The sequence below is a fragment of the Nonomuraea sp. NPDC005650 genome, from assembly GCF_040605375.1.
In the GTDB taxonomy this organism is placed as follows: domain Bacteria; phylum Actinomycetota; class Actinomycetes; order Streptosporangiales; family Streptosporangiaceae; genus Nonomuraea.
In genome coordinates, this window is the sequence record NZ_JBEXCR010000030.1 from 1 (window position 1) to 55,433 (window position 55,433).

Below are 55,433 nucleotides of genomic sequence, written 5' to 3' on the forward strand. Positions count from 1 at the left end.
CTCGGCCAGCCGCCGCACCAGCGTGGACCAGGGGGCGCGGATCAGCAGCCCGGCCAGCGGCAGCACCAGGAACGCCAGCCCGACCAGCGCCGGCAGCACCAGCATCCACGGCAGCCGTCCGGAAGCCCGGCGACCCGGAAACGCCCGACCGGCGGACCCGCCCATCGGTGGCTCCTCAGAGGCTGCTGGTCACGCGCTCGTGACCGGGGATCTCGACGACGACGTTGGTGGACTTGATCACGGCGACCGCCACCACCCCCGCCTCCAGGCCGAGCTCGTCGGCGGCCTGTCGGCTCATCAGCGACACCACCCGGAACGGCCCGGCGGCTATCTCCACCTGGGCCATCACCGCGTCCTTGAGCACCTCGGTCACGATCCCGCGAAAGCGGTTACGCGCCGAGGAACGGCTGCCGCTCTCGCTCTCCTCGACCTGGGCACGGGCGAAGGCGGCCAGATCGGCGCCGTTCACCTGCCGATGGCCGTGCTCGTCCCGCTCGGCCGACAGCCGTCCAGCGTCCACCCAGCGGCGGACGGTGTCGGCGCTGACCCCGAGCAGCGCCGCGGCCTCGCTGATCCGAAACGTCGTCACAAGCCCTCACCATACCGTTCGCACTTTCCAGCCCGGATACCGATCTTTCCCGGAAACAGCGACAGCAGCTGCCGTTCCGCCATGGCATCGGGCAAACGCCGCCGCCGTCACCGCGCCCAATCAGGTCCGCGTCCAGCGCCGGGTCGAGCGGCACAGGTGATCGGTCGAGGTTCATGGAGATCATTCCGATTCGATGGAGGTCAGGGCCAGGCCGTGAAGCCCTCGTGCCGTACGGTCCAGCTCCCGTCGCGGGGGAAGCCCGGGCAGTCGGCGTCCGCGCCCTCCCAGCCCGCGACCATGAGCGAGACGGCGGCGAGGAGGGCGCCGTTGGCGGGCAGGTAGACGGGCAGGATGCCGCCGATCTGCGGGCTGTGGCCGGTGGGCAGGCAGGCGTTCTTGGGGGTGTCCATGAGGAGGGCGTCCACGGCCAGGTCGGGGCGGCCGAGGCGGGTGGCGGTCATGGCCATGACGGGGAAGTCCCAGCCCCAGGCGGAGTTCCAGTCCCAGTGGTCGCGGACGTCGAGGAGGGTGGCCTCCATGGTGGCGGGGTCGATGAGCGGAGTCCGCGGGACGACGCCGAGGGCGCACAGCATCGAGGGGTGGTCGTCGCGGCGCAGATAGGGCTCGGTGGCGATGGCGGAGTAGGTGCCCCGGCGCTGGTGGGGCCGGGCCAGGTTGTCCTGGATGTGCTGCCAGTGCTCCTGCCGCTTGAGGCCGAGGCGTTCGCGCCAGCGCTGGGCGATCTCCAGGCCCCACCACCAGTAGGCGAGCTCGAAGGTGGGGTCCTCGGTGGTTCTGGCGTCGTAGAACTCCTGGGCGGGCACGAGCGGGGCGGGCAGGTGGTGGACGCCGTCGCGTTCCTCGACGAAGGAGGCCATGAACGCCGCCGTCTCCTCGACCAGGCCGGCGAAGCGGCGTACCAGGTCCTCCGGCTCTTCGCGGGTGCGGTGGAGCAGTTCGAGGAGGTAGAGGAGGTGGGGCTGCTGCCAGATGAGCAGGGAGCCGATGTCGGACGGGCTCTCGCGGCCGTCCGGCCCGACCTGCTTGGGCCAGCGGGCCCCCTCGTAGCGCTGGCGGCGCGCGGTCCCGCGGGCGGCGCCGAGGATCGACAGGTACCAGCCGAGACTGCGTTCCAGCAGCTCGGGGCGGCCCCAGGCGGCGAAGTGGGCGGCGTGCCAGAAGTGCATCTCCAGGTGGAACTTGCCGTGCCAGGAGTTGGTGATCAGGCCGGTCTCCTGGGGCGGCATGGTGCCGGAGCAGTTGACGGCGGTCAGGTATTGGGACAGGACGATGCGGCGTTCCAGCTCGGGCGCGCGCGGGTCGGTGCTGCCGGAGAGGTCGACGGCGGCGCCGGAGGTCCAGAAGTGACGCCACCAGGCGGTGGCGGCGCCTTCGATCGTCAGGAACTCTCCGCGCCCGAGCACGCCGGCCTCGCCCGGGACGAAGGTGGCCACGACCTCCAGCGTGGTGGCCGAGGTGGTCAGCTCGAAGGTGTGCGGCTCCGCGGTGGCGGCGAGGTCGCCCTCCGACCAGTCCAGGCGCGTCACGTAGGCGGTGTCGTCCAGCACGCGATCGAGGCGGCAGGCCTGCTCGCCGAGGGACTGCGACGTCGTGGTGTGCCTGTCCGGGGCGGTCCAGTCGGAGGTCTGGAAGAAGCCGTCACTGGCGTAGGGGAAACGGACGGCGACGGCGGCCCGGCCGGTCGCCAGCAGGTCCGACTCGACGCGGAAGGCGACGCGGGCGTGGTGCGGGTCGGCCACGGTGGTGACGCGGACCTCGTGCCCGGCATACGTGAAGACGCTGGTGAGCGTCCCCGTCCACAGGTCGAGGCGCTGGTGCGGGCCAGCGAGCACGGCGGGGTCGGTCTCTCCCGGCGCGCCTGCCTCAGGCCGGAGGACGAGCCCGATGCGGCCGAGGTCCAGCCGGTGTGGATTCACGTGAAGCCAGGCCCCGGCACGATACTCCGCCGCGGCCTCCCCGCCCATCATCGCGGCCAGGTCGAACTTGTCGGGATATTCGACAGGGCCGCGCGAGCTCTCGTACGTGGACATCGCGTCGGCCAGTGCGTGGCCGTCCGGGTTGGGCATCGAGTGCCAGCCCCAGGTGGACATGGTCGCGGTGTTCACGGCGAGCCGTCCCTCGGCGCGGGCGGCGGCCTGGTCGTGGAAGGCGGTGAAGGTCTGCATGCCGGTGAGGTCGGCGGTGTAGGCGAAGTCGCCGTTCCCCACGGTGAGCACCGTCGCCGGGTCGGCCCGGGTGATCTCGACGGTGTGGCGGCGGACCACGGACCTGCGGTCGATCATGCGTTCCGCTCCTGGACCTCGATGATGATCTCGACCCCGGTGGGCCCCGACGCGAGCAGCCGGATCTTGCCGGGGCCGGTGGGGCGGACGACGGCCAGGGCCCGTCCCTCGTAGGTGTGGCGCTCGGTCGCGTCGAAGCGTTCCCCGGTGGACGGGTCGGCGCTGCCGAGGCCGATCAGCACGCCCGCGCCGGAGACCTCGACCCGTACCGGCTGGTCGGCCGAGGTGTGGAGGGTCCCGTCCGCGTCGGTCAGGGTGAGGGTGACGTACGCGAGGTCGCCGCCGGTCGCGGTGACGACGGGCCGGTCGGCCTGAGCGCGCAGCAGCACCGGGCCGGACGCCGACCGCAGCGTGGCGCGGCCGGTTTCGATGCTGTCGCGGTAGGCGACGGCGAGCAGTTCGCCCGGCTCGTACGCCGTCTCGAACGAGGTCCTGAAGCGGTCCACCGGGCGGCGTCCGAGGGAACGGCCGTTGAGGAGGAGCTCGATCTCGTCGGCGTCGCCGTAGACCTCGACGATGATCGGCGCGCCTTCGTGTCCGGGCCAGGTCCAGCTCGACAGGGTGTCGCTCCACGCCCACGGGCCGCCGACGGAGGGCTTGCCATGATGCTGTGGCCGCTGTACGGCCAGGTAGGGCTGGGTGCGCAGGCCGAAGACGATCTCCCGGTAGTAGGAGGCGGGGCGGCGGTGGCCGGTGATGTCGATGTCCCCGCAGCCCGCCAGCAGGTACGGGTACGGCGCGGTGAACACGGGCCGCTCGCCGTACTGGGGGCGGCCGATGCCGGCCTCGCCCAGGTAGTCCCAGCCGGTCCAGGTGAAGTCGCCGATCACCGTGCTGTACTGCTCGACCAGGGCCCAGTTGCGGTCGATGCGGGTGGGGAAGGTCTCGGTGCCCAGGATGATCCGATCCGGGAACTTCTCGTGGTCCAGGGCATAGCGGCTGTCGGAGTAGTTCATCCCGGCGACGTCGAGCACGCCGTAGGACTCGGCGGTGCGCTCGGTCACCAGGTCGGAGGCGGCGATCGCGTTCATCGCGTCCCCGGCGTCGGCCATGAGGGTGTTGATGCCCGCGCCTTCGGCCTGCTCCCTGAAGCGGGCCAGGTCGGACATGACGGCCAGCATGTTGTTGATCGCGTTGGTGACGTAACGGGTGCCGTCCAGGGCGCGTACCTTCTCGGCCAGCCTGCGTCCCCAGGCGGCACCGGAAGGCGTGCCGGTCTCGGGGATCTCGTTGCCGATCGAGTACATGACGACGCTGGGGTGGTTGTAGTCCTTGGCGACCATGGCCTCGACGTCGCGCTCCCACCACTCGGGAAAGCTCAGGCTGTAGTCGAACGGGCTCTTGGCGGAGGTCCACATGTCGAACGTCTCGTCCACCACGAGCATGCCGAGCCGGTCGCAGGCGTCCAGCATGGCCTTGCTCATCGGGTGGTGGGACATGCGGATCGCGTTGAAGCCCCCCTCCTTGAGGATCTGCACGCGGCGTTCCTCGGCGCGGGCGAAGGTGGCCGCGCCGAGCACGCCGTTGTCGTGGTGGACGCAGGCACCGCGCAGCTTGACGCTCTCGCCGTTGATCCTCAGCCCGTGCTCGGGGTCGAGCCGCAGCGAGCGGATGCCGAACGTGACCCGCTCGGCGTCTTCGAAGTCGACGTCGGTCAGCGTCACGCCGCAGCCGTACAGGGCGGGTGTGCCGGGACTCCACAGGGCGGGGTCGCGCACGTAGAGCCGCTGACGGGCAATCGCGGGCTCGCCGGGCAGCACGGTGACCCGCGACGTGCCGCCCGCCACGACGGCACCGGCCGGGTCGCGGAGCTCGGTGACGAGTTCGACCGTGCGGATCGCGAGCGAGTCGTTGACGACCGTCGTGGCCACCTCGACCACCGCGCGTTCGGCGTCGATGTCCGGGGTGGTGACGCGGACGCCGTCGGGCGCGATCCGGACCGGGTCGCCGACCAGCAGCCAGGTGTCGCGGTAGATGCCGGCGCCGCTGTACCAGCGGGAGTCCTGGTGGGCGCGGGCCTCGACGCGGATCTCGTTGTCCTGCCCGAACCGCAGGAACCGGTCGGCGTCGACGCGGAAGAGCGAGTAACCGTAAGGTCGCCGGCCTGCGTAGTCGCCGTTGACGAACACGCTCGCGTCGCGGTACACGCCCTCGAACTCGACGACGATCCGCCTGCCCCGGTGCTCCTCGGGGACGAAGAACGTCTTGCGGTACTCGTACACCCCGCCGGGGAAGTACGCGCCCGCCCCCTCGCCTGCCGCGGTCCGCTCCTGCCCGATCATCGCGTCGTGCGGCAGCGTCACCTCCTCGTACGGCACCGTCTGACCGGCCAGCTCGGCGAAGGGGTTCACCTTCGGCCGTACCTGCCAGTTGTCGTTGAAGGACGTGCGGATCACGCGTGCTCCTCGCATGGTGAGTGGGCCGATCAGCGGACGGTCTTGATGCGCAGCAGCACGACCAGGCCGCCGGCCACGGTGAGCGCGGCCGCGATGGCGTACAGCAACGTGTAGTTCTTCTGCCCGCCGCTCGCGCCGATCGCCAGGAAGAGCGGGGCGAGGAGGGGCGCGATGCCCTGGGCGAGGGTGGTGGAGAAGTTGTAGATGCCGGTGTAGCGGCCGGCTTCGGTCTCGCGCTCGGGCAGTACGTCCAGGGCCAGCGCCTGGTCGACGGCGCTGAACACGCCGATGCCCAGGTTGCCGAGGATCGCGCCCGCCATGATCACCGGCACGCTGGGCGACAACGCCATGACGACGGCTCCTGTCGCGAAGATGCCGCTGCCGACCAGCACGAACACCCGCCGGCGGCGAAGCCTGTCGGACAGGAATCCGCCGCCGATCGCGCCGAGCATCGCGGCGACGATGCCGCCGCCGCCCAGCACGGCGACCGTCCCCGCGACCTCCTCCACGCTCACCCCGAGCCGGGAGGCCAGGAAGAACGCGGTGAAGGTGGAGCTGAAGGTGAGCCCGGACATGAACAGGAACTTGCCGAGCCAGTTCCAGGCGAAGTCGGGGTTCCTGCGCGGGTCGAAGACGTACGTACGGGCCAGCGCCGAAGCGGTCACCGGCGGGACGGCGGCCTGCTGCCGGCTGTCCGGCTCGCGGACGAAGCAGACGAACAGCGCCATGGCCACCACGCCGGCCGCGCCCGGCACCATGAACAGCAGGAGGGTGTTCCCCGCGAGCCCGCCCGCCAGCAGGGTGCCGGCGACGGGCGCGAGCTGCGAGACCATCCCGCCCAGCCCGGAGACCTTGCCGCGCTGGGACTCCGGCAACCGGTCGGCCTGCGAGGCGATGAGCAGCGCCAGGATCGTGTTCCAGCTCATCTGCGCCAGGATCCAGCCGAGACCGAGCACGAGCACGCTCGACGCCTGAGCCATGATCAGCAGCGCGACGACGCCGACCGCCGTCAGGCCGACGAAGAACGGGCGGCGGCGGCCGAACCGGCTGCGGGTGCGGTCGCTCAACATCCCGACCAGCGGCGCGGTCAGCACGGAGGCGATGCTGCCCGCGCCGGTGACGTACCCGAGGTATTCCTCGTTGCCCGGGGCCAGCTGCGAGATCCTGATCGCCAGCGAGATGGCGATCGGGGTGACGAAGGCCATGTACACGCCGAAGACGGCGAAGACCAGCAGCCCGATGTAGGAGGCGCCCACCTCGGGTTTCTCAGGGGCTGGTGCGGTGGACTGCCGATCGGCGGGAGTGAATGCCATGGGGCCTCGCAAACGTCGCTTACGCGCGTTACCAACGCGCGTAACCACGTTAACAGCAAGCATCGCCGAGACGGCAAGACGTGCACCTGTAACGAGTCCGCAACAAGCGACCCGACGAGTCGCCCGCTCGGCTTGCCCGGGGGCGAAGGCGGGCGGGATGATCAGCTATGAAACTGGGTGTCCTTGCAGGCTTCCTTGAGAATGGAACAGCGGTGCCCTGGACGATCAGCCTGATCCTGGCATGCGCGCTCGGCGTCTTCGGCCTGGTCGCGTTGAGCACGAGCCTGATGCACCGACGGTGGGCGCGCCATAGGGGCGGCATTCAGCGAGGACGGCAACTCGCCCTCGCGGCTGTCCTGATGTCGGGCTTTCTGATCGTCTTGTCCGGGACGAACCTGGTACCTCTTCCACCCCTGCTCAGCCTGGCGCTGTTCGTACCTGCTCTGGCTTGCCTCGCGGGTTACGGCTGGCTCATGGTGCGAACCGTTCGCGGCCAGTGGAAATAGCCGGCGGGCGAAGAGGGGAAGGGGAAAGCTTCCTTTCCCTTCTTAACGTATAGCGCACCGGGGGGCTTGCGGCAAGACCCGGGTGATGCCGCAGAATCGTCGGCCGAGGCCGGAACCTGCGGAAATGGGGGGCGCTGAATGCGCGTGTTGTTGTCGACGTACGGGTCGCGCGGGGACGTCGAGCCGATGGTAGCGCTCGCGGTGCGGTTGCGGGAGCTCGGCGCGGAGGTGCGGATGTGCGCGCCGCCGGACGAGGAGTTCGCCGAGCTGCTGGCCGGTGTCGGCGTGCCTCTGATGCCGGTCGGCTCGCGTAACGGTCGCAGAGCGACCCCAGATCGGAGCTGACGACGTGAACCCGCTGACCACCAGCGCGTTTGACCTTCCCGACCACCTGTCCCCCAAGGCCGACCCGGCGCTGGTCGCCGGCGACGAGCAGCACTTCGCGGCCATCGCGGAGAGCCTCGACCGGTCGATCGCCGAGCTGTCCGAGCGGCTCGACGCCGAGCGCAAGGCGCCCGGCGGCAAAGGCCGGCAGGCGCTGGACCGGGACCTGGAGATCCACCGGCTGACCGCTCGCCTGCGCGCGCTGCGCCGCTTCGGGCTGGACCTGTGCCTCGGACGCATGGTCGGCGCGGACGACCCCGAGCCCGTGTACGTCGGACGACTCGGCCTCACGGACAGCGCGGGCCGCCGGTTGCTGATCGACTGGCGTTCCCCCGCGGCCGAGCCGTTCTTCGGCGCGACCCACGCCAATCCGATGGGGCTGGCCAGCCGCCGCAGGTATCGCTGGACCCGCGCCCGGGTCAGCGACTACTGGGATGAGGTGTTCACGCCGGACGGGTTCGAAGGGCACGCCGCGCTCGACGACCAGTCCGCCTTCATCGCCAGCCTGGGCGGCAACCGGTCGGGGCGGATGCGGGACGTGCTCGGCACCATCCAGGCCGACCAGGACGCCATCATCCGGGCGGGGTCCGGCGGCGCTCTGGTCGTCGACGGCGGTCCGGGCACGGGCAAGACCGTCGTCGCCCTGCACCGCTCCGCGTACCTCCTCTATTCCGACCCTCGCCTGGGTCACAACCGGGGCGGCGTGCTGTTCGTCGGCCCGCACCAGCCGTACCTGGCCTACGTCGCCGACGTCCTGCCCAGCCTCGGCGAGGAGGGCGTGCAGACCTGCACCCTGCGGGACCTCGTCACCGAGGGAGCCGCGGCGGCGATCGAGCCCGACCCGGACGTGGCCCGCCTGAAGTCGTCCGCGAACCTCGTGAAGGCGATCGAGCCGGCCGTCAGGTTCTACGAGAACCCGCCTGCCAAGGGGATGACGGTCACGACCCCCTGGTCCGACATCTGGCTGGGCCTCGAGGACTGGGCCGAGGCGTTCGAGGCGCCGGAGCCCGGCACCCCGCACAACGAGGCACGCGACCGGATCTGGGAGGAACTGCTCACGATCCTGGCGGACAAGCATGACAACGAGGACATCTCGCCTGACCTGCTGCGCAGGTCACTGCTGCGGAACAGGGAGCTGCTCACCGCCTTCAACCGCGCGTGGCCGCTGATCGAGGCGGCCGACCTCGTCGGCGACCTGTGGTCCGTACCCGCCTACCTGCGGATGTGCGCCCCCTGGCTCAGCCCCGACGAGGTCAAGCGGTTGCAGCGGGCGGACGCCCAGGCCTGGACGGTGTCCGACCTGCCGCTCCTGGACGCGGCACGGCAGCGGCTCGGCGACCCGGAGGAGGCGCGGCGCAAGCGGCGGCATGCCGCCTCCGTCGCCGCCGAACGCGAGCGCATGTCCAGGGTCGTCGACGACCTGCTCGAGGCCGACGACGACGGTGAAGGCGCCATCACGATGCTGCGCGGGCAGGACCTGCGGGACGCCCTGGTCGACGAGACCGCGCTGGACGGCGCCCCCGACCTGCTCGCCGGGCCGTTCGCGCACATCGTCGTGGACGAGGCGCAGGAGCTGACCGACGCGGAGTGGCAGATGTTGCTGCTGCGCTGCCCGTCCAGGAGCTTCACCGTCGTCGGGGACCGCGCCCAGGCCAGGCACGGGTTCACGGAGTCGTGGCAGGAACGGCTCGAACGGATCGGGCTCGACCGGATCAACCTGGCCTCCCTGAGCATCAACTACCGGACGCCGGAGGAGGTCATGGCGGAAGCCGAGCCGGTCATCCGGGCCGCCCTCCCGGACGCCAACGTGCCGACCTCCATCCGCGGCAGCGGCATCCCCGTCGTGCACGGATCCGTTTCGGAGCTGGGCCCGATCCTCGACGCCTGGCTCGCCGAGCACACCGAGGGGATCGCCTGCGTCATCGGCGACCCCGCGTTCCGGTCGACGTCCCGCGTCCGGTCGCTGACCCCGGAGCTGTCGAAGGGGCTCGAGTTCGACCTGGTGGTCCTCATCGATCCGGAGGCGTTCGGCGAGGGCATCGAGGGAGCGGTCGACCGGTATGTCGCGATGACCCGGGCGACGCAGCGACTCGTCGTCCTCACAAGCTCCTGACGTCGGTCGCGGCGGGCCGCAGCAGCTCGCGAAGCCGGGTGGTGTCGATGAGGTGGGCCCGGGACGGGAACACCTTGTCGACCAGCACCCGGTGCGTCTCCGGGTCGGGGTCGGCGACGCCGTCGGTCAGCACGAAGACGCGGTAGTCGCGGTCGGCGACGTCGACGAGCGTGGACAGCACGACGCCGCTGGTGCTGATCCCGGCGAGCACCAGGGTGTCGATGCCGCGCTCGCTCAGCTGCCGGTGGAGATCGGTGGTGGAGACCCCGCCGAACCGGATCTTGCGTACGACGATGTCGCCGTCCTCCGGCGTGATCCGCTCGTCGATCCGGGTGGCGGGGTCCTCGTGGTGCAGCATCTTCGCCGCGGCGACGGCGCTGAAGACCTTGTTGGTGTCAGGGACCGCGGTCCAGTCGTCCTCGGTGAAGGCGACGCGTACGTATCCGACGGTGCCGCCGGCGGCGCGGACGTATCCGACGGTGCCGTCGGCGATGGCGCCCTTGACCCGCTCGACGAGCGCGTCGGCGTCGGGGGCCCGAGAGACGATCCCGTTCTGGAAGTCCATCGCCAGCAGGGCGGTTCGCTCGGGGGTGATCGCGGGGAGGGCGATGGTGGTTCTCAGCTGCCGCTGTCGCTCAGGTCCGACGCCGCGAGACGTTCCAGCAGCTCGATGGCCTTCTCCATGTCCTCGCGCTCCTCGGGGGCGACGACCCGGTCGATGGCCCGGGACAGGAAGGCGGCGCGGCCCGCGAGCAGTCTGTCGATCAGCTCGGTCGCGGCGGGATCGGCGCTCATCAGCTTCCTGCGGCCGTCCTGCGGGTCGGGCTCGCCGTGGACCAGCCCGGCAGCCTTGAGCACCGCCAGGCTCTGCGCGATGGACTGCGGGCTGACGTGCTCCAGCGAGGCGAGCCGGGCCGCGGTGACCGGGCCCTCGCGCACCACGCTCGCCAGCACGGCGATCTGCGTGACGGTCAGGCCGGTCGAATGCTGCCCCGATTCGACGCGCAGGCGGGCGCGAAGCCGCTTGATCGCATCGTTGAGGCGCTGCGCGGTCGCGTCTGCGTTCATGGCTCCAGCCTAGATTTCAACAAGCAACTTTGCCAAGTTACTTGTTGAGTTGCGTACGCTGTGCGCGTCAGCGTACAGTGTTCCTCGAAGCGCGATCGTTGCGGCGAAGGAAGTAGGAGCCATGTCGAAGTTCACCAGCTGGGATATGCCGGGCACCTGGAGCCGGTGGGAAGAGCGCGAGCGGCCCGGCCTGTCGCGGGCGGGGCTGGACCGGATGCGGCGGGTGCTGGCCGCGCACGTCGAGTCGGGCGCCGTACCCGGCCTGGTCGCGCTGGTCGGCCGGGGCGACGAGACGCACGTCGAGACCATGGGGACGCTGCACGCGGGCGGCGCCGAGCCGATGCGGCGCGACACCCTCTTCCGCATGGCGTCGCTGACCAAGCCGATCATCGCCGCCGGGGTGATGGTCCTGGTCGAGGAGTGCCGGCTGCGACTGGACGACCCGGTCGACGAATGGCTGCCCGAGCTGGCCGACCGGCAGGTCCTCAGGAGCATCGACGCCCCGGTGGACGACACCGTCCCCGCCGACCGGCCGATCACCGTACGCGACCTGCTGACCTTCACCTTCGGCTTCGGCGTCATCCTGGCGGCGCCGGACACCTACCCCATCCAGACCGCCATCCGCGAGCTCGGCCTGGACACCACCGCACCCGACTTCGGACCGGACGAGTGGATCCGCCGGCTCGGCACGCTGCCGCTCATGCACCAGCCTGGCGAGCTGTGGCAGTACCACGTCGGCTCCGACGTGCTCGGCGTCCTCATCGCCCGGGTCAGCGGGCAGCCGCTGGAGGAGTTCCTGCGCGAGCGGCTGTTCGCCCCGCTCGGCATGAAGGACACCGGCTTCCACGTGGCCGCCGACCGGATCCACCGCCTGCCCACCAGCTACGCCCACGACCCCGGCGACGGGCGGCTCGTCGTCTGGGACGAGGCCGCCGGCGGCAAGTACAGCAGGCCGCCGATCTTCCCGGCCGGCGGCGACGGACTGGTCTCGACCGTCGACGACTATCACGCCTTCTACCGCATGCTCCTGAACAGGGGCACCCACGGCGGCACGCGCCTCCTGTCACGGGCCTCGGTCGAGCTGATGACGACGGACCACCTGACGCCGGGGCAGAAGGCCGAGAAGGACGCCTTCGGCGACCACTTCGGCCGGCACGGCGGGTACGGCTTCGGCATGGCGGTCCGCACCCGCCGCCGCGACCTGGCCTCCCCGGGCCAGTTCGGCTGGGACGGCGGCCTGGGCACCACCGGGTACGCCGACCCGGCCGAGGACCTGGTCGGCATCCTGCTGACGCAGAGCGCGATGGACTCCGTCCACACGCCCCGCCTGCACAAGGACTTCTGGACCACCGCCTACCAGGCGATCGCCTGATCCCCCGGGACGACCACCGGGCCCACCGATGTGCCATGATAACGAAAATGGTTTTCGTTTTGGCAATGAGAGGCCCCGTGTCCAACCAGCCCCTGCCGCGCAGGTTCATTTCCGATCGGGGCGAGATCCGCGATCGTCAGAGGAGTCCTGCCCCGGCAACGGACACCTGGACACGAGCCTTCGGATCGGAGATGGGGATGCGGAAACGAGCCGCGATCATGCTGGCGACGCTCTTGGGAATGCTCCTCGCGGGGTGCGGCGGCCAGGAACCGCCGGGCAGGAACGACCGTCAGCTGACCCTGGCCGCCCCGCGCGACCTCGTCGCCGGTCCCGCGGATCCGTACTACACGCACCAGACGTTACGGGTGTGGGAGCCGCTGGTGACCGTGGACGACCAGCTGCGGCCCGTTCCCGCGCTGGCCACCGGCTGGGACAGCGCGGACCGGGGGCGGCGCTGGACGTTCACGCTGCGCGCCGGCGTACGGTTCAGCGACGGGACGCCGCTGACCGCCGAGTCGGTGGTCGCCAACATCAGGCGGTTCCTGCGGATCGCGCCCCGCCAGTCGGCGTTCTTCAGCCTGGACGCCGGCATGGAGGCCGCCTACGGCAGGCTCGGCGAGGTCCGGGCCGAGGGCGGCAAGGTGACGTTCGTCCTGGAGCGGCCGGTGGCCGATCTGCCGAGCAGGCTGGCGGGCTTCTACAGCATGATCCAGTCGCCCAAGGCGTTCACGCCCTCGGGCGACTTCGCCGGCAAGCCGGTGGGGACGGGGCCGTACACGCTGGTGAACTGGGTCAAGGGACAGCGGGCCGAGCTCGCCGCCAACCCGCACTACTACGGCGCCGCCCCCGCCTACCAGAAGATCGTGGTCAGGGTGATCCCGGACGCCAACGCGCGGGTCGCGGCGTTGCGCGCCGGCGAGGTGGACGGGCTGATCGACAAGGGCGCGCTGCTGCCGGGGCAGGTCGCGGCGGTCGCCGACGGTTTCCGGGTCGTCCGCGGCCCCTCCGTGCTGACGCACTATCTGACCTTCAACGCCTCGCGGAAGCCGTTCTCCGATCCCCGCCTGCGCGAAGCGGCCGACCTGGCGATCGATCGGCAGGCCATCGCCGGCAAACTCCTCGCCGGCACGGCCACGGCGGGCGCCGGGTTCCTGTCACCGGTCTTCGGCGACCTCGCCGAACCGGGATCAACCGTGCGATACGACCCGGGCAAGGCTCGTGAGCTGGTCACCGCCGCAGGAGCGCCTGCCGAGCCGGTGAACATCCTGATCTCCTCGGCCGAGACCGGACAGTTCCCCTACACCGATATCGCCGAGGTGCTGCGCGCGGCATTGGAGCAGGCGGGCCTGCCCGCGAAGGTGACCGTGGCCGAGGCCACCAAGTCCGTGATGGAGGCCGGGGACTACGACCTCTTCCTCAGCGCCTACAGCGTGCCCAACGGCGACGCCGACTACCTGTTCCGCCGGTTCCTGCGCTCCGACGCCTCCTGGAACGTCGAGCGCCGGCTCGGCTACCGCAACCCCGAGTTCGACGACCTGATCGACCAGGCCGCCGCGCAGACCGACCCGGCCCGGCGGCGTGACCTCTACCACCGGGTCCAGCGGCTGCTCGCCGCCGACCGCCCGATGATCCCGCTCGCGTACCAGGACAATCCCATCGTGACGACGAGTAAGGTCGGCGGGGTGGCGCAGAGCGTGGCGTACGTGGTCGACCTCGGCAAGCTGGCCCCCCTGAGGTGACGGCCACGGTCCTGCGGCGCGCCGCCGAGCTCCTGCTCGTGCTGCTGGGCCTGTCGGTGCTGGTCTTCCTGCTCACCTCGCTGGCGCCGGGCGATCCGGCCGAGGAGATCCTGCGGCGCGGCGGCATCCAGCCGACCGCGCACAGTGTGGCGGTGCTCCGCGCCGAACTCGGTCTCGACCAGCCGCTGTTCACCCGGTATCTGCGGTGGCTGCTCGCCGTGCTGTGTGGCGACTTCGGACATTCCTACAGCGACCGCTCCCCCGTCGCCGCCGAGATCTTCTCGCGGGTTCCGGCGACACTGCGGCTGGCGGGAGCGGCGGCGGTGGTCGCGGTCGTACTCGCCGTGCTCGCCTCTGTCAGGGCCGCCTTCAGGCCGGGGGCGCTCGACAGCCGCGCCGTCGCGCTCGTGACGGTGGCGGTCGCCGGCGTCCCGCCCTACATCGTGGGGATCCTGCTGATCAGCGTCGTCGCGGTCGGCCTGCGCGCGCTGCCGACGGGCGGCGCGGACAGCCCCGGCTCCGTGGTGCTCCCCGCCCTCGCCCTCGGCCTGGCGGGCGCCGCGACGCTGCTGCGGCTGCTCCGGGCCGACCTGGCCCAGGCCTTACGGCTGCCGTTCGTCAAGCTCGCCGCCGCCAAGGGGCTGCGCCCCCGGCGCGCGATCATGGTGCACGCGCTTCGGGTGGCCGCGCCGAACGCCGTCACGGCAGCCGGCACGGTGCTCGCGGAGCTGCTGGCCGGGGCGGTGGTGGTGGAGACCCTGTTCTCCTGGCCGGGTGTGGGGCAGCTCGCGGTGACGGCGATCAGGCAGCGGGACCTGCCCGTCGTGCAGGCGTACGTGCTGGTCACCGCGGTCACGACCGTGCTGGTCCTGGCCCTGGTCGAGCTCTGCCTGGCGGCCGCCGACCCGCGGGTGCGCCGCCGATGACCGGCCGCGCCGGCACCGCGCTCCTCGCCCTGGTCGTACTGTTCTGCCTGCTCGCTCCAATGTTGTCCGGGTACGACCCGTACCGGCCTGACCTGGAGCGCGCTCTCCTGCCGGCGAGCACGGAGCACTGGCTCGGCACCGACCAGCTCGGCCGCGACCTCCTGACCAGGACCGCCGCGGCCGGGCGCATCTCCCTGCTGTTCGCGCTGGCCATCACGACGATCACCACGATCCTCGGCACGCTGTTCGGGACTGCGGCGGGGCTCGCCGGCGGCCTGCCTGACCGGCTGCTGCGGCCGGCCGCCACCACGGCGCTCGCCCTGCCCGGTCTCACGCTGGCGCTCGCGCTGGCCGGCGTGCTGCCGCCCGGGTACGTCACCGTCCTGGCCGCCCTCGTACCGCTCGGCTGGGTCAACTGCGGTCTGGTCGCGCACACGGCGACCCGGCGGGTGGCCTCCTCCGACTACGTCCTGGCCGCGCGGGCCATCGGCGCCACCCCGTTCTACCTGCTCCGGCGTACCGTCGGGCCGCACATCGCCGGGCCCGTCCTGACCGTCGCCACCGCGGACTTCGCCAGGACGCTGATCGCCGTCACCTCGCTGAGCTTCCTCGGCATCGGGCTGCCGCCGCCGGAGACCGACTGGGGCGGCATGGTGAGCGAGGCCACGCCGCTGCTGGTCGCCGCGCCACGCCTGGCGATCGTGCCCGCCCTCGCCCTCGCCGTCACCGGGCTGGCCGTCGCGCTCGTGGCGGACGCCCGCCGTTGAGGAGCCTTCCCCGGAGAACGCTCCTCGGGCGCGAGCCGCGTACTCACCGTGCGGCGATCGCCTCGATCTCCAAGGGTGAGCAGGTCGGTGATGGTCACGCCCGGTGCCGGCGCGCCGTCGTCCGCGGCGCGCCGTTGCGGCGAGGACCGCGTTCTCACGCGCGGAACGTCCGGCGGTAGGCGTCCGGTGGGACGCCGATCGTGCGGTGGAAGTGGCGGCGCAGGGTCGTCGCCGTGCCCATGCCCGCGGCCGACGCGATCGTGTCGACGCTGTCGTCCGTGGTCTCCAGCAGCTCCTGCGCGCGGCGGATCCGCTGCGTCAGCAGCCACTGCAGCGGGGTGGTGCCGGTGACCGAGCGGAAGTGGCGGGCCAGGTGGCGCGAGCTCATGTTCGCCTGGCGAGCCAGGTCCTCCACGGTGAGCGGCTGGTCCAGCCGCCGCATCACCCAGGCGAGCAGCTCGGCCAGCGGATGGCCGTCCTGGGCGGGCACCGGCGTGGCGACGAACTGGGCCTGGCCGCCGGCCCGGTGCGGCGGCACGACCAGGCGGCGGGCGACCACGTTGGCGACCGCCGAGCCGTGGTCGCGGCGTACGAGATGCAGGCACAGGTCCATCGCCGCCGCCTTGCCCGCGGACGTGAGCACGCTGCCGTTGTCGACGTAGAGCACGTCCGGGTCGACGTTCACCCGGGGATAGCGCGCGGCCAGTTCCTCGGTGTGGGCCCAGTGCGTGGTCGCGCGCAGCCCGTCCAGCAGGCCGGCGGCGGCGAGCACGAACACGCCCGTGCACAGGGAGACCACCCGCGCCCCCGACTCGTGGGCCGCGCGCACCGCCTCGACCAGGTCGGCCGGCGGGTCCACGTCCACGTCCGCCAGGGCGGGGACGATCACGGTGTCGGAGCGCGCCAGCCGGTCGAGCCCGCAGTCCGGCTCCAGCAGGAACCGGCCGACCCGGACGGCTTGCGTGCCGCACACCCTGACGTCGTACCAGGGGCCCGGCAGGGCGGCCGGGGCGGAGCCGAACACCTCGTAGGCCAGGGCCAGCTCGAAGTGCAGCATCCCGTCGGTGGCGGCGACCGCGACGGAGCGCGGGAAAGGGCTCATGTCGGGAATTGTACGGTTCATGTCGTTTCGGACACTGGCACCGATGGGCCGGCGAGGACAGGATTTCCGCAGTGAAGCACTTCGAGCACGTGGGAGCAGGCATGGGGTCGGGTCGGAACGTGGCGGTGTTCGGCGCTTACGGGCACACCGGGCGGTTCGTGGTCGCGGAGTTGCGTGAGCGCGGATACGTTCCGCTGCTCCTCGGCCGCGATCAGGACAAGCTGCTGGCGCTGGCGCAGGCCCAGCCGGGGCTTGAGACGCGGCAGGCGTCGGTCGACGATCCGGCCTCGCTCGACCGCGCGCTGGACGGCGCGGCCGCCGTGGTCAACTGCGCCGGCCCCTTCGCCACGACCGCCGCCCCGCTGGTCGAGGCGGCGCTGCGCGCCGGCATCCCGTACGTCGACGTGGCCGCCGAGATCGAGGCCAACGTCGACACGTTCACGAACTTCGCGGAGCGCGCCCGCGCCGCGGGCACCGTGGTCGTCCCGGCGATGGCCTTCTACGGCGGCCTCGGCGACCTGCTGGTCACCACCGCGATGGGCGACTGGACGGCGGCGGACGAGGCACACATCGCCTACGGCCTGAGCAGTTGGCACCCCACCGCCGGAACGCTCGCTTCTGGCACGGTCTCGGGGCAGCGACGGGGCGGCCGTCGTGTCCGTTATGCCGGCGGCCGGCTGGAGTACCACGACGACGCCCTGCCGACCCTGGAGTGGCCCTTCCCGGCTCCGCTCGGCCCCCAGAGTGTCATCGGGGAGTTCACCATGGCCGACGTCGTCACCGTTCCCAGCCATCTGGCCGTCCCGGAGGTACGCACGTATATGACCGCCAAGGCCGCCGCGGACCTGTTCGCTCCTGACGCCTCGGCGCCGGCCGCCGTCGACGAGCTCGGCCGCTCCGCGCAGACCTTCGTCGTCGACGTCCTGGTCCGCTCGGGCGGCGCGGAACGCCGCGTGGCCGCCGCAGGTCAGGACATCTACGCCATCAGCGCGCCACTCGCGGTGGAGGCCGTCGACCGCATCCTCACCGGCCGGACCAGGACCACCGGCGTCGCCTCCGCAGGCGCGGTCTTCGACGCCCCGGACTTCCTCCGCGCCCTGTCCGCGCACCTCTCGCTGGACGTCCCGCTCGACACCCGCGGCTGACCGGCGACCCGTACGGCCTTCCGAGCGCGCTGCGGCGGTTCAGAGTACGGCGTGATCAGGGGCGGTCGCACGCCGTCGGGGTGGAGGGGATCAGGAGCCGCGGGGGTCGGGGAAGCCGATCCAGCGCAGCAGGATCATCCGGGCGTCGGCGGGTGCGTGGTCGCGGTCGGTGCCGAAGCGGTGCACCAGCTTGAGGTACTCCTCGTGGAACTCCTTGAGCTGCTCCTTGGTCATGAAAGTGCTGGAGCGGGAGCCCTGCTGCCAGTCGCCGGCCTCGTCCCGGTTGTGGGCGAAGGCGGACTGGTCGTCCCGGTGTTCTGGCCCATGGCCTTGGCCAGCGTGGTAGAGAGCGGCGGATTCCAGGCGGAGGTGACCGTACGCAACAGCGATCACGCCGTAGCGACCTGCGGCGCTGACCGAGATGCGGGTCCGGCCGAGCCCCTCGGCAAGATCAGCCGCCCCCAGGGGCTTCCGTGGCGGATCGGGGAGGGTGCTGATGGTGGCCTGTGGCGAACTCCGCGACCAGCTCGAAGCGGCCGCCCAACTGTGAGCCGGCGGTGAGCCGGCCGCCGGTGCGTTCGGCCAGGCCGGTCAGTCCCGATCCGCCGGGGCCCGGTTGCGGAGCTGAGGGGGAGGGTTCGGCGGCTCCGTCGTTGACGACGCTCAGCCTGACCGTCTGGCCTGCCTGGGTGATGGTGACGGCGCAGGTTCGGGCAGTGCTGTGTCGTACGACGTTGGTGACCGCCTCGCGCAGGACCGCGGCCATCGCCGTGTCCACCTCGGGTGGCAGCGGGCCGGTCTCGACGGTGGCGGCCACCCGGATCCCGGCGGCCTCCAGAACGGTGTGCGCCGCGGCCAGTTCCTGGTCGAGGCGCAGCCCCACGGTCGCGTGGGCCACCGACTCCAGTTCGGCCAGTGCCCGCTCGACCAGTTCGGGCAGCGCGGCCAGCTCGGCACGGGCGCGTACCGGGTCGACGTCCAGCAACCGATCGCACAGCTCACCCTTGAGCGCCACCGCCGACAGGCTGAAGGACAGCAGGTCGTGCAGATCGCGGGCGATCCGGGTGCGCTCCTGGATCAGGGCTTCGCGGGTCAGGTCCCGCTGGGCCTGGTGCAGCAGGACCACCAGATTCGACAGCCGGATCAGACCGTAGGAGCCCCAGGTGAGGATGGTTATGGATACGAGGTTCGCCGCCATCCCGGCCAGGTTGGGCACCGGAGGGGGGTAGAAGAAGAGCAAGACGTACAGCGCCACCGCCACACCGGTGATGACCAGGGAGCGTGGCGGGCGCATGCGGGTGAGCACCAGCCCGAGGAAGAAGGGCCACAGACTGGTGATGAAGACGAGCTCCCAGAGCAGGTAGCCGAACGGTATGACGGGGACACCCAACAGCAGCCCGAGCAGGATCAGCTGCTTGCGTGACGGCTTCATCAGCAGCTGGACCGCTCCGGCCGCGCACATCAGCGGCACCGTCAGGAGCAGCGTCCACGGCCGGTGGTAGGCCGCGACGGAGGTGATCGCGTTGAGCGAGGCCTGGCAGACGAGCACCGCGGCCAGCGTGAGGCGCGCCACCTTCGGCGACTCGATCGGCGCGGGCAGCGGGGGTGAGACGCGGTAGCCGGCGGCCGTCGCGCGGATGTCGGCCAGCGCCTGCCGGGCGGCGCCGACGGCCGCGCCGAGCCGGTCACGGGCGATCTCCGGTTCGGCGTCGACGGCCTGCGCGAGCCGCTCCGAGACCGTCCGCAGGTGCACCCCGACGACCGCGCCCAGTTCTCCGCCGAGTCGTCGCCGTTCGCGCAGCAACTCCAGCCGCGCCAGATCCCCGCGCGCCGCGTCCAGCCTGGCCGCCATCACCGCCAAGGCGTACAGGCCGAAGACGATCAGGCCGTTGGTCGCGGTCTTCAGCGTTCTCATGAGCGCTGTCAGCACGTCGTCCCCGGCCCACCATCCGGCCACACCCGTAGCCACCAGGATGAGCCCGAACAGCGGCCAGGCCGCCCTCCCCCGGAAGGAGCACAGCACCGCGACCGCCAGTGGCCAGGGCAGCCACTCCCACTGCATGCCCGCGACGGCGAACGGCACCGCGTACAGCACCACCAGGGCGGCCAGCAGGCCGTCGCGGACCAGGCGGCGACGCGGCCCGACCAGCAGGGCCGCCAGCGGCGGGTACGGCGCCATCGTGACGAGCACGACCGGCCACGCCAGCCCTCGATCCAACGCCGCCGTCAGCCGGAAGACCATGATCAGGCCGAGCGCGGTCCACATCATCGCCCGCACCAACCACAGCTGCGAATCCCCGGTCTCGTCCAGTCCGTCCACCGGATCGTTCTTCACCGCCCCGGCGGCCGAGATCCCCAGCACTCGTTTCCTCCATGCCGCCTGACATCGCAGATTGTCGGCATGAAGGGACATTAGTGGGGCCGATGACCCGGTACCACCTGCTTTGGGCCACACCCGGTTCCTGGCCCGCTCGGCGCGGCCAGGCTCGGTGGTACTGCTCGGCGCGGCTCCGCGGAAAGGCCCGGTGGTACTGTTCGGCGTGATCAGGATTCTGCTCGCCGAGGACGTGGCGCTGCTGCGTTCGGCGCTGGTGGGACTGCTGTCCTTGGAGGACGATCTCCAGGTGGTCACGGAGCTCGCCTCGGGCGCGCTCATCGTGCCGACCGCGCTGGAAGTCCAGCCCGATGTGGCGGTGCTCGACATCGACCTGCCGGACGTGGACGGCCTGACCGCCGCCGCCCGGCTCCACGAGCGGCTGCCCAGGTGCCGGGTGCTGATCCTGACCGGACTGAATCAGCCGGGCCAGCTTCGCCGGGCGCTCGCCGCGCAGGTGGCGGGGTTCCTGCCCAAGGACGTACAGCACGCCGAGTTGGCCGGCGCGATCAGGACCGTCGCATCGGGCGGCCGGGTGCTGGACCCCGCGCTCACCGCCGCGGCGCTGGAGGCACCGGCAAGCCCCTTGTCACACCGGGAGACCATGGTGCTCCGCATGTCGGCCACGGGCGCCTCCCCCGGGGAGATCGCCGAAAATCTCTTCCTCACACCGGGGACCGTCCGCAACTACCTCACGTCCGCGGCGGCGAAACTCGACGCCAGGAACCGCGTCGACGCCATCAGGATCGCCACCGAGTCGGGCTGGATCTGAGCCTGTCCCTGTGAAAAATTCACCTCTCAACAGGTGACGAACACGCTATCTAGCGATATGTCGGATTTGGAAATCTTCTCTTCGGTCCTGGAGCGACCTCCAGGACGAGTACGCCGGCGCGAGCGTGGAGGAGATTTCGTGACATCGATAGAGAAGGTGGAGTTCAGCAGCGACGGTTACCGGCTGGCCGGTGACCTTCATCTGCCCAAGCCCGGGACCGCCCGCGGTGCGGTGGTGCTGACCGGCCCGTTCTCCGGGGTGAGGGACCAGGTCACCGGTTACTACGCGGAACGGTTCGCGCGGCGCGGATATGCGGCCCTGGCCTTCGACCACCGCAACTGGGGTGACAGCGAGGGCGAACCGCGTCAGCACGAGGACGCCTCCGCGAAGGTCTCGGACCTGCGCAACGCGGTCGGCTTCCTTGCCACCCGGCCCGAGGTCGACGCCGACAGGATCGCGCTGTGCGGGGTGTGCCTGGGCGGGATCTACTCGGTGCAGCTCGCCGCCTTCGACCCCCGGGTCAAGGCCGTCGCGCTGATCGCGGCCGCCTACAACAACCCCGTGCTGATCCGTGATCGGTTCGGCGCGGAGAACTTCGCGGCGCTGATGGCCACGTTCGCGCAGATCGCGCAGCGGCAGTCCGAGACCGGCGAGATCGCCTACTGGCCCGCCGTCAACCCCGAAGGCATGCCCGCGGGCAACCCGGGCCCGGAGCCGTTCGAGTATTACGGGACGGAGCGAGGGGCCCGCCCCGGTTGGGAGAACCGCTGCACCGCGCTCTCGGTGCTGCAGGAGCTGACGCTGGACGTCGACTCCTACCTGCCGCTGGTCTCCGCTCCGCTGCTGATCGTGCACGGCCGCGGCGACCAGGCCATTCCCGTGGCGGACGCGCAGGCCGCCTTCGCGGCGGCGCCCGAGCCCAAGGAACTCTTCCTGCTCGACACCGGCAACCACATCGAGCTGTACGACGACGACCGCTACGTACTGCCTGCCATCGATTGGACCGTTTCCTTCTTCGACAGGAGCATGTGATGCGTTACCGGCTGCTCGGCCGTACCGGGCTGCGGGTGTCCGAAGTGTTCCTGGGCACGATGACCTTCGGGCAGGAGTGGGGATGGGGCGCCTCCGTCGAGGAGTGCCGCAAGATGTTCACCGCCTATGCCGAAGCCGGCGGAAACGTGATCGACACCGCCAACCGGTACACCGAGGGCAGCAGCGAGCGGATCGTCGGGGAGCTGCTCGGCCCCGACCGCGACCGCTTCGTGCTGGCCACCAAGTACACCCTGACCATGGACGGCACCGATCCGAACGCCGGCGGCAACCACCGTAAGAACCTGGCCCGTTCGGTCGAGGCCAGCCTGCGGCGGCTGGGCACCGACTACATCGACCTGCTGTGGGTGCACATCTGGGATCCCAACACGCCCGTCGAGGAGACCATGCGGGCCCTCGACGATCTCGTACGGGCGGGCAAGGTCCTGTACGTCGGGATGTCCGACGCGCCTGCCTGGCTGATCTCCCGCGCGAACACCATCGCCGAGTTCCGCGGGTGGACGCCGTTCGCCGGTCTCCAGTTGCCCTACAGCCTCGTCAAGCGCGACATCGAGCGGGAACTGCTGCCCATGGCCGCGGCTCTGGAGCTGTCGGTGGCCGCGTGGTCGCCGCTGGCCGGAGGCGTCCTGTCGGGCAAGTTCACCCGTTCCGGCGCGGGCGGTCCCTCCCGGGTCGACCGTGCCACCGTCTCCGAACGCGATCTGGCCATCGCCCGCACGGTGGACGCCGTGGCCGACGAGCTCGGCGTTTCCTCGTCGCAAGTCGCCATCGCCTGGACGCGGGCGCACCGGCCCTGGATCCACCCGATCCTCGGTGCCCGCGATCTGGACCAGTTGACCGACAACCTCGCCGCGACCGACCTCACACTGCCCGAAGAGGCGGTGACCCGGCTGGAGGAGGCCGCCGCGATCGAACTGGGCTTCCCGATGGAGTTCATCCTGAACACGACGGCCGACTTCGTATACGGGCCCATCGGAAAGCAGCTCGACGGCCCCGTCCCCGCCCGGCCCGGCTCGCTCACTCGCTGACCGACCCCCGATGAAGAGGAGCCTCACATGAGGTCCGTTCGCCATGCCTTCCTGACCGCAGTCCGCCGGCTCGCAGCCGCCACCGCGGTCGGTGCTGTCCTGGTCGCCGCGCCCGCCACGGCCGCGTCCGCCGATGACTGCGACCAGGCCTGCCAGATCGACTGGGCCTGGACCGCCCAGCGGCAGAACGCCCTGCCTCGCACCGCCTTCTACGATGCCCCCGACCCGCTGCCGTGGGCGCCGAGCGGGACCCTGATCCGCGCGGAGACCACCTCCGACTATGTGGTGGAGAACAAACCGGTCAAGGCCGTCCGGGTGCTGTATCACTCCCGTACCTCGCGGGGCACGGACGTGGCGGTCTCCGGCGTCGTCCTGGTGCCGCAGGATCGCGCGCGCCCGGCGGGCGGCTGGAAGGTGGTCGTGGACGCGCACGGCGCCAGCGGCATCGCGGCCGGCTGTGCGCCGTCGCTGATGCGGAACCTGTACCACGGCGACCAGCTGCTCCGATTCCTGGAGCAGGGGTACGCGGTGGTCGCCCCGGACTACGCCGGCCTGGGCACGACCGGCCGTCCGGAGCTGGTGAACAAGACCGCCGAGGCGGAGGACATCGCCGGGGCGGTGCGATCCGCGCGCCAGGCGGTGCCGGGCCTGTCAGGCGACTGGGTGCTGTGGGGTCATTCCCAGGGCGGCGGGGCCGCACTCGGCTTCGCCGAACGCCAGCTGCTGCGCCCGGTGCCGGGTTACCGAGGCGCGGTCGTCACCTCGCCCGCCGCCGACCTGCCCGCGCTGGCCGCCCACGTCGCCACGACCGTCCCGTACGGCGGCTTCGCCCCGCTGCTGGCCCAGGGTGCCGCGTACAGCGACCCGAAGATCGACGTCGGACGCCTGCTGACCCCGGCCGCTCTGGCCCGCATGGACGCCGCCCGAAGCGGCTGCCTGGGCGTGGTCACCGCGATGTACGGAGATCTGACCGGACCGGCACTGATCCAGCCGGGTTACACCGACGACCCCCGCTTCACCCGATACCTGCGCGACAACAGCCTCGGCCGGCAGCGCGTCGCGGGCCCGGTGCTGTTCCTGCAGGGCGGCGCGGATACCGTCACCCCCGAATCGATCAACGCCAAGGTCGCCGCCGAACTCCGCAGCAGGGGCTCCGACGTCACCTACCGCGTCTACGACGGCCTGGAGCACGACACCTACGGTGCCGCGATCGGTATCGACGACGGCGCGATGGCCGACATCCTCGCCTGGGTGGAAACCCGCTTCGCCGCCCGCTGAGCCCTGCGGGTGCCGGTCCGCTCAAATCCGTGACGTAGGCACAAAGGGCTCGGTTATTGGATGGTCAGGCGGTATCCATGGTCGGCGGATCGGGGGCAGAGGAAGATGGTGAGAGCTCCATGGCGGCCGAGTTGGAGGGTCGTCGGCTCGAGAGCCTCTTCATATCCGGCCATCGACCATTCGAGGTGGCGGTCTTCCAGGGGCCGCCACCGGGACTCGCTGCCGCCGTCCCATTCGCTGCTGGCCAGTTTGAGGAGCGGCTCGGTCTCGGTCCCGCACACCTCGCAGGGCAGCTCGTACATGTCGCTCAGGTGCCACGACTCCCAGCCGCCGATCTTGAACCCCGGCGCGATGGACAACAGATATCCGTACGCGAAATGGGCGTCCTCCTCCCATGCGCTCAGGGCCGCCTGCACCTGCTCGGGAAGCTCTTCGGGATAGGGATATTCAACGACCCGTTCGGGGTGCAGCACGCAGGGGCGCGGCAGGTAGATCTCCTGGCTGAGCTCGGCCGCCGGAGTGTCGACATCTCCGTCAGGAGTGGCGTGGTCCCGCATGGGAGGTTCCGCGAGGACATCAGCGAGATCGTCGGTCCGGCGCCAGACCAGCAGCGGGATGGGCCCCCACCCGTCGTCCAACTGGTGCTCGTTGGGACACCACAGCAGCTGGAGCAGATCCGTGCCCTCGGGGAAGGGGATCTCGGGGAGGTCGCGAGCGTAGAACTGCGCGACACCGACCATGGGCACGGGGCACTCAGGAATGCGATCCTGCGTCGTCCCCCAGCCGTACTGGTCGAAAGGTGGGCCGGATACCAGCACCGTCCGGTCGCATGCCGGCCACGGCTCGGCGGACGGCCAGATCAGCGGTCCGCCGATATGGCTGTCATGCATGCTCGGCATGCCCGGCCGCGGATGAAGACGGACTGCTGTCCTTGCGTACGCGCTCAACTCAGGGAACAGCTGAGTGATGTCGAGCGGAGGAGTGGAGGTTGTACGAGCCACAAGCACGGAGCCTAGGGGGCGGCACCGACAACTTGACCTTCTCCAGCGGCTTGCGGCGGCGGGCCCGGCCGCGCGTCCGCGACTGTGCCTTCCTCGATCCTTCCGGCAATGTGCTGCGATTCACCCAGCCGCGGCAGGTGGCCCTGGCACTCGCATCGCAGCAGGCCAATTCCCTGCAGGGAATCGCGGTACCCCGCAGCGAGGCCGCACACTGCTGCGCATGAGCAACCCACTCGATATCAAGCAATGGGCCGACCGATACGTCGCCCAGTGGAACGAACCCGATCCGGCGGCCCGAGCCGCGCTCATCCGCGAAGTGTGGGCGTTTGACGGGGTCCAGGTGCTGGTCGACCCGCCGCAGGAGATCCGCGAGGCCGCCGCGGGGCTGGCGTTTCCGGTGCCACAGCTTGAAGTCCGGGGCCACGACGCCTTGAACGCCAGGGTGACCCGTGCTTACGAGATGTTCGTCGCGTCGGGCGAACACGCCTTTGAGCGCGCAGAAGAGGCCTCCCTCCTGCTGCCCAACGTGCTCGGCGTCCGGTGGTCGATGGTGTCCACCCGCACGGGACAGACCGTCGGCGGCGGCCTGGACATCCTCACCCTGGACGGCGATGGCCGGATCCGCACCGACCACCAGTTCATCGGAGTGAATTGATGCGCTTCACGAGGATCATCCGCGTGGAGGGCGGCGGATCGGCGTTCGAGGACGGCGAGATCGCCCTGGAACACCGGCAGGTGGCCGACGGAGTGCCGGCCATGGCCGTCGGTGGGCTGCCGTCGAGAGACGGCGTGCAGTTCCTGCGCAGTGCCGCGTTCGACAGCACCGCACACCCGGCGCCGCGTGAGCAGTGGGTCGTGATGTTGCGCGGGACGATCGAGGTGACGGTCAGCGACGGCAGCCGGCGTCGCTTCGGCCCCGGCGACCTGGTGCTCGCCGCCGACACCACAGGAACGGGGCACGTCACGACCGGCGTCGGCAACCCGCCGTTCGAGGCACTGTTCATCCCCGTCTGACCGCCGACGCGAACGCACCGCTGCGAGCGGGCGCGGCTTCGGGCCGGTGCCGGCGCTGTCGGCATGCCGCCCATGACGCGAGCTTGTTGCATAGATATTGTTTCTGCGAGATATTTGCAAGTAGGAGATTTCGAGGAGAGACGCCCATGGGTGACTACACCCTTCCGGACATGCCCTACGACTACGCGGCCCTGGAGCCCGCGATCACCGGGGAGATCCTGGAGCTGCACCACGCCAAGCACCACGCCGCCTACGTCAAGGGCGCCAACGACACCCTGGATCGACTGGCCGAGGCGCGTGACAAGGGCGAGTTCGGCGGCCTGGTCGGGCTGGAGAAGACGTTCGCGTTCAACCTGTCCGGGCACGTCCTGCACACGATCTTCTGGCAGAACCTGTCCCCCGACGGCGGCGACCGCCCCGACGGCGAACTGGGTGACGCGATCACCGAGCACTTCGGCTCCTTCGACGCCTTCAAGAAGCAGCTCACCACCGCCACCGCCACCGTGCAGGGTTCGGGCTGGGGCGTGCTGGCCTGGGAGCCGCTCGGCCGCCGCCTGGTGGTCGAGCAGGTCTACGACCACCACGGCAACGTCGGCATGAACACCACCCCGCTGCTCGTGTTCGACGCCTGGGAGCACGCCTACTACCTGCAGTACCGCAACGTGCGCCCGGACTACGTCGAGAAGCTCTGGGGCCTGATCAACTGGAACGACGTCATCGCCCGCTACGACGCCGCCCGCGGCGCCTGAGCCACCCCATGCCAGCGGCGCCCGCCCGGCTCCAGCTTGGTCCGCAGGGCCGGATGGGCGCCGCCCACCTCCGCCAGTCCACCGCTTCCTGACCGTCGTGGCAGACCAGGTCTTCACCCGCCCGCACGCTCACCCCGGGCCTCGCGATGGCCGCGAGATCGCCAAGCACCTGGCCTGATCACCGTGGCCGGGGCTCCGCCGGTGTGGCACCATGCGAATATCCCAGCGTGGGCACCCTAGCCGGGCGGAGCCGCCATGAAGGCCCCGGAACGGATCTACGCCGGTGCGGCGGTCGCCGCCGGCGTGGTCGTGCTGGTCGTCGTCCTGCGGTTCGGCGGCGCGATCCAGCCTGAGCTCCCGGGGCTGCCCACCGCCGGGCCGCTCACCGTGTGGGGGCTGCCGCTGGCCCGCTTCTGCTACGACCTGTGCGCGCTCGCCTGTGTCGGAACGCTCACGGCGGCCGCCCTCGCTCCGAGCGATACCGGAGAGTCCGAGTCGTGCCTGCGCGCGGCCGGCTGGTGGGCTCTCGGCTGGACCTTCGCCGCGCTGCTGAGCTATGTGCTGACCCTGTCCAACCTCATCCCCCTGCCCGTCGCTGACCTGCTCTCGGCCCCTGACCTGCTGCGGTTCGGCACGGCCCTGCCGCAGACCCAGGCCCTGCTGTGGGTCCCGCCCGTGGCGACGGTGGCGGCCATCTCCACGCGGCTACGGACGCTGCCCGCCTGGGTCCGCCCGATGATCGCCGTCTTCGGCCTGTTGCCACCCGCTTACGTGGGGCACGCCGCCTCCGCCGCTGACCACGACATCGCCGTGTCCGCGCTGATGTCGCACCTGATCTCGGTCTCCGTCTGGGTCGGCGGGCTGGCCGCGGTGCTCGTCCACTTCCGCCGCTCCGAACACCTGCCGACGGTGCTGCCCCGCTTCAGCACACTCGCCCTGTGCTGCTTCGCCGCGGTGGCCGTCTCCGGCGTGGCCGGCGCCTGGGTACGGCTCAGCACCCCGTCCGACCTCTGGCAGAGCACCTACGGCCAGCTCCTGGTGGCCAAGACCGCCGCCCTCGTGACCTTGGGCCTGTTCGGCTGGACGCACCGCCGCCGCACCGTTGCGGGCATCGCCGATCGATCCGTACGCCACACCTTCGTGCGGCTGGCGACCGGTGAGGTGACGGTGATGGCGGCGGCCGTCGGACTGGCCGTCGGGCTGTCCCGTACTCCGCCGCCCCCAGGCAGCGGCGGCGGCCACGACCACCTCGTCCTGGAGTACCCGCTCGCCCCGTTCACCCCGAGCGCGCTGGTCACCGAGGTCCGTCTGGACCCGACCGTCCTGCTGCTCCTGGCGCTGCCGGCCGTCGCCTACCTGGTCGGCGTGCGCCGGGCCGCATCGTGGCCGATCGGACGCACGCTCGCCTGGTGCGCGGGGTTTGCGCTCATGACGCTGGTGCTGCTCGCCGGCGTGGGCGGGTACGCGCGGGCGATGCTGTCGGTGCAGGTCCTGCAGCACACCGTGCTCACCGCCCTCGCCCCGCTCCTGCTCTGCCTGGGCGCCCCGCTCACCCTGGCCGCGTCCTTACGCCCGGAGCTCCCGCTCCCCGCCCGCCGCCTGACCCGCCCCGCCTTCCTCCTCGCCGCCTGTCCCCTCGCGTTCCTGCTGCTGTACGCCACGCCCTGGCTCCCGCGGTCCCTTTCCGGGTACGCCCCGCACCTGCTCACCCAGGCCCTGTTCTTCGGGCTCAGCCTGCTGATCTTCTGGGTCCTGGCAGGCGTCGACCCGCTCCTCCGCCCGATTCCCTGGGCCGTCCGCGCCCGGCTGCTGGTCGTGGTCGCCCTGACCCACCTGGCCCTGGGCGCGTTCCTGCTGCTCGGTCCGCCGGTCGCGAACGACTGGTTCTCCCTCGCGGCCCCACCCGGTGTCCCGGACCTCCTGGCCGACCAGCGCCTGGCCGGAGCCGTGGCCATGCTCCTTCCGCTGCCCGCGTTCGCCCTGCTGGCCGTCCGCATGGCCTGGCTCAGGCAGGCGGCGCCGGCCCGCGTACGGGGGAGTCCGCCCGTACGACGGTAGGCGCACCGACGATCACATGGCACTATGACCGGGTGCATGTCGGTGAGCCTTTCCTGCGCGCGACGCGTGCCGCGGTGTTCGCGGCGGTGTGCGTGCTGGTCTCGGCTGCCCTGCACGTCTTCGCCGGTGGCGGGCCGGTGCGCCCGGACCTCCTCCTCGGCGCGTCCGCGGCGGCCTGGGCGGGCGCCTACCTGCTCGGCGGCGGCCAGCGCGGCATAGGAGCGCTGCTCGCGGCGTGCTTCGCCGCCCAGTACGGCATGCACCACCTGTTCAGCGCAGGTGTGGCCGCGCCGGTTCAGCCTGGTCATGAGCATGGCACCGGCATGGGGATGTTCCTGGTGCACGCCATGACGGCGCTCATCTCGGCCTGGTGGCTGGAGCGCGGCGAATCGGCTCTGGCTGTCCTGCTCCATCTCGCCGTGACCACCGTCCGGCGCTGGTGGAGGGTCCTGTCGGTCCTGGCGGGCGGGCCGGCCGAGGCAGGCACGCGCGGCCCTCGCCCATCACGGGACGAGCACGTCCCCTTCCCGCAGTCGCGGTTCGCGGCGGCGATCTCCCGGCGTGGCCCGCCGGTGCGTTTCTCCCTCGTCTGACACCCTTTCGGGCCGCTGCCGGCCCGGTGTTCCGCCACGCCCGGTAAATGGCGCGCGCTGCGGCCGTACTTCTGCGCGGGCGTCCTCATCGACCCCTTCCTGCTCGGGCTGCGCTCCCGAACGGCCCTTGAGCGCGAAAAACCTACGGAGCCCACATGACAGTCACAAAGCTCAAAGACGATAAATCTGTTCAGCTCATCATCGGCGGGATGACGTGCGCATCCTGCGCGGCGCGGGTGGAGCGCAAGCTCAACCGGATGGACGGGGTGAGCGCCAGCGTCAACTACGCCACCGAGAAGGCGACGATCCAGGCCGAGGGCGTCTCGGCCGAGGAGTTGATCCGGGAGGTCGAACGTACGGGCTACAGCGCTGAGCCCTACACGCCGCACACCTCGGACAAGCCGGACGACACCGACGACCGGCGGGTGCGGATGCTGGGACGGCGCATGGTGGTCGCGATCGGGCTGGCCGTGGTGCTGGCGGACCTGTCCATGGGGACGGCGTTCGTACCGGCCTGGCGCTTCCCCGGATGGCAGAGGGTGCTGATCGGCCTGACCCTGCCGATGGTGACCTGGTGCGCGTGGCCCTTCCACCGCAACGCGCTGCGGGCCGCGCGGCACGGCACCACCTCCATGGACACCCTGATCTCCACCGGGGTCATCACGTCCGCCTGCTGGTCGGTGTACGTCATCCTGTTCCCGATCGACGCCGAACCGGCGGGGACGGGCCTGTGGGCGTTGTTGTCCGCGCCGAACAGCGCGCTCTATCTCGACGTCGCCGGTGGCGTGACCATGTTCGCGTTGACCGGGCGGTTCCTGGAGGCCAGGGCGCGGCGCTCCTCCGGCGCCGTGCTGCGCCGGCTGGCCGAGCTCGGGGCCAAGGACGTCAGTGTGCTGCGCGCCGACGGCAACGAGTACCGCATCGACGTGGCCGACCTGCGGGCCGGTGATCTGTTCGTGGTACGCCCGGGTGAGAGCATCGCCGCCGACGGCCGCATCGAGTCCGGGCAGAGCACGATCGACACCAGTGCCATGACCGGCGAGCCGGTGCCCGTCGAGGTCGGCGAGGGTGACATGGTGACCGGCGCGACCGTCAACCTCGGCGGGCGGCTCGTCGTACGCGCCACTCGCGTGGGCGCCGACACCCAGCTCGCCGCCCTGATCCGGCTCGTCGAACACGCCCAGGCCGACAAGGCCGCCATCCAGCGGCTCGCGGACCGGATCTGCGGCTGGTTCGTACCGGTCGTGTTCGGCCTGTCCGCGCTGACCCTGGCCGGGTGGCTGCTCGCCGGGGGTGAGCCGCACCAGGCGGTCACCGCCGCGCTGGCCGTCCTCATCATCGCCTGCCCGTGTGCGCTCGGCCTGGCCATCCCCACCGCCCTCCAGGTCGCCTCCGGCACCGGCGCCAAGCTCGGCGTGTTCATCAAGAGCCACCAGGCCATGGAGTCCGCCCGAGCCATCGACACCGTCGTCCTGGACAAGACCGGCACCCTGACCCAGGGCCGCATGAGCGTGGTGGACCTGATCACCGCGGACGGCATCGCGCCCCACGACGTGCTGCGCCACGCCGGGGCCGTGGAGGACGCCTCCGAACACGCCATCGCGGCGGCAGTCGCCGCCCACGCCCGCGCAGAGCTCGGCGATCTGCCCGATGTGCGGGACTTCGCCGCGCTGTCCGGGCTGGGCGCCCGCGGGACGGTCGAGGACCGGCGGGTCCTCATCGGCTCGGCCCGGCTGCTCGCCCAGCAGGGCGTTGCCGTTCCGCCGCCGCTGGATCAGGCGCGGGCCCGGTGGGAGGGCGAGGGGCGCACCGTCGTCCTCGTCGCGCTGGACGGACAGGCCGTGGGAGTGCTCGCGCTCGCCGACGCCATCAAGCCCTCGGCCGCCGCGGCGATCGACCGGCTGCACTCCATGGGCCTGCGAACACTGCTGCTCACCGGCGACAACGCCGTCACCGCGCGGGCAGTGGCCGCCCAGGTCGGCATCACCGAGGTCATCGCCGAAGTGCTGCCCGCCGACAAGGAGGCCACCGTCGCCCGGCTCCAGGGCGAGGGCCACCGCGTGGCCATGGTCGGCGACGGCATCAACGACGCCCCGGCCCTGGCCCGCGCCGATCTCGGCCTGGCCGTGGTCGAGGGCACCGACGTGGCCCTGGCCGCCGCCGATCTCATCCTGATCCGCGATGACCTCGACGTCGCGCCCACGGCCATCGCGCTGGCCCGTGGCACCCTGGCCACGATCAGGGGCAACCTCGTCTGGGCCTTCGGCTACAACCTCGCGGCGCTTCCGCTCGCCGCCGCCGGGCTGCTCAACCCTCTCATCGCCGGAGCCGCCATGGCGCTGTCGTCGGTGTTCGTGGTCACCAACAGCCTGCGCCTACGCCGCTTCGCCCCGGCGCCCGCGACCGCCGACCCCTTCGCCGGCTACGGGGACGACGACCTGGATGAGCCGGTCCCCGCCACAATTCACCAGGGGCCTTGAGGAAAGCCTCACCGACGCGCGACCGGACAGGGGCTCGCAGACGGCCTGGCGCGGCCTTCGGCCAGGTCGGCGAACGGCAGTGGGCAGTCGGGGCAGGTGCAGTGGGTCAGGCTCTCGCAGCCGGCGCTGATCACCTGGGTCAGCGCCGCCCGGATGGTGGCCAGGTCGGCGATCCGCGCGTCCACCTCGGCGATTTTGGCCTGGGCGCGGGCGCGTAGGTCAGGTGTCGGGTGGCCGCGCCGGCCGGTGTCGATCAGCTCCGCCACCTCCCCCAGGGTGAAGCCGAGCCGCTGGGCGGCTTTGATCACCATCAGGAGGGTCACGGTCTCGGGCGGGTAGGCGCGGTGCCCGCCCGGGCTGCGCCGCGGTTCGGCGATCAGCCCGCGGCGCTCGTAGTAGCGCAGGGTTTGGAGGTTGACCCCGGCCTGCTCGGCCACCTGCCCACTACGCAGGTACGGCCCGTCGATGTCCTGTCTCATACCGGTCACCCCGCCACAACGACCACCGGGGCCGCCCGGTCAGGGGCCGCCTGCCCGGTCAACTCTGCCGACAGCGGCGCGGGCGGAGCCCCGCGAGCGATCGATCCTCTCCTCGTGGCGCCGGCGTGCGGACGCTTCACAACGAGACCGCCGCACTCGCGCGGGCCTGCAGCGCGTCCAGCACGTCGACGTGCTCCGGCGGCACCGCCACCTCCAGCGCCAGAGTGCCGTCGGCAATGGTGAGGGTGAAGGTGAAGAACGAGCAGCAGCAGTTCTCCCGCGCCGCCAGCTCAGCAGCTCGCGCCGCGTGGTCCGGGCTGAAGCCGAGCCCCAGGCGCAGCCGGGTGCGCTCTGGCCGTACCGCCGTGTGCACTGCGTCGGCGAACAGAGCGTCGAACTCGGCCACCCGCAGCGGCCGCTCCGCGGTGGGGAGCGTGCACGCCGACGGCGCCCATCCCAGGTCAGGGGCGATGTCTTGGGTCATATGTCGACGGTAAACCTGTACCTAGGTACCGGATGCAAGCCCAGGACTTGAAAACGGCCGTCACCGTGTTTCCGCCGGTGCCGACGGCTTTTTGCAGGGCACCTCCAAAACCTTGCCCGACCTGGCCCGCTCCCTTTAGACCTTCCCGTCCTCGCCGCGTGCCGACGAATGCCAATCATTCTAAACAAGCGTCGTGACATGTCTCGCGACATGCAAAGAACACCAAAATCTTTGCTCGATGATACCTCTCTGAAGGTGTCGGATTTGACGGGTTGTTTGGGTTCATTTAGGTGAATGAGATATTCCTTGTGGGTATGTACGCTTCCGTCTGAATGCCTACTGCGACGTGGGTGTCAGATTTCGCGTCGATTTATCCATGAATGGAAACGAGAGCACGTGAATACTGAAATTCGGCATTTGCTGACGCCGCGCTACAGGCGTATCGCGAAACTACCTCTGGCCGCTGCGGCCGCCGGCCTCCTGTTCGTTCCGCTGGGCCAGGCAGCGGCGAGCGCGAGCACCACCCCCCTCCAGCCCAACTCGGCCACGGGCTGCTCGCAGCACGACCACTTCGGCGTGGTGTGCGATGTCCTCTGGTGGGGCCGCGAGGAGAAGTCCGAGAAGGACGAGAAGTTCGAACACGAGAAGAAGTTCGACCACGACGAGAAGTTCGACCGCGAGAAGAAGTTCGAGCACGACCGGTCCGAGCACGACAAGAAGTTCGAGCACGACGAGAACGAGCGCGACAAGAAGTTCGAGCACGAAGAGAACGAGCGCGAGAAGAAGTTCGACCGCGACAAGAAGTCCGATCGCTTCAAGCTCGACCACTTCAAGCTCGACCACCTCAGGTTCGACCACGACAAGAAGTTCGAGCACGACAAGAAGTTCGAGCGCGACGAGAACGAGCGCGACAAGAAGTTCGAGCACGAAGAGAACGAGCGCGACAAGAAGTTCGAGCACGACGAGGACGAGCACGAGAAGAAGTTCGAGCACGACAGGTCCGGCCACCACGGTTGGTAGCCGTAGCGCACCAGGGTGAGAAGGCCCGCCATGGGACGATTTCGGCGACGACGCCCTCCCCGGAGGCCGAGCGCATCTCTTAGCACCGGGACCGACGATTGAGCCGAAATCACTCTCAGCCACTCGAACAGGCGGATGACAAATGCCGTGACAAATTAATTTTGTTACGGCATTTGTCGCCTGACGTCAGCGGAGTTCGGAGTTCCAGAATGGGTCGTCGCGTCCGCCGGCATCGCCTCCCGCAGGCGCGGCGAGGCGGAACTCATCGGTCGAGTGGGCGCCCCACCCGTCGTGCTCCCGCGGCTCTCGATCGACAAACTTGGTAAGGTGCCCGGATTGCACGCTTGAGGAAGAGGGTCCGGGCAACGATGCAGGCATCAGAGGTCTCGCGTGCGATGGCCGCGGCCATGTCGATCGCCTCATCACTTGGCCTGGCAGCCGACGACGCGATCGTTCTTCATGACTCGAACAAGCTCACTCTGCGTCTCCTGCCTTGCGACGTCCTGGCCCGGGTGGCACCTGTGGCGCAGCAGGTCGCACAGTTCGAGGTCGAGCTTGCTCAGCGGCTCGCCGAATCCGGGTGCCCTGTGGCTGCTCTGGAGCCTCGGGTGGAGCCACGCGTCTATGAGCGTGATGGTTTCGTGGTCACGCTGTGGACGTACTACGAGCCCGTGACACCTCGAGAGGTCTCACCAGCCGACTACGCCGATGCGCTCGAACGGCTGCATGCCGGCATGCGCGAGCTCGATGTCCCGACGCCGCATTTCACGGATCGAGTCGAGCAGGCTCAACGACTCGTGGCGAGCCACGATCACACTCCGGCGCTCGCCGACGCGGACCGGGAGCTGCTCGGCGACACGTTACGAAGCCTGAGACGGGCCATCGGCGAGCGCGGCGGCGCCGAGCAGCTGCTGCACGGCGAGCCGCATCCGGGCAACGTGCTCACCACGAAGAACGGGCTGCTGTTCATAGATTTCGAGACGTGTTGCCGTGGGCCTGTCGAATTCGACCTCGCCCATGCGCCCGAAGAAGTCAGCGGGCACTATCCGGGTGTCGATCAAGACTTGCTGCGCGAGTGCCGGATCCTCATGCTGGCGGTGATCACAACGTGGCGCTGGGATCGAGACGACCAATTCCCGAACGGGCGCCGGCTGGGCACCGAGTGGCTCGGCCAGATCCGGGCGGCGCTCGATCGCGAAGGTGGCTGATCGCGGACCTTCGAGGTCCCACTGGTGTACCGGGACGGAGGGCTGCTGGTGGGAAGCCCGGCGGCCGAGGTTCTGAGCTCTGGGGGCACCGCTCATCGGTGGGGCGTGAAACCCAGGGATTCGTAGAGACGACGGGCTCGGACGTTGTGCTCTGTCACCGCGAGCGACAAGGTCGGATGGCCCTGCTCGCCCACGGCGTGCATCGAGGCTTCGATCAGTCGGCGCCCCAGCCCTTGGCCGGTGTGCGAGGGCGCGGTGAAGACGTAGGCCAGGAGCGGCTCCTCCTTCCAGAGCGTGGTCAGGTTCCCCGATAGGCGTCCCACACCAGGCGGCCGAGGGCAGGTACGTCGGCTTCTCCCGGAGGTCGGAAGTCAGGTGCCGGCACAGGTTGCGGCAGCCGCACGTCGTAGCGGAGCCGCTTGGGACCGTCGGGACGATCAGTCATACCGGCGACAGCACCTGCCCTTTCAGACCTTGCGGCTCGCTCTGGGGCCGTCCAAGCCCCACGAGATGATCTGGGTGGGCGTGATCGTGATGATCTGCCGGGCCAGCCCCGGGAGCGGTGGCTCGTGGTCCGTCAGGGCAACCGCCGAACCGCGGATCTCGATGCCGCGTGGCGTCCACGGGTCCGTTGCGGCGAGGTCGTCCACGACGAGCGAGGCGGTGCTGCCCTGCTGAACGTTCCTGAACTTCTTGGTGGCGCCCAGCGCGCCGCCGCCGATCGTGATCGTGCCGGCGGCGGCGTCCACGAAGAAGTTCACGGGGTTGTTCTGGACCTGGCCGGTCGGGGAGACGGTGGCCAGGCGGCCGAGGGGTTGGCCGGCCAGATAGTCGAGTTCGGCCTTGGTGAAGCTCATGGGGGCTAGCCTCCAATCTTGGGGCCGGCCTGGTCAAACCGGTCCCGTACCGGTTCGAGCGTGGCCCGGCACGTCATACAGCGGTGGGCGGCGAAGCACGCGAGGTGGCGGGACCTGGTGCCCAGCCGGGCGGATGAGCCGAAGTCGTCAGTCGTCGAGTGCCTGGTAGAGCGTGGTCCAGAAGTCCTGGATAAGCCGCGCAGGATCCGGGACGGACAGCCCGACCTGGGTGAGCAGGATTCCGGTGAGCTGGTTGTGCGGGTCGGCGTAGACGGCGGTGCCCGTTCCGCCGTCCCAGCCGAACTGGCCGACAGGCGCGTAGTCGCCGCGGTAGGTGCGCACCGCCATCCCGAAGCCCCAGCCGCCCTGCTGTCCTTGGCCGAACGACACGTGGACGTTGTTTCTGGCCAGGGCGGTTCGGGCGGCTTCCTGCCCGGGTGTGAGGCAGTCGGTGGTCATCAGTTCGACGGCGGGCCGGGACAGGATCCGTTCGCTCCCGTGCATCCCGTGATTCAGCAGCATCCGGAAGTAGGCGTGGTAGTCGTCGACGGTGGAGGCCACATCATTGGCGGCCGACTGGAACTCCCGAGGCCAGCTGTAACGTCCCCCCTCGGCCTCGTCCCACACGATGAACTCTCCGGTCTCCGGATCGGGGGCGTAGGCGGGCGGCAGCCGGTCGATCTTGTCGGCGGGCACGTGGAGACCGGTGTCCTTCATGCCCAGCGGGTCGAGGATGCGTTCGCGCAGGAACGTCTCGAACGGCCGGCCGGTGACCCTGGAGACGAGCACGCCCAGCACGTCGATGCTGATGTGGTACTGCCATTGCTCTCCGGGCTGGTGCATCAGCGGGAGCGTGCCGAGGCGGCGCATCCACTCGTCCGGTCCGGGCACCGGCGCTCCATGGCCAGTGAGCTCCAGCTCGAAAACCTTGCCCATGATCGGAAAGCTCATCGCCGTCAGATCCATGCCGAGCCCGAACGTGGAGGTCAGCAGGTCCCGTACGGTGATCGGCCGTCGCGCAGGCACGGTGTCGTCCAGCGGGCTGTCGGGCCGCTTCAGCACCCGCCGGTCCGCCAGTTCGGGCAGCCACTCCTGTACCGGGTCATCCAGCCGCAACCGGCACTCGTCGAGCAGGACCATCACCGGTGCGACCGTGAGCGGCTTGGACGTCGACGCCATCCGGAAGATCGTGTCCCGGCGCATCGGCGCGCCACCGTCGTGGCGCATCGTCCCGATCGCTTCTACGTGCGCCTCCCCGCCCCGGCTGAACAGGGCGACAAGCCCGGGAATCCTCCCCGACTCGACATACCGCGCCAGCACGTCGCGCAGCCTGCGCAGCCCCGCCTCGGAGAAGCCGCCCTTGCTCTGTCCCATCATGAATCTCCTCGCGTACGGCGTTCGGTCTTGCGAGACCCGGCCCGGCGCGGCCCGGTTCGCTGAACCGTTCATGGCGTCTACGATCGCCAACCGCGCTGATACCGGGCCGTCGCTGTCCTGACACCGCCGCTGACACGCGACGGGAAGTAGCCGGCCCCATGGCCCGTACGCCGCCGGGGTGCCGAACGTCCACGCGGGCCGGTGTCGCAGCCGCCGGCGGGAGGTTCCCGCGTCGGCGCGGCACCTCGCCGGGGGGACGGGTCAGAAACCGATGGTGGTCTCGAAGGTGTCGCGGGCCTGCGCGAGCTGGTACCAGCGTTCGGCGAGCGCATCGGGATCGCCCTCGCCCCCACCCGGGACGATCGCGACACCGACGCTCACGTGTCCGACGTAGACGCCGTCGGCGGCCAGATCGCCCTCGATGGTCTTCGCCCAGTGCCGCAGGCCGGCCTGGGCGATGCCGGCGTTGCCGAGCAGCGGGATCGGCAGGATCGCCGAGGCGCCGGTGGTGAACAGCAGCGCCCCGTCACCGGCCTTGCGCATCGCGGGCAGGACCGCCGCGGCGGCGGTGAGCGCGCCGCCGACGATCAGGTCGACCTGGGAGCGGGCCGACTCCGGCGTGGTCTCCAGCGCGGTGGTGAAGCCCATCGCCGCGGTGTCGGGGACCGGCCCGGCGCTGTGGTCCCAGGCGGGGGCGGGGCTGTAGGACAGGACGCCGATCCGGCCGAGATCGGCGGCGGCGGCCTCCAGCGCGGCGGTCAGCCCGGCGCTGTCGGTGACGTCGGCCGGGTACGCCCCGGCGCTGATCCCTTCGGCGGCCAGGGAGTCGGCGATCGGCTGGAGCTTGTCGCGGTTGCGGGAGATCAACGCGACCGGATGTCCGGCCGCGCCGAACCGCCGGGCGATCGCCCGGCCCAGACCCGGCCCGGCACCGACGACGGCAATGGTGGAAGACATGCAGGTACCCCACATTGGTTACGATTTGTAAGTAGCTCCACCATAAGCAGCTATTTTGACCCGTACAAAAGGCACATCAATGTTCGCAAGCCAAGATCCAGACCCGCGCATGGCGGCGACCCGGATCCCGCCACACCCCTGCGCGTCCTGGCCCGACAACGGCCACGGCATCCGCGACACCCTCGATCGGGTCGGCGGCAAATGGTCCATCCTCGTCATCGGCATCCTCGCCGCCGGGCCTTTCCGCTTCGGCGCCCTGTACGACCAGATTCCCGGCATCTCGCAGCGGATGCTCACCCTCACCCTGCGGCACCTGGAACGCGACGGACTCGTCACCCGCACCTCCTATCCCGAGATGCCGCCCCGCGTCGAATACGGGCTCACCGCCCTCGGTGAAGGCATGCGCGAGACGGCCTACGCCTTCGTTCAGTGGGCCACCGACCACAACGACGAGATCGAAGCCGCCCGCCACCACTACGACAACCGCTGAACCCCGGCGCCCGTGGAAGCGGCGGAACCCGGTGCGATCACCCCTCGGAGCAATCAAGGAGAGCCATGGAAGACGACCTGCACCCACGCGTGAGCGAGCCGGAGGTCGCGGCGTGAGGATTTCGCAACGTGCGCTGGCCGTCGCCCCGTTCTTCGCGATGGAGTTCGGCAAGCACGCCGCGACGCTGGAGTCTCGAGGGCACCACGTCATCAAGCTGAGCATCGGCGAGCCGGACTTCGGCGCGCCCCCGGCCGTCCGGGACGCGATGCGCGAGGTCATGGACGGAAGGGCGATGCCCTACACGGCGGCACTCGGGCTGCCCGAACTGAGAGACTCGATCGCGCGGTTCTACCGGAACGAGCATGGCGTCGAGGTCGACCCTTCCCGGGTCGTCGTGACCGCGGGAGCCTCGGCCGCCCTGGTGCTGGCCACCGCGGCACTCGTCAACCCGGGCGACGAGGTGCTCATCGCAGACCCGTCGTACCCCTGCAACCGGCAGATCGTCGAAAGCTTCGGCGCCCGCGTCACGCTCGTCCCCGCCACCGCCGAGACCCGCTTCCAACTGGACGCGGCATCGGTGAAGTCGAGCTGGACGGACGACACCCGCGGAGTCATGATCGCCACCCCGTCGAACCCGACCGGCACCTCGGTCCCCGCCGACGAGCTCGCGGCGATCTGCGAACTCGCGCGCGAGCGGGACGCGTGGCGCCTGGTCGACGAGATCTACCTCAACCTGAGCGACCACGATGACCAGGGCCGGCCACCGCAGAGCGTCCTGTCGTTCGATCCCGACGCCATCGTCATCAACAGCTTCTCCAAGTACTTCGGCATGACCGGCTGGAGGCTCGGGTGGTGCGTCGTTCCGGAGATCCTCGTCCCGGCGATGGAGCGCCTGGCCCAGAACTACTTCCTCTGCGCGTCCGCCCCCGCACAGCATGCCGCGCTGGCCTGTTTCACCCCGGAGTCCCTAGAGGTCTGCGAGGCACGCCGCGTCGAGTTGGCCGAGCGGCGCGCACTCGTCCTGGAGGGCCTGGCGCGGATCGGGCTGCCGGTGCCCGTCCCTCCCGACGGCGCGTTCTACGTGTACTTCGACGTCAGCCACACCGGGCTGACCTCCTGGCAGTTCTGCGAGCGAGCGCTGCACGAGGCACACGTCGCCCTCACCCCGGGCAAGGACTTCGGCTTCCACACGGCCGAGACACACGTCCGGCTCTCGTACGCGGCATCAACGGATGATCTTCGCGAAGGGATCGACCGGCTCGGGAGGTTCGTGGCCACCCTTCGATGAACCAGGCAGGCCCTGCGGGCGCGTTCGCGGCGTCGGGCGGACCGCGCGGGTAGCCATGCAGGGCCTGGGCGGGGTCAGCCGGGGCTGACGTTCGCGGCGACGAACTGCCGCGCTGTCGGCGCGCGTTCGGGGTCGGTGAGCCATTGCGCGGCAAGGCCGACGAGCAGGGCGAGGTAGTGCGATCCGGCCACCTGGACCTCGGCCGGGTCGCTGTCCGGCCCGAGGCCGGCGAACGCCCGCGCCTGCGATACTCTCGCGAGCTCCTGACCGCCGGCGATCATTCCCCGGATCTCTTCGTCCCTCCGTGCGGACGCGACAGATTCGAAGTTGACGAACCACAGCGACCGGTTGGCCTGGATCGAGTCGATGATCCGACCCCACAGAGCCTCCTGGCCGTCGGGTTCCTCGAGCACCGCGAACAGGCAACTCGCCCCACTCCGTGTTGAGGTCGCGCAGGGCCTGCGTGAGCAACTGCTCCTTGGAGCCGAAGTGGTAGTTGATCGACGCCTGGTTCGCCCCCGACGCCGCGACCAGATCTCGCACGGTGGTGTGCGCGTACTGCCACGCTTGCGCCACCCGTACTGCGCATCCGCGGTCTACGCTGCGAGTACCCAGGAGAGGCCGGGCCGGTCCACGCCCTGCGCGGCGTCGACGGCGCCGAAGGTGACGGCGAGGAACGCCGCGATCCTGGACCAGGACACGGCCGGGCGGCGAAGGGTTTTCGTGGTCATGACCACGGACGGTAGGTCCCGCCCCGATCCGCTGACGATGGGGCAGACGGCCCGGCCGGTACTACAGTCCGCTGTAGTGCGCCCCCCGGCCGCCGCGTCCAGACTGGATGCCGTGCGTGAACGATGGCGGAAGACGCGGCAAGGAAGTCGATACCTCCTCCTCGGGTTACCGACCGCGATGGCGACGATGATGGTGCCGCCGCTTCTGGCGGCCGCGGTGCTGTCGACCGGGCTGGGCGGCATCGGGCTCGTCCTGTTCCCACGGGCGATGGCCGGGCTTCGGCGGTGGGCGGAGTGGCACCGCCGTCGCGCCGCCGCGCTTTTGGGCCGGCCGGTGTCTGCCCGGCCCATGACGCCGGGCAAGGGGGTACGCGTACGGTGGCGCCAGGTGCTCGACAACCCGGAGAGCAGGCGTGACGTGCGCTGGGTGTTCCGGCACATCGTGACGGGTGTCCCGGCGGGGTTGGCGGCGTTGTTCTGCGTCGGCACGGTGGTGTTCACCGTGTTCGCGGCTCCGCTGTGGTGGTTGTTCCCGGCGGAGGTGCCGCTGCGGCTGCTGGGCGTCTTCCCGGTGACCGGGTGGGGCAGCGCGCTGGCCCTGGGACTCGCCCAGGTCGCCGGCTTCGCGGCCCTGTCGTACTGGGCGGTGCCCAGGCTCGCGGACTTCCACGCGAGCAGGTGCCTGGCTGCGCTGGAGCCCTCGGCGGAGGACCGGCTCGCCCAGCGGGTCGGCGAACTGGCCGAAAGCCGCGCGGGGGTGCTGGACGCCCATGGCGCGGAACTGCGCCGCATCGAGCGGGACCTGCACGACGGCACGCAGGCCCGGCTGGTCGCCATCGCCATGCGGCTGGGGGTGGCCAGAGAGTCGCTCCCCGACGACGCCGGCGGCCTGGCCGACCTGCTGCGGGAGGCCCACGAAGGAGCGGAGGAGGCCATGGCGGAGCTGCGCGACGTGATCCGCACCATGTATCCGCCGATCCTCGCCGACCGAGGACTCCTCGGCGCGCTGGCGGCGCTCACCGCGCGCTCGGGCGTGCCCGCCGAGACCGACATCGGCGATCTCGGCCAATTACCCGCCGCGGTCGAGGCCGCCGCCTACTTCGTCGTGGCGGAGTCGCTCACCAACGCCGCCAAGCACAGCGGCGCCACCCAGGTTCGGGTACGGATCACCCGGGCGGGCGGCAGACTGCTGGTCGAGGTCACCGACAACGGCATCGGCGGCGTCGACGAGGACCGGGGCACCGGCATCACGGGCATTCGCCACCGGGTCGCCGCGCTCGACGGCACCATGATCGTCACCAGCCCGGCAGGCGGCCCGACCGCCATATCGGTGGAGCTGCCGTGCGAGTCGTGATCGCCGAGGACAACGTCCTGCTCTCAGCAGGTCTCGAACTCCTCCTGAACACCAAGAACATCGAGGTCGCCGCCATCGTCACCGACCATCCCGGCCTGGTCGAAGCGGTGGACCGGCACCGGCCGGACGCGCTGATCGTCGATGTCCGCCTCCCTCCGTCCTTCCGCGACGAGGGCATCCGGGCCGCGCTGGAGATCCGGCGCACGCATCCCGGCCTGCCGGTGCTCGTGTTGTCGCAGTACGTCGAGAAGGTCTACGCGCGAGAGCTGCTCTCCGACGGCCACGGGGGTGTCGGCTACCTCCTCAAGGACCGGGTGAGCCGGGTCAGCGAGTTCGTCGACGGCCTGCGCCGGGTGGCCGGAGGCGGCACCGTCATGGACCCCGAGGTCATCGCCCAGCTCCTGGCCGGCAGCGGTACGAGCGCCATGGACGCGCTCACCAAGCGGGAACGGGAGGTGCTCACCCTCATGGCCCAGGGCCTCGGCAACAACGACATCGGCAAGCGGCTGTTCATCACCGACAACGCCGTTCACAAGCACATCGGCAACATCTTCACCAAGCTCGGCCTCCCGCCCGCCGAAGGCGGCCACCGCCGGGTGCTCGCCGTGCTCGCGTACCTGGACTGCGTCTGAAACCGCCCACCCCTATCCGTCGCAAGGCCACCCCGGAGGGTGGCCTTGCTGTCAAGATCGCCGGGGATCAGACTCGCTCGTAGGCCTGGGTGGGCCTGGAGGGTTCGCCGAGTTGCCGGACGGCGAGTTGCGCGGCGGCGATTCCGACCTCGGCCAGCAGTCCGGGCGCCGCGGACTGGTCTGTGGCCACTGTGAGGGTGCCGCCGCGGCTGATGGCCGGACGGTCGTGCCAGGTGGTCCCGGGCAGGTCGACGGCTCCGGTGCAGTGCGTGCGAAGGGCGCTGCGCTGCCACTGCACCGCGGCGGGCCAGCCGGGCCAGCACTGGTCGAGAAGACGGTGTACGCGGCGTTCGGCGTCGGCTTTCCGCTCGTCCGGGGCGCATGCGGCGGAGATCTGGAGGAGTTCGTGCCCGGCCGGGGCCAGGGTGGGGTCGGCGAGGCTGTAGCGGGCGGCGTAGATCCGGTCGTCGAGGTCCAGTACCCGGAACCAGTCGGGGCTGTCCTCAGCCCGCAGGCCCATGTCGACGGATACCGTGCGGGCGCTGGGCCAGGTGAGCGAGCTGTCGCCGGTCAGCTGGCGCGCTGAGGCCAGGCTGGTGGCCAGGATCGTCGGCCCCTCGGGCAGGGCGAGCACCCGGGTCTGGGTACGTATCCGCGCGCCGAGGCCGACGGCCCGTTCGGCGAGAAGATCGACCAGGGTGGACCACCCACCGACCACGTACCGGACGCCGCCGGCGAGCGCGCGGCGAAGGCGCTGGTGGGCGAACGCGGCCGAGAGCCGCCCGGGGTCGTGGTCGAAGGTGAAGATGAAGACCACCGCGATGATCGCCTCGGCCGTCTTGGCGTCGACGTGCCGCAGGAGCCAGGCGCGCAACGACTCCTCAGCCGGCGCCTCGGCGGGCAGCGCGGCGATGGCCTGGCTGAGCTCGGCCGGCCACGGGCCGAGCCGTCCTCCGGCCCGGACGAGTCCGGGCAGGCGCGGCGCCTCCACGATGGGCGGGGTCAGATCCCGGCGCTCCAGCCACTCCCACCATGAACCGTCCACGTAGATCGCGTGGGTCCCAAGGTTGGCCCGGAAGGGCTCCGCCAGCGTGCGTGCCCGCCCGCCTGGCGAAGAGTGTGCCTCGGCGACGGTCACCCGCCAGCCACGTTCGGCCGCCTCGATGGCGGCGGTGAGCCCGGTCAGCCCGGCGCCGACGATCTGCAGGTCTGGTTTCACAAGACAGGCCTCTCTGTGTGGTGTCCTCCTGAAGAAGGTGTCGGGGAACCCGTGGAAGGTTCCTGCTAATCTTCCCGGCGTGGACCCCGAGATCGTCGCCGCTGCTCAGCAGGGGGACGCGCTCGCGCTGGACCGGCTTCTGGACGAGCTGGCGCCGTACGTGCGCCGATTGTGCGTACGCATCGCTCCGGCCGCGGCCGACGACGCGACGCAGGAGGCGCTGCTGGCGATCTTCCAGGGCCTGCCTTCGCTGCGCGCCCCCGAGGCGATCATCACCTGGGTACGATCGGTCACCGTCCGGACGGCGACCCGGCTGGCCCACCGGCATGACGTGGAGGTCCCCGCGGAGGAAACGCTCACGGGCCACCCCGCCTCCTCCCCGGAAGGGCTGGTGGACATCGACGACGCGCTGGCGCGGCTGCCGGTCTCCCAGCGCGTCGTGCTGGTCCTGCGTACCCGGGAAGGCCTCAGCGAACAAGAGATCGCCACCACGTTGGGGATCCCGACAGGAACCGTGAAATCCCGGCTGCATCGAGCCAGGGCCGCGTTCCGGGAGGTGTGGGAATCGTGAACGAGCCCGCGGCACGCCCCGACATCGACCCGATCGACCGCCTGGCCATACTCGCGGCCGCCCTGCCCGGCGCCGTCGTCGGGCAGCGCCGTATCGCCGCCCCGTTCGACGCCGTGTGGCAGGTCATCGCGGACCTGGAGAACTCCACCCCCCGCTACGAACCCGGTGTGGCCCAGGTGCGGGTCATCGAGCGGCGCGGCGAGTTTCTGAGCCTGCTGGTGCGGGACACCGCCGGCCGCGAGGACACGATGGACGCCAGGCTCCGGCCGGGCTGGTGCCTGATGCAGTCCGCCACCATCGTCATCGCCTTCGCCGCCCGCCGCCTGGACGGCGAGACCCTGCTGGCGCATCTGGAACACCGCCGCGGGCCGGCCCCGGAGTCCGGCCCGAGCGGGTCGCGGTCCCGCCGTGCCGCCCTCGCGAAAATCGACCAGGAACTCCACACCATCGAAAAGCTCGCCACCCGCGACGAGCACTGAGGGGGCTAGGACGCCTGGCGGCGTGCTCGTTCCTCGGCGGCGTCGAGTGCGGGTGCGAGTGGTGCGAGCGCGCCGCGGAGCAGGTCCGGTAGCGAACCGGACAGCACGACGAGCCCACCGGCCGTGGCGGACGCGGCGGTCGTTTGCAGCCACTGTTCGAGCGCGACGCGAACGGCGGCGGCCACGCTCGCCGCGAGCACACGGGCGGTGTGCGGATCGGCGTCGCCCAGGCGTTCGGCGATCGCGTCGGTGAGGGGATGTTCGATCGCGCCGGTGGTTTCGACGAATGCGTCGCGCAGCATGGGACGGGTGGTGATCAGCAGTAGCGCGTCCCGGCCGGGTTCGCCCGGGGCGGTGTACTGATCCACGATCGCCTCGATGACGGCGTCGGCGAGGCCGACGCCGGCGGGCCGGCCGGCCACCGCCGCCGCGACCCGCGCCTCCCGTTCGCCGGTGACGGCGGCGACGATCGCCTGCTCCCGGCTGGAGAAGTAGTTGTTGTACGTCCTCGGTGAGACGCCGGCGGCCTCGGCGATGTCGTCGACGCGCACGTTGTCCGGTCCACGCTCAAGAGCCAGCCGCAGTGCCGCCGTACGCAATGCCTCTCGGGTGGCCTGCTTCTTCTGCTCGCGCAACCCCGCCCGTCGTGTCGTCACCGTCTCAGCATGCCAGCTTGGGTGCGCGCACGCAAACTTGCGCGCACGCAGTTTTTGTAATTAGCCTGGCGTCCTCACCCCGTAGGAAGGACCAGAGCAATGAGGGCCAAGGGCATCAGCTACGACACCGGCTTCGTGCGCGACGGAGACGTCTCCCGCAAGCGCTTCGACCCGGACGTGGTCAGGCGCGAGCTGAGCATCATCCGGGACGACCTGCACTGCACCGCGGTCCGCGTCATCGGCGGTGATCCCGAGCGGTTGGAGCTGGCTGCGACGTACGCCGCCGACCTCGGGCTGGAGGTCTGGTTCTCGCCCTACCCACTGGAGCTGACCGTCGAGGAGACGCTGTCGCTGTTCACCGACTGCGCCGAGCGGGCGGAGCGGCTCCGGGAGCGGGGCGCCGAGGTCGTGTTCGTCGCCGGCGCCGAGCTGAGCCTGATGAACAAGGGATTCCTGCCGGGCGACACCCAGGAGGCCCGGCTCGAACTGCTGCTGAACCAGCGGGATCGCCTGGCCGAGCGGGTCGGCGAGCTCAGCGCACGGGTGAACGACTTCCTCGGGCACGCCGTGGCGCTCATTCGCGAGCGGTTCGGCGGCAGGATCACCTACGCCTCCATACCGCTCGAGCGCGTCGACTGGACGCCCTTCGACCTCCTGGGCGTGGATCTCTACCGGTCGGCCGAGGTCGCCGACCAGTTCGCCGAGGGCCTGCGCACCCTCGTCGCGCAGGGAAAACCCGTCGCGATCACCGAGTTCGGCACCGCCGCCTACCGCGACGCGGGCGACAGGGGCGGCCGCGTTCTGGAGGTCGTCGAGTTCGGCGAGGACACCGGCGCGCCGCTCCGGTTGAACGGCGAGTACGTCCGCGACGAGCCCGGCCAGGCCACGTACCTGCGCGAGCTGCTGGAGAGCTACGACGCCGCGGGTGTCGACAGCGCCTTCGTCTTCCTCTTCGCGCTCGACAACTTTCCGCACCGCCCCGACGGCGATCCCCGCGACGACCTCGACCTGGCCAGCCCCGGCATCGTCAAAGTCCTCGACGACCGCCTCGGGGACACCTACCCCGACCTGCCCTGGGAACCCAAGGCCGCCTTCACCGCCCTCGCCGAGTACTACCGCGGCTGACCACAACCCGCGGCGCGCGAACAAAGGAGTACACGTGATCACAGATGTCGTCATCGCCGGCGGCGGTCCGAACGGGCTGATGCTGGCCGGCGAACTGAGCCTGGCAGGGGTCCGGCCGGTCGTGCTGGAGCGGCTGCCGCAGCCGAGCGAGGAACCGAAGGCGAACGGACTGCTCGGCCAGGTCGTGAGAATGCTCGACCGCCGGGGACTGTACGAACGTCTCAGCGACAGCCCAGAACCACCGCGGCCCAACTCCGCGTACTTCATGTTCGGCGCGATGGGCCTGGACCTGAGCCTGCTGGCGGACAGCCCCGTCTATGCCCTGCCGGCGTCGCAGCGCCGCGTCGAGCAGGTCCTGCAGGAGCGGGCCATCGAGCTGGGTGTGGAAATCCGGCGGGGACACGAGGTCATCGGCCTGTCGCAGGACGACGACGCGGTCACCGTCGCCGTCGAGGGTCCGGACGGGGCGTACGACCTCCGGGCCCGATACCTTGTCGGCGCGGATGGCGCCCACAGCACCACGCGCAAGCTCTCCGGCATCGCATTTCCCGGCATCACCTACGACCGGATGACCGTGCGCTCGGCGCACGCGACGGTCCCGGCGGGCTGGGTCGACTCCGCGACCGGTGCCCTGAACGTCCCCGGCCACGGCGCCGTCCTGCCGTTCCTGCCCCACCGCACCGAGCACGGAGGGTTCTCGTACGCGCCGATGCCCGGCCACCCGCCCCTGGTCAGCACCACAGAATGGGACCAGCCCGCGACCGACGCCCCGATGAGCCTCGACGAGTTGCGGGCGAGCATCCGCCGCGTGCTCGGCGTCGACGTGCCACTCGGTCCGCCCGACGGCGAAGGCCCGCACGCGCTGCGCCGGCTGACCGGCGGCAACACCCGGGTCGCCGAACGGTTCGCCGACGGCCGGGTGTTCCTGATCGGCGACGCCGCCCACGTGTACGCCGCCACGGGGGGCGGTCCGGGGCTCAACCTCGGCCTGCAGGACGCGATCAACCTCGGCTGGAAACTCGCCGCCGAGCTCCGCGGAAGCGCCCCGCCCGGACTGCTGAACAGTTACGAGACGGAGCGGCGATCGGCCGCCCACCGCATGGTGCTGAACGCGCAGGCGCAGTCGGCCCTGATCGCCCCCGGCAGCGACGTCACCGGGCTGCGCGAACTGTTCACCGAACTGCTCCGCGACCCGAACACCGTGCGGCGCCTGGCCGAACTCACCGCGGGCGCCGACGTCCGCTACGACCTGGGCGAACCCGAGGCACACCCGCTGACCGGCCGCTTCGCCCCGGACCTGGAACTGCACACCCCGGCCGGGCCGGTCCGGCTGGCCGAACTGACCAGAACCGCACGCCCCCTGCTGCTCGACCTGACCGAACAAGCATCGCTGGCGGAGACACTCGCCCTGCGGCCCGGCCAGGTCGACATCGTCACCGCGCGCCCCCGGACCGCCGGGCCCACCGCCCTGCTCCTTCGACCGGACTGCTACGTGGCCTGGGCCTCCGCATCACCCCGACCAGATCCCACGGAAATCGGCACACTCCGGGCAGCCCTGCAGCGCTGGTTCGGTGTCACCCACTCCGCCCGCAGCTGAAAGTAGGGATTACCCCCACCCCAACAGGCAGGCAGGCGTGACTGATCTTGAATGATCCTCCCGAGACATTGGAGACATGACGAAATTGCTCGCCGCCGCGGTCGCCGGCCTCCTGGTCCTCGCCCCCGTCGCCCCCGCTTTCGCCGCCATGACGCCCTCACCGCAGTCCCGCCTTGACCTGCTCACCGCCGAGGACGGCATGGCGGGCGCGTTGAGCCAGGTACAGAGCCCGGACGGCGCGAGCGTGACCTGGCGCTCCGGCACCGCGGAGCGGGGCACCGGGCAGGCCATGATCGGCCCCCAGGGCCGGTTCAGGATCGCCAGCGGGAGCAAGCCGATCATCGCCGCCACCGTGCTGCGGCTGGTCGATCAGAAGAAGATCGACCTGGACGCCAGGGTAGAGCGTTACCTGCCCGGGGTGCTGCGCGGCACCGGCGACGGCGCCGAGATCGACGGTCGGAGGATCACCGTCCGGATGCTGCTGCAGCAGACCAGCGGCCTGCCCGATTTCTACAACGCGATCGAGTGGAAGGAGCCCTTCCCGGACTTCTTGCAGGTGGCGCTGACGCTCAAGCCCACGCCCCGAGGCTCCTTCGCCTACGCCAACACCAACTACCTGGTCCTCGGCATGATCGTGACCGAGGTGACCGGCAAGGACTTCCGCCAGGCGAGCCGGGAGCTGATCCTCAAGCCGTACGGGATGCGGGACACGTACTGGCCGGCCAAGGGCGACTACGGCCTCCGCGGCCCGCACGCCCACACCTACGGGGTCCACCCCGGTCGTCCGCAGGACGGCGAGGTGGACCTGACCGACCAGCTGCCCACCTACGAGTTCGGTCCCAGCGGCGGCCTGGTCTCCACTCCCGAAGACCTCAACCGGTTCTGGAGCAAGGCCCCGCTGAGCACGATGATGACCCGGCCGGTGAAGGTCGAGCAGGAAGGCTGGCCCGCGGGCGCCCTCTACGGCTACGGCGTGGCCCGGATGAAGTCGAGCTGCGGCTACGCCTACTTCGCCGCCGGCGACATGCCGGGGGCCGCGGTGTTCAGCGGCCGGGACCGGGCCGGGCGCGCCGCCACCGTCTACGTCACCGGCGTGCCCCGCAATCGGCAGCACCTGATCGACGCCTTCGCCGCCACCCTGTGCGACCGCTGAGTCCGCGCGGACCGCTCCGTCTGGTTGAGTCGGTCAGGGTTTGAGCACGTAGCGACCGCGTACCCCGCCCTTGGCCATGGCCTGGTGGGCGTGGGCGGCCTGGTCCAGCGGCATGACCGCGTGCACTCGCGCGGGCAGCTCGCCGGACGCGGTGCGGGCGAGCAGGTCGCCCAGTCGAGCGCCGTCGGGACGCGTGACCACGACGTGTACGGCGATCCCGCGCTCCGCGGCCGGTTCGGCGCTCGGCTGGACGCCGACGAAGACCCCGCCGTCGCGGACCAAGGCGAGGCCCCGTTGCTGCAGCACCGCGCCGTCGGCGACCGCGTCCCAGCCCGGCTCCGCGCGGGTGGTGAACTCGGCGCCGAGGCCGCGGACGAACTCCTCGTCCTCGGCTCTGGCCAGACCGGTCACCTGCCAGCCCCGGTCGGGTGCGAGCACGGCGACGTACGCCCCGACCGCGCCGGCCGCCCCGGTCACCAGCAGCCGGTTGCCGTTGCCGGGTGCGTCACCGAGTAGGTCGACGATCTGGGCGGCGGCCAGCCCGTTGAGCGGTACCGTCGAGGCCGCGATCAGGTCCAGCCCGTCGGGCACGACGGCGAGGTCGGAGGCCCGCACGATGAGCTGTTCTGCGTAGGTGCCGAAGTCGCGGTCGAAGCCGTCTATCAGGCCGGCGACCCGGGTGCCGGCCGGCAGGTCCACGCCGGGGCCGGTGGCGACGACGGTCCCGGCGAAGTCCCAGCCCAGGCCGGTGTGTTCGGGCTGGTTGACCAGCCCCATGGAGTGGAAGAGGCCGCGGGCGACCCCGAGGTCGACGGGGTTGACCGGCGCGGCGGCGATCCCGACCCGGACCTCGCCGGGCCCGGGCTCGACGACGGGAACGTCGATGATCTCAATCGAGTCGGGCCCGCTCGGGGTGCGGACGGCGGCCGTGCGGAAAGTGGAGATGCTCATGGTGTCGCTTTCGTGGCTTGTGTTCGGCGGTTGGCCTGCTTCACTATGGGCGGGTAGCTCTCCAGCGGGAAGTACGCACTTCGAAGTGCGTATGTCACCGCCCGGTAGGAAGGAGCGGCCGATGCCGACGAAGACGGCGGCCCAGAGGCGGGCACAGGCGAAGGGGGACTACGACGCGTTCCTGGCGCAGTGCCCGAGCCGCCAGCTGCTCGACCGGATCTCCGACAAGTGGGTCGCGCTGATCCTGGCCGCGCTCGGCAACGACGGCCCGAACCAACCCGGAGGCGACTGTGCCGGCGAGCCACGGTCGATGCGCTACTCCGAGCTGTCCCGCAGGCTGGCCGGGGTCAGCCAGAAGATGCTCACCCAGACGCTGCGCTCCCTTGAGCGCGACGGGCTGATCACTCGCACCGTGACGCCGACGGTGCCGGTCACGGTCACGTACGAGCTGACCGACCTCGGTCTCTCACTCCAGCACATGATGCGCGGCATCAAGATGTGGGCCGAGACGCACATGGACGAGGTGCTCGCCAATCGCGAGGAGTACGACACCCACGTCGCCTGAACGTTTCGAGTTGGGGAAGGTCCCCGAATGACGCGTCACTGGTCCCGGTCGCTGCCGTTCTCCTCGCTGGCCGGGAAATGCCTGGCCGTCCTTTCGGGACGTGGGCCTGCTGACCCCTACCTGAGCGAGCTGGCCGAGCTCGCCTGGCAGGGAGCCGGCGAGGTGCTGGGCGCGGGCCGGCCGGCTGGAGCGCGGCTCTCCATCAGCGGCGACGGCACGGCGGGGAATCCGGTCTTATTGAGGTGGCGAAGGGTCCTGTTCGGACGGGCGGCTCTCAGGTTCCGGGGTGGGCGAGGGACGCATCATCGACGGGTCGGCGTAGGCGAGGTAGCCGTACCTGGAGTAGTGCTCGGCCCGCCGTAGATCCTCTTCCCGCCGCTCCAGGTCACGCAGCGCGCTGCGGGCGAGCGGCGCGGCCTCCGGGTGCCCGCCGGCGATCGCCTCCCGATACCAGCGCCGAGCCTCCTCCACATGTCCCTGCTGCTTTTCCAGCAGCCCGAGGTCGCGCCGACTTCACGGCGGGGCACCGGCGACGTGTGGCATCGCGATGAGGGGCCATGCTCGGTCCTCTCCAGAGCTGCAGGGTCCCACGATGGCTCAATAGTGCACCGGGAGTGGCCGCTCCGGTCACGGGGCCGGTCAGCCGCGCACTGCGGCCAGGCACTCGTCGTACAGGTCCATGATGTCGCCCTTACCGTCATTGTCGACCCACATCATCGATGCGGCATCCAGGCACGCGAACGCCGTCGCCATCACCGCGCGGGCCTTCACGCCCACGCTGCCGGCAGCGGCGTCCATACGCGCCTCGATGAGCGGCAGCAGGTCCTCCTGGAACCGCAGTCGCTTCTCGAGCCAACCGGCACGCAGAGAGGCGGTGTTGTGCAGGAGCCGGAACCGCTCCAGGGCCTGTTCGCGGCTGTCATGCAAGGCCAGTACGGCGGCGACCCCTGCGCGCAGAGCCTCCCAGACACCGACTTCGGCCGGCAGTTCGCTGATCGTGGCCGTCAGGACCTGCCCGAACCGGCCCTGGTCGCCGCCGAGCAGGTCCTCCTTCGTACCGAAGTAGCGGAAAAGGGTGCGCTGGGAGACACCGGCCTCTCGGGCGATCTGGGCGATGGTCGTCTCGTCGTAGCCCTGCTCGGTGAACAGGCGCAGAGCCGTCTCAAGGATCTCTCGGGAGGCCAGCTGCCGTGTCCGGTCCCACAACGTGGCCGGCGCCTCGGCTTCCTGCTTCATCCGCCCAGGCTAACGCAGCACTGCCAGAGTGACACACACATGCAACTTGGCAGTCACTGCCAACCAGGCGTACGCTGCCAAAAATGGCCGTCGCGAGCACGCAAAGGAACGCATCATGTCCGCACCTGCAGCTTTGATCACCGGTGGAACCAGCGGCATCGGCAAGGCGACCGCCGAACTGCTCCACTCCCGCGGCTACCGCGTCATGGTCACCGGCGTCAGCAACGTCGCCGACGCCGGCCTTCCCGAAGCCGTCGCGGCCGTCCGGGCCGACGCACGATCCCTGCCGGACCTCGACCATGCGATGGAGCAGGCACGCCGGCGATTCGGCTCCCTCGACCTGCTCTTCCTCAACGCGGGCATCTCCCGGCCCGGCCCGATCGAGTCAACCGACGAAGCCGCCTTCGACGCCCTGTTCGACGTCAACGTCAAGGGCGCCTTCTTCACTTTGCAGAAGGCGCTCCCGCTCCTCAACGAGGGCGCCTCGGTCGTGTTCACCGTGGGCGCCGGCGAAGGGGTCGGAGCCGCGATGACCGCCGCCAAGGGCGCTCTGGTGCCCCTCATGCGGTCCCTCGCGCTCGAACTCGCCCCCCGCCGCATCCGCGTCAACTCCGTCAGCCCAGGACTGATCAACACCCCCGCCTACAGCAAGATGGGCGTGTCCCAGGAAATGATCGACTCCTGGGCCCGGGACGTCCCGCTTGGCCGCGTCGGCGCTCCCGCCGAGGTCGCCGAAGCCGTGGCCTTCCTCGCTTCGGACGCCGCCGGCTACGTCACCGGCCACGACCTCGTCGTCTCCGGAGGCGTCGGCGTTCACGCCCGCCCCTGACGAGTGGCTCCGCGCTTGGGGGGGTCAATTCACCTTCTGGACGCGAGTCGTGCCGGAGGTGAGCGGGGCACCGGTGGTGTCGATGGCCCGCAGCTCGGGGACGGCCTCTCCGCGCTGGTCGACGAGTACGGAGTACTCCTCCCCGGAGGCGAAGGCGTTGCGCTCACCCCACTGGCGGAGGGCCAGCACCACGGTGAACAGGTCACGGCCCGCGTCCGTCAGCGCGTAGGTCTGCCGCTTGCCGGACGGTGCGGTGTCCCGGGCGAGGATGCCGTACTCGGTGAGGCGGCGCAGCCGGTCGGTGAGGATGTTGCGGGCGATCCCGAGCCGCTGGTGGAAGTCGGTGAAGGCGGATGCTCCATCCATCGCGTCCCGGACGATGAGCAGGCTCCAGCGGTCGCCGACCAGGTCGACCGTCCTGGCCACCGGGCAGCTCGGGTCGGTCCAGCGCTCGGCCGTCATGCACACCTCCATTCGGTTGCTTTTCGCTACCATTCTGCCCTAGCCTCCGATCGGTTGCAATTTGCTACTGATTGGAGAACGGTGTGTCGACGATCCTCGGTGGAGGGCGCAGGTTCCTGCTGGCCGTGGTGTGCGCGGTGGCCGTGGCGAACATCTACGCCGTGCAGCCCGTCCTGGACGCGGCGGGATCGGAGCTGGGGCTCACGTCCGGCGGCCTGGGATGGCTCGTCGCCGTCGGGCAGGCCGGCTATCTGGCCGGGCTGGTCACGCTCGTTCCGCTGGGAGACGTGCTCGACCGGCGGCGGCTCATCGCGGGCCATCTCGTGCTGACCGCGGTAGGCAGCGCCGTCGTCGCGGCCTCGACGACGGCGCCGCTCGCGCTGGCGGGTCTTGGCGTGGCGGGGATGTTCGCGGTCGTGGTGCAGACGACCGTCGCCTACACGGCCGCGGTGTCGCCGCCGCACGAGCGCGGCAGGAACATCGGTACGGTCACCTCCGGCGTGGTCGTCGGCATCCTCGGCGCCCGCGTGATCGCGGGCTTCCTGGCCGAGGCCGCGGGCTGGCGCAGCGTGTACGCCACACTGGCCGCCGCCTCGGTGATCCTGGCCGGGCTCGTCCTGATCTCGCTGCCCTCGGACGAGTCGCATGAGCGCCCGCGCGGCGGTTACCGGCAGGTGATCGGCTCCATGGGGCGGCTCGTCGCCGCGGACCGGATGTTCCGCAGCCGAGCGGTCATCGCGTTCTTCGTGTTCGCCTCGTTCGGGACGCTCTGGAGCGGTCTGGCGCTCCCGCTGGGCGCCGAACCCTGGCGCCTGACACCGGCGCAGATCGGCCTGTTCGCCTTCGCCGGACTCGCCGGCGCTCTGGGCGCCGCCCGCGCGGGACGGTGGGCTGACCGCGGATACGCGGGCCCGGTCACGGGCTGGGCGCTGGTCGTCCTGATCGTGTCGTGGGCGTTCACCGCCTGCACCGGGCAGTCCCTGTGGCTGCTGGGCGCGGGCGTGATCCTGCTGGACCTCGCGGTGCAGGCCGTCCACGTCAGCAGCCAGCACCTCATCACCACAGCCCGGCCCCGGCAGGCCGGCAGCGTGATCGGCGCGTACATGGCCTTCTACTCCCTCGGCTCCGCCCTCGGCGCGGTGACCACGGCGTGGACATACGCGACCGCCGGATGGCCCGCCGCCTGCCTGCTCGGCGCCGGCTACGCGACCGCGGCCCTCGCGGTCTGCGCCCTGTCCCCTCGACCTCATCCCGCCGGCGCGGCCCCCCACCGGCCACCCGAAAGCTCATTCACCCAACGGTGAAGGAGCGCCGGGGAAGTCGCCGATCAGTACTCTCGGGGTTTTCGTTCAGTGCCAGTCAAGTTCGCATCCGTACGGTGAGGCTGCCGGGGAACGAGGTCAAATCGAAACCCGCCCATGACCTGCCTCCCACACCAGCCCATGCGTAACCCGAGCCATAAGGAGCGTTGGATGCCAACTCGCGTGAACCGGCAGACCGTCGACCTGTCCGCCTATCCAGACCTCATCGTCTTATACCTCGGCATGCGGGTGAACCACCTGTACGGGATCCGGACCTTCTTCAGCTTCGGCC

Annotated in this window: 57 protein-coding genes and 2 pseudogenes (1 of these 59 running past the window's edge); 33 read left to right on the forward strand and 26 right to left on the reverse strand. The window is 70.7% G+C overall.

What is annotated here, in order from left to right:
• From ABZS69_RS41580 to ABZS69_RS41600, 5 genes and pseudogenes are all read right to left on the reverse strand, one after another.
• Positions 1-165, reverse strand: a pseudogene (locus ABZS69_RS41580) (molybdate ABC transporter permease subunit); the annotation flags it as partial.
• A 10-nt stretch (positions 166-175) separates the two neighbouring features.
• On the reverse strand, positions 176-589 hold the full coding sequence (locus tag ABZS69_RS41585; protein WP_355382069.1) for a helix-turn-helix transcriptional regulator: 414 nt from the start codon (positions 587-589) through the stop codon (positions 176-178).
• A gap of 200 nt (positions 590-789) precedes the next feature.
• The gene (locus ABZS69_RS41590; RefSeq protein ID WP_355382071.1) at positions 790-2,892 is read right to left on the reverse strand and encodes a hypothetical protein; all 2,103 of its coding nucleotides are present in this window, start codon (positions 2,890-2,892) and stop codon (positions 790-792) included.
• Positions 2,889-5,288 carry a glycoside hydrolase family 2 TIM barrel-domain containing protein gene (locus ABZS69_RS41595; RefSeq protein WP_355382073.1) on the reverse strand — a complete coding sequence of 800 codons (2,400 nt, stop codon included), beginning with the start codon at positions 5,286-5,288 and terminating at the stop codon, positions 2,889-2,891. Before ABZS69_RS41595 ends, ABZS69_RS41590 begins: the two co-directional genes overlap by 4 nt.
• Positions 5,289-5,317: 29 nt before the next feature.
• Entirely contained in the window at positions 5,318-6,601 is a 1,284-nt protein-coding gene (locus ABZS69_RS41600; protein ID WP_355382075.1) for an MFS transporter, read from the reverse strand.
• A 212-nt stretch (positions 6,602-6,813) separates the two neighbouring features.
• Here ABZS69_RS41600 and ABZS69_RS41605 point away from each other — a divergent pair, with 212 nt between their 5' ends.
• From ABZS69_RS41605 to helR, 3 genes are all read left to right on the forward strand, one after another.
• Positions 6,814-7,107 carry a hypothetical protein gene (locus tag ABZS69_RS41605; protein WP_355382077.1) on the forward strand — a complete coding sequence of 98 codons (294 nt, stop codon included), beginning with the start codon at positions 6,814-6,816 and terminating at the stop codon, positions 7,105-7,107.
• Positions 7,108-7,245: 138 nt separating this feature from the next.
• Positions 7,246-7,452 carry a glycosyltransferase gene (locus ABZS69_RS41610; RefSeq protein ID WP_355382079.1) on the forward strand — a complete coding sequence of 69 codons (207 nt, stop codon included), beginning with the start codon at positions 7,246-7,248 and terminating at the stop codon, positions 7,450-7,452.
• A gap of 4 nt (positions 7,453-7,456) precedes the next feature.
• Positions 7,457-9,604 carry an RNA polymerase recycling motor ATPase HelR gene (gene helR, locus ABZS69_RS41615; protein WP_355382081.1) on the forward strand — a complete coding sequence of 716 codons (2,148 nt, stop codon included), beginning with the start codon at positions 7,457-7,459 and terminating at the stop codon, positions 9,602-9,604.
• Here the strand turns inward: helR and ABZS69_RS41620 are convergent.
• The gene (locus ABZS69_RS41620; protein WP_355382494.1) at positions 9,591-10,226 is read right to left on the reverse strand and encodes a cysteine hydrolase; all 636 of its coding nucleotides are present in this window, start codon (positions 10,224-10,226) and stop codon (positions 9,591-9,593) included. The two genes, helR and ABZS69_RS41620, sit on opposite strands and share 14 nt — an antisense overlap.
• Positions 10,223-10,672: a MarR family transcriptional regulator gene (locus ABZS69_RS41625; RefSeq protein WP_355382082.1), complete on the reverse strand. Its 450-nt coding sequence runs from the start codon at positions 10,670-10,672 to the stop codon at positions 10,223-10,225. The genes ABZS69_RS41620 and ABZS69_RS41625 overlap by 4 nt, the downstream gene beginning before the upstream one ends.
• Positions 10,673-10,793: 121 nt before the next feature.
• On the opposite strand from ABZS69_RS41625, the gene ABZS69_RS41630 reads away from it, so the two are divergent.
• The 4 genes from ABZS69_RS41630 to ABZS69_RS41645 all read left to right on the forward strand — a co-directional run bounded on the left by ABZS69_RS41630 (position 10,794) and on the right by ABZS69_RS41645 (position 15,476).
• Positions 10,794-12,044 (forward strand): serine hydrolase domain-containing protein, encoded by a 1,251-nt coding sequence (locus tag ABZS69_RS41630; protein ID WP_355382084.1) that lies wholly within the window; start codon positions 10,794-10,796, stop codon positions 12,042-12,044.
• A gap of 197 nt (positions 12,045-12,241) precedes the next feature.
• Entirely contained in the window at positions 12,242-13,783 is a 1,542-nt protein-coding gene (locus tag ABZS69_RS41635; RefSeq protein WP_355382086.1) for an ABC transporter substrate-binding protein, read from the forward strand.
• Positions 13,780-14,709, forward strand: coding sequence for an ABC transporter permease (locus ABZS69_RS41640; RefSeq protein ID WP_355382088.1), 930 nt, complete (start codon positions 13,780-13,782; stop codon positions 14,707-14,709). The genes ABZS69_RS41635 and ABZS69_RS41640 overlap by 4 nt, the downstream gene beginning before the upstream one ends.
• A complete protein-coding gene (locus ABZS69_RS41645) occupies positions 14,706-15,476 on the forward strand; it encodes an ABC transporter permease (RefSeq protein ID WP_355382090.1) in 771 nt (256 codons plus the stop codon). The genes ABZS69_RS41640 and ABZS69_RS41645 overlap by 4 nt, the downstream gene beginning before the upstream one ends.
• Positions 15,477-15,630: 154 nt before the next feature.
• Here the strand turns inward: ABZS69_RS41645 and ABZS69_RS41650 are convergent, their stop codons facing one another.
• The gene (locus tag ABZS69_RS41650) at positions 15,631-16,578 is read right to left on the reverse strand and encodes a helix-turn-helix domain-containing protein (protein WP_355382092.1); all 948 of its coding nucleotides are present in this window, start codon (positions 16,576-16,578) and stop codon (positions 15,631-15,633) included.
• A 71-nt stretch (positions 16,579-16,649) separates the two neighbouring features.
• Here ABZS69_RS41650 and ABZS69_RS41655 point away from each other — a divergent pair, with 71 nt between their 5' ends.
• Entirely contained in the window at positions 16,650-17,723 is a 1,074-nt protein-coding gene (locus ABZS69_RS41655; protein WP_355382094.1) for a saccharopine dehydrogenase NADP-binding domain-containing protein, read from the forward strand.
• Between the two features lie 90 nt (positions 17,724-17,813).
• Here ABZS69_RS41655 and ABZS69_RS41660 read toward each other — a convergent pair whose 3' ends face one another.
• On the reverse strand, positions 17,814-18,116 hold the full coding sequence (locus ABZS69_RS41660; protein WP_355382096.1) for a hypothetical protein: 303 nt from the start codon (positions 18,114-18,116) through the stop codon (positions 17,814-17,816).
• Positions 18,117-18,174: 58 nt separating this feature from the next.
• Positions 18,175-20,085, reverse strand: a complete 1,911-nt coding sequence (locus ABZS69_RS41665) for a histidine kinase (protein ID WP_355382098.1) — start codon at positions 20,083-20,085, stop codon at positions 18,175-18,177.
• 178 nt (positions 20,086-20,263) lie between these two features.
• On the opposite strand from ABZS69_RS41665, the gene ABZS69_RS41670 reads away from it, so the two are divergent.
• From ABZS69_RS41670 to ABZS69_RS41685, 4 genes are all read left to right on the forward strand, one after another.
• The gene (locus tag ABZS69_RS41670) at positions 20,264-20,869 is read left to right on the forward strand and encodes a response regulator transcription factor (RefSeq protein ID WP_355382101.1); all 606 of its coding nucleotides are present in this window, start codon (positions 20,264-20,266) and stop codon (positions 20,867-20,869) included.
• A 138-nt stretch (positions 20,870-21,007) separates the two neighbouring features.
• On the forward strand, positions 21,008-21,901 hold the full coding sequence (locus tag ABZS69_RS41675) for an alpha/beta hydrolase (RefSeq protein WP_355382104.1): 894 nt from the start codon (positions 21,008-21,010) through the stop codon (positions 21,899-21,901).
• Entirely contained in the window at positions 21,901-22,947 is a 1,047-nt protein-coding gene (locus ABZS69_RS41680) for an aldo/keto reductase (protein ID WP_355382107.1), read from the forward strand. Before ABZS69_RS41675 ends, ABZS69_RS41680 begins: the two co-directional genes overlap by 1 nt.
• Positions 22,948-22,974: 27 nt before the next feature.
• The gene (locus tag ABZS69_RS41685) at positions 22,975-24,225 is read left to right on the forward strand and encodes an alpha/beta fold hydrolase (RefSeq protein ID WP_355382110.1); all 1,251 of its coding nucleotides are present in this window, start codon (positions 22,975-22,977) and stop codon (positions 24,223-24,225) included.
• A 53-nt stretch (positions 24,226-24,278) separates the two neighbouring features.
• Here ABZS69_RS41685 and ABZS69_RS41690 read toward each other — a convergent pair whose 3' ends face one another.
• Positions 24,279-25,115, reverse strand: a complete 837-nt coding sequence (locus ABZS69_RS41690; RefSeq protein WP_355382113.1) for a hypothetical protein — start codon at positions 25,113-25,115, stop codon at positions 24,279-24,281.
• A gap of 331 nt (positions 25,116-25,446) precedes the next feature.
• On the opposite strand from ABZS69_RS41690, the gene ABZS69_RS41695 reads away from it, so the two are divergent.
• From ABZS69_RS41695 to ABZS69_RS41720, 6 genes are all read left to right on the forward strand, one after another.
• Positions 25,447-25,881, forward strand: a complete 435-nt coding sequence (locus ABZS69_RS41695; protein WP_355382116.1) for a hypothetical protein — start codon at positions 25,447-25,449, stop codon at positions 25,879-25,881.
• Positions 25,881-26,240, forward strand: a complete 360-nt coding sequence (locus tag ABZS69_RS41700; RefSeq protein WP_355382119.1) for a hypothetical protein — start codon at positions 25,881-25,883, stop codon at positions 26,238-26,240. The genes ABZS69_RS41695 and ABZS69_RS41700 overlap by 1 nt, the downstream gene beginning before the upstream one ends.
• 146 nt (positions 26,241-26,386) lie before the next feature.
• On the forward strand, positions 26,387-26,989 hold the full coding sequence (locus ABZS69_RS41705; protein WP_355382122.1) for a superoxide dismutase: 603 nt from the start codon (positions 26,387-26,389) through the stop codon (positions 26,987-26,989).
• A gap of 255 nt (positions 26,990-27,244) precedes the next feature.
• Positions 27,245-29,047: a cytochrome c oxidase assembly protein gene (locus ABZS69_RS41710; protein WP_355382125.1), complete on the forward strand. Its 1,803-nt coding sequence runs from the start codon at positions 27,245-27,247 to the stop codon at positions 29,045-29,047.
• Positions 29,048-29,079: 32 nt separating this feature from the next.
• A complete protein-coding gene (locus ABZS69_RS41715; RefSeq protein WP_355382127.1) occupies positions 29,080-29,640 on the forward strand; it encodes a hypothetical protein in 561 nt (186 codons plus the stop codon).
• A gap of 155 nt (positions 29,641-29,795) precedes the next feature.
• Positions 29,796-32,120, forward strand: coding sequence for a heavy metal translocating P-type ATPase (locus ABZS69_RS41720; RefSeq protein WP_355382130.1), 2,325 nt, complete (start codon positions 29,796-29,798; stop codon positions 32,118-32,120).
• Between the two features lie 8 nt (positions 32,121-32,128).
• Here the strand turns inward: ABZS69_RS41720 and ABZS69_RS41725 are convergent, their stop codons facing one another.
• On the reverse strand, positions 32,129-32,599 hold the full coding sequence (locus ABZS69_RS41725) for a MerR family transcriptional regulator (protein WP_355382133.1): 471 nt from the start codon (positions 32,597-32,599) through the stop codon (positions 32,129-32,131).
• A gap of 136 nt (positions 32,600-32,735) precedes the next feature.
• Entirely contained in the window at positions 32,736-33,083 is a 348-nt protein-coding gene (locus ABZS69_RS41730; protein ID WP_355382136.1) for a hypothetical protein, read from the reverse strand.
• A gap of 396 nt (positions 33,084-33,479) precedes the next feature.
• Here ABZS69_RS41730 and ABZS69_RS41735 point away from each other — a divergent pair, with 396 nt between their 5' ends.
• Both ABZS69_RS41735 and ABZS69_RS41740 read left to right on the forward strand, forming a co-directional pair.
• Positions 33,480-34,103, forward strand: coding sequence for a hypothetical protein (locus tag ABZS69_RS41735; RefSeq protein ID WP_355382139.1), 624 nt, complete (start codon positions 33,480-33,482; stop codon positions 34,101-34,103).
• A 395-nt stretch (positions 34,104-34,498) separates the two neighbouring features.
• Positions 34,499-35,311: an aminoglycoside phosphotransferase family protein gene (locus tag ABZS69_RS41740; protein WP_355382142.1), complete on the forward strand. Its 813-nt coding sequence runs from the start codon at positions 34,499-34,501 to the stop codon at positions 35,309-35,311.
• 92 nt (positions 35,312-35,403) lie between these two features.
• On the opposite strand, the gene ABZS69_RS41745 is transcribed toward ABZS69_RS41740, so the two are convergent.
• The 4 genes from ABZS69_RS41745 to ABZS69_RS41760 all read right to left on the reverse strand — a co-directional run bounded on the left by ABZS69_RS41745 (position 35,404) and on the right by ABZS69_RS41760 (position 38,502).
• A complete protein-coding gene (locus ABZS69_RS41745; RefSeq protein ID WP_355382145.1) occupies positions 35,404-35,634 on the reverse strand; it encodes a GNAT family N-acetyltransferase in 231 nt (76 codons plus the stop codon).
• A gap of 144 nt (positions 35,635-35,778) precedes the next feature.
• The gene (locus tag ABZS69_RS41750) at positions 35,779-36,168 is read right to left on the reverse strand and encodes a PPOX class F420-dependent oxidoreductase (protein WP_355382148.1); all 390 of its coding nucleotides are present in this window, start codon (positions 36,166-36,168) and stop codon (positions 35,779-35,781) included.
• A 147-nt stretch (positions 36,169-36,315) separates the two neighbouring features.
• Positions 36,316-37,545 carry a serine hydrolase domain-containing protein gene (locus ABZS69_RS41755; RefSeq protein ID WP_355382151.1) on the reverse strand — a complete coding sequence of 410 codons (1,230 nt, stop codon included), beginning with the start codon at positions 37,543-37,545 and terminating at the stop codon, positions 36,316-36,318.
• A gap of 261 nt (positions 37,546-37,806) precedes the next feature.
• Entirely contained in the window at positions 37,807-38,502 is a 696-nt protein-coding gene (locus tag ABZS69_RS41760) for an SDR family oxidoreductase (protein WP_355382154.1), read from the reverse strand.
• Between the two features lie 109 nt (positions 38,503-38,611).
• On the opposite strand from ABZS69_RS41760, the gene ABZS69_RS41765 reads away from it, so the two are divergent.
• Both ABZS69_RS41765 and ABZS69_RS41770 read left to right on the forward strand, forming a co-directional pair.
• Positions 38,612-38,992 carry a helix-turn-helix domain-containing protein gene (locus ABZS69_RS41765; protein WP_355382157.1) on the forward strand — a complete coding sequence of 127 codons (381 nt, stop codon included), beginning with the start codon at positions 38,612-38,614 and terminating at the stop codon, positions 38,990-38,992.
• A gap of 112 nt (positions 38,993-39,104) precedes the next feature.
• Positions 39,105-40,280: a pyridoxal phosphate-dependent aminotransferase gene (locus ABZS69_RS41770; protein WP_355382160.1), complete on the forward strand. Its 1,176-nt coding sequence runs from the start codon at positions 39,105-39,107 to the stop codon at positions 40,278-40,280.
• Positions 40,281-40,354: 74 nt separating this feature from the next.
• Here the strand turns inward: ABZS69_RS41770 and ABZS69_RS41775 are convergent, their stop codons facing one another.
• From ABZS69_RS41775 to ABZS69_RS41785, 3 genes and pseudogenes are all read right to left on the reverse strand, one after another.
• The gene (locus tag ABZS69_RS41775) at positions 40,355-40,693 is read right to left on the reverse strand and encodes a hypothetical protein (protein WP_355382503.1); all 339 of its coding nucleotides are present in this window, start codon (positions 40,691-40,693) and stop codon (positions 40,355-40,357) included.
• Positions 40,694-40,787: 94 nt separating this feature from the next.
• Positions 40,788-40,856, reverse strand: a pseudogene (locus tag ABZS69_RS41780) (hypothetical protein); the annotation flags it as partial.
• A 20-nt stretch (positions 40,857-40,876) separates the two neighbouring features.
• Positions 40,877-41,011 carry a hypothetical protein gene (locus tag ABZS69_RS41785; protein WP_355382163.1) on the reverse strand — a complete coding sequence of 45 codons (135 nt, stop codon included), beginning with the start codon at positions 41,009-41,011 and terminating at the stop codon, positions 40,877-40,879.
• Positions 41,012-41,123: 112 nt separating this feature from the next.
• On the opposite strand from ABZS69_RS41785, the gene ABZS69_RS41790 reads away from it, so the two are divergent.
• Positions 41,124-42,365, forward strand: coding sequence for a sensor histidine kinase (locus tag ABZS69_RS41790; protein ID WP_355382166.1), 1,242 nt, complete (start codon positions 41,124-41,126; stop codon positions 42,363-42,365).
• On the forward strand, positions 42,353-42,997 hold the full coding sequence (locus ABZS69_RS41795; RefSeq protein WP_355382169.1) for a response regulator transcription factor: 645 nt from the start codon (positions 42,353-42,355) through the stop codon (positions 42,995-42,997). Before ABZS69_RS41790 ends, ABZS69_RS41795 begins: the two co-directional genes overlap by 13 nt.
• Before the next feature lie 67 nt (positions 42,998-43,064).
• Here the strand turns inward: ABZS69_RS41795 and ABZS69_RS41800 are convergent, their stop codons facing one another.
• Positions 43,065-44,216 carry an FAD-dependent oxidoreductase gene (locus tag ABZS69_RS41800; protein ID WP_355382172.1) on the reverse strand — a complete coding sequence of 384 codons (1,152 nt, stop codon included), beginning with the start codon at positions 44,214-44,216 and terminating at the stop codon, positions 43,065-43,067.
• A gap of 79 nt (positions 44,217-44,295) precedes the next feature.
• Between ABZS69_RS41800 and ABZS69_RS41805 the strand changes: the two genes are divergently transcribed.
• Positions 44,296-44,787, forward strand: a complete 492-nt coding sequence (locus ABZS69_RS41805) for an RNA polymerase sigma factor (protein ID WP_355382175.1) — start codon at positions 44,296-44,298, stop codon at positions 44,785-44,787.
• A complete protein-coding gene (locus ABZS69_RS41810; RefSeq protein WP_355382178.1) occupies positions 44,784-45,266 on the forward strand; it encodes a hypothetical protein in 483 nt (160 codons plus the stop codon). Before ABZS69_RS41805 ends, ABZS69_RS41810 begins: the two co-directional genes overlap by 4 nt.
• Before the next feature lie 5 nt (positions 45,267-45,271).
• On the opposite strand, the gene ABZS69_RS41815 is transcribed toward ABZS69_RS41810, so the two are convergent.
• Complete coding sequence (locus ABZS69_RS41815; RefSeq protein ID WP_355382181.1) at positions 45,272-45,922, reverse strand: helix-turn-helix domain-containing protein; 651 nt, start codon at positions 45,920-45,922, stop codon at positions 45,272-45,274.
• Positions 45,923-46,021: 99 nt separating this feature from the next.
• Between ABZS69_RS41815 and ABZS69_RS41820 the strand changes: the two genes are divergently transcribed.
• From ABZS69_RS41820 to ABZS69_RS41830, 3 genes are all read left to right on the forward strand, one after another.
• Positions 46,022-47,047, forward strand: a complete 1,026-nt coding sequence (locus ABZS69_RS41820) for a hypothetical protein (RefSeq protein WP_355382184.1) — start codon at positions 46,022-46,024, stop codon at positions 47,045-47,047.
• A 34-nt stretch (positions 47,048-47,081) separates the two neighbouring features.
• A complete protein-coding gene (locus ABZS69_RS41825; protein ID WP_355382187.1) occupies positions 47,082-48,644 on the forward strand; it encodes an FAD-dependent oxidoreductase in 1,563 nt (520 codons plus the stop codon).
• 76 nt (positions 48,645-48,720) lie between these two features.
• Positions 48,721-49,797: a serine hydrolase domain-containing protein gene (locus tag ABZS69_RS41830; protein WP_355382190.1), complete on the forward strand. Its 1,077-nt coding sequence runs from the start codon at positions 48,721-48,723 to the stop codon at positions 49,795-49,797.
• A 33-nt stretch (positions 49,798-49,830) separates the two neighbouring features.
• On the opposite strand, the gene ABZS69_RS41835 is transcribed toward ABZS69_RS41830, so the two are convergent.
• Complete coding sequence (locus ABZS69_RS41835) at positions 49,831-50,748, reverse strand: NADP-dependent oxidoreductase (RefSeq protein WP_355382193.1); 918 nt, start codon at positions 50,746-50,748, stop codon at positions 49,831-49,833.
• Positions 50,749-50,869: 121 nt separating this feature from the next.
• Here ABZS69_RS41835 and ABZS69_RS41840 point away from each other — a divergent pair, with 121 nt between their 5' ends.
• On the forward strand, positions 50,870-51,313 hold the full coding sequence (locus ABZS69_RS41840; RefSeq protein WP_355382196.1) for a helix-turn-helix domain-containing protein: 444 nt from the start codon (positions 50,870-50,872) through the stop codon (positions 51,311-51,313).
• A 234-nt stretch (positions 51,314-51,547) separates the two neighbouring features.
• On the opposite strand, the gene ABZS69_RS41845 is transcribed toward ABZS69_RS41840, so the two are convergent.
• Both ABZS69_RS41845 and ABZS69_RS41850 read right to left on the reverse strand, forming a co-directional pair.
• Positions 51,548-51,784 (reverse strand): hypothetical protein, encoded by a 237-nt coding sequence (locus ABZS69_RS41845; protein ID WP_355382199.1) that lies wholly within the window; start codon positions 51,782-51,784, stop codon positions 51,548-51,550.
• Positions 51,785-51,952: 168 nt separating this feature from the next.
• A complete protein-coding gene (locus ABZS69_RS41850) occupies positions 51,953-52,549 on the reverse strand; it encodes a helix-turn-helix domain-containing protein (protein WP_355382201.1) in 597 nt (198 codons plus the stop codon).
• Positions 52,550-52,664: 115 nt separating this feature from the next.
• Between ABZS69_RS41850 and ABZS69_RS41855 the strand changes: the two genes are divergently transcribed.
• Complete coding sequence (locus ABZS69_RS41855; RefSeq protein WP_355382204.1) at positions 52,665-53,378, forward strand: SDR family oxidoreductase; 714 nt, start codon at positions 52,665-52,667, stop codon at positions 53,376-53,378.
• A 24-nt stretch (positions 53,379-53,402) separates the two neighbouring features.
• Here ABZS69_RS41855 and ABZS69_RS41860 read toward each other — a convergent pair whose 3' ends face one another.
• Positions 53,403-53,840, reverse strand: a complete 438-nt coding sequence (locus ABZS69_RS41860) for a helix-turn-helix domain-containing protein (RefSeq protein ID WP_355382207.1) — start codon at positions 53,838-53,840, stop codon at positions 53,403-53,405.
• 83 nt (positions 53,841-53,923) lie between these two features.
• On the opposite strand from ABZS69_RS41860, the gene ABZS69_RS41865 reads away from it, so the two are divergent.
• Together ABZS69_RS41865 and ABZS69_RS41870 are read left to right on the forward strand one after the other, a co-directional pair.
• Entirely contained in the window at positions 53,924-55,144 is a 1,221-nt protein-coding gene (locus ABZS69_RS41865) for an MFS transporter (protein WP_355382210.1), read from the forward strand.
• A gap of 168 nt (positions 55,145-55,312) precedes the next feature.
• Positions 55,313-55,433 carry the start of a DUF4188 domain-containing protein gene (locus ABZS69_RS41870; protein WP_355382213.1) on the forward strand. The gene runs 383 nt beyond the window's last position, so only the first 121 of its 504 coding nucleotides appear in the window; it begins with the start codon at positions 55,313-55,315; the stop codon falls past the right edge of the window.

Bases quoted from the DNA above. Each gene is read 5' to 3' on its own strand.
- ABZS69_RS41590 (WP_355382071.1), bottom strand. From the start codon at position 2,892: ATGATCGACCGCAGGTCCGTGGTCCGCCGCCACACCGTCGAGATCACC.
- ABZS69_RS41600 (WP_355382075.1), bottom strand. From the start codon at position 6,601: ATGGCATTCACTCCCGCCGATCGGCAGTCCACCGCACCAGCCCCTGAG.
- ABZS69_RS41610 (WP_355382079.1), top strand. From the start codon at position 7,246: ATGCGCGTGTTGTTGTCGACGTACGGGTCGCGCGGGGACGTCGAGCCG.
- ABZS69_RS41625 (WP_355382082.1), bottom strand. From the start codon at position 10,672: ATGAACGCAGACGCGACCGCGCAGCGCCTCAACGATGCGATCAAGCGG.
- ABZS69_RS41630 (WP_355382084.1), top strand. From the start codon at position 10,794: ATGTCGAAGTTCACCAGCTGGGATATGCCGGGCACCTGGAGCCGGTGG.
- ABZS69_RS41635 (WP_355382086.1), top strand. From the start codon at position 12,242: ATGCGGAAACGAGCCGCGATCATGCTGGCGACGCTCTTGGGAATGCTC.
- ABZS69_RS41645 (WP_355382090.1), top strand. From the start codon at position 14,706: ATGACCGGCCGCGCCGGCACCGCGCTCCTCGCCCTGGTCGTACTGTTC.
- ABZS69_RS41650 (WP_355382092.1), bottom strand. From the start codon at position 16,578: ATGAGCCCTTTCCCGCGCTCCGTCGCGGTCGCCGCCACCGACGGGATG.
- ABZS69_RS41680 (WP_355382107.1), top strand. From the start codon at position 21,901: ATGCGTTACCGGCTGCTCGGCCGTACCGGGCTGCGGGTGTCCGAAGTG.
- ABZS69_RS41685 (WP_355382110.1), top strand. From the start codon at position 22,975: ATGAGGTCCGTTCGCCATGCCTTCCTGACCGCAGTCCGCCGGCTCGCA.
- ABZS69_RS41690 (WP_355382113.1), bottom strand. From the start codon at position 25,115: ATGCATGACAGCCATATCGGCGGACCGCTGATCTGGCCGTCCGCCGAG.
- ABZS69_RS41695 (WP_355382116.1), top strand. From the start codon at position 25,447: ATGAGCAACCCACTCGATATCAAGCAATGGGCCGACCGATACGTCGCC.
- ABZS69_RS41700 (WP_355382119.1), top strand. From the start codon at position 25,881: ATGCGCTTCACGAGGATCATCCGCGTGGAGGGCGGCGGATCGGCGTTC.
- ABZS69_RS41705 (WP_355382122.1), top strand. From the start codon at position 26,387: ATGGGTGACTACACCCTTCCGGACATGCCCTACGACTACGCGGCCCTG.
- ABZS69_RS41710 (WP_355382125.1), top strand. From the start codon at position 27,245: ATGAAGGCCCCGGAACGGATCTACGCCGGTGCGGCGGTCGCCGCCGGC.
- ABZS69_RS41720 (WP_355382130.1), top strand. From the start codon at position 29,796: ATGACAGTCACAAAGCTCAAAGACGATAAATCTGTTCAGCTCATCATC.
- ABZS69_RS41725 (WP_355382133.1), bottom strand. From the start codon at position 32,599: ATGAGACAGGACATCGACGGGCCGTACCTGCGTAGTGGGCAGGTGGCC.
- ABZS69_RS41730 (WP_355382136.1), bottom strand. From the start codon at position 33,083: ATGACCCAAGACATCGCCCCTGACCTGGGATGGGCGCCGTCGGCGTGC.
- ABZS69_RS41740 (WP_355382142.1), top strand. From the start codon at position 34,499: ATGGCCGCGGCCATGTCGATCGCCTCATCACTTGGCCTGGCAGCCGAC.
- ABZS69_RS41750 (WP_355382148.1), bottom strand. From the start codon at position 36,168: ATGAGCTTCACCAAGGCCGAACTCGACTATCTGGCCGGCCAACCCCTC.
- ABZS69_RS41755 (WP_355382151.1), bottom strand. From the start codon at position 37,545: ATGATGGGACAGAGCAAGGGCGGCTTCTCCGAGGCGGGGCTGCGCAGG.
- ABZS69_RS41760 (WP_355382154.1), bottom strand. From the start codon at position 38,502: ATGTCTTCCACCATTGCCGTCGTCGGTGCCGGGCCGGGTCTGGGCCGG.
- ABZS69_RS41765 (WP_355382157.1), top strand. From the start codon at position 38,612: ATGGCGGCGACCCGGATCCCGCCACACCCCTGCGCGTCCTGGCCCGAC.
- ABZS69_RS41785 (WP_355382163.1), bottom strand. From the start codon at position 41,011: ATGACCACGAAAACCCTTCGCCGCCCGGCCGTGTCCTGGTCCAGGATC.
- ABZS69_RS41820 (WP_355382184.1), top strand. From the start codon at position 46,022: ATGAGGGCCAAGGGCATCAGCTACGACACCGGCTTCGTGCGCGACGGA.
- ABZS69_RS41830 (WP_355382190.1), top strand. From the start codon at position 48,721: ATGACGAAATTGCTCGCCGCCGCGGTCGCCGGCCTCCTGGTCCTCGCC.
- ABZS69_RS41835 (WP_355382193.1), bottom strand. From the start codon at position 50,748: ATGAGCATCTCCACTTTCCGCACGGCCGCCGTCCGCACCCCGAGCGGG.
- ABZS69_RS41840 (WP_355382196.1), top strand. From the start codon at position 50,870: ATGCCGACGAAGACGGCGGCCCAGAGGCGGGCACAGGCGAAGGGGGAC.
- ABZS69_RS41850 (WP_355382201.1), bottom strand. From the start codon at position 52,549: ATGAAGCAGGAAGCCGAGGCGCCGGCCACGTTGTGGGACCGGACACGG.
- ABZS69_RS41855 (WP_355382204.1), top strand. From the start codon at position 52,665: ATGTCCGCACCTGCAGCTTTGATCACCGGTGGAACCAGCGGCATCGGC.
- ABZS69_RS41860 (WP_355382207.1), bottom strand. From the start codon at position 53,840: ATGACGGCCGAGCGCTGGACCGACCCGAGCTGCCCGGTGGCCAGGACG.